This window comes from Paraburkholderia fungorum (assembly GCF_046027605.1).
GTDB classification, from domain to species: Bacteria; Pseudomonadota; Gammaproteobacteria; order Burkholderiales; family Burkholderiaceae; genus Paraburkholderia; species Paraburkholderia fungorum_F.
In genome coordinates, this window is record NZ_JAQQEF010000025.1 from 57,672 (window position 1) to 113,617 (window position 55,946).

Sequence of the window (55,946 nt, forward strand, 5' to 3'; positions counted from 1 at the left end):
CGGATTGTTTTTCGTCAATATTTTCTTGTCAATAGCGGACCTTTGCGAATGAGAGTCTGCACGTGCTTGAATGCGCTCAACGCCGCTCGACGGAGCAACTATTGTCCACGGAAATGGATGGATATTTTTTATTTCCGTGGGGAAGACCCGCCTGGGACAAGCAGATTAGAAATTAATGGCGCACTGCAAATTAAACCAGATTGAGTGCGAGATTTCTAAACGTTTCGATCGAGCTATAAAATTGTTCTTCGTCGATGTATTCTGTCGGCATGTGAGCACATGAGATATGGCCGGGCCCATAAATCAGGCAGGGCGCAAGCTTGGAATACTCCGAAGCCTCGGTGCCCAGCCCGGAGACGGATGCACAACACCCCAGGATCCGTTCGGCGGCCTTCACAAGGTAATGCCCTTCAGCAAGCTCGGGAGGCGGCGCCTCCATCTTGATCGTCAACTCGACGCCATGCGCGTTTGCCGAATCGCGAATTTCCTTCATTACAAATTCCGGATCGAAAGATTTCGAGTATCGAAATTTAACGAGGCAGGTAGCCAAGCCGACCGTCGTATTGGGAAATGCACCGTAGTTATCGATCACGAAATTCAAATCGCAAAATGGAGGCTCATACTGCTTGTCATGCAGCGTGACATCCTGACGAAGACGTAAATGCAGTTCTCTCAGATCGCTCAAGAACGGGACAAGAGAGATATTTGCGTTCTTGCCTTTCCCCGTCGACGAGTGCGCCTGGATTCCTTTTGCGTGCGCTATGAATTGGATATCCACGCGATGACCGCGCACCAGCCCGAGATCGGTCGGCTCTGCTACGACAAAGCACTTCGGTGGCCTTAGTCGATTGAGTATTTCACTTCGTGCCACGACTTCACGGACGCCTTGCTTGCCTGCTTCCTCGTCGGCGGTAAACACCAGAATAGGCTGTGCCACGGGATCAAGGCTCTTCGCCGCGGTGATGAAGGCCGCAATGGGACCTTTCATGTCAGTTGTGCCCAAACCGTAGATACGTCCACCTTCCATAACGAGTTCAAAAGGATTTCGAGTCCAACCAGTATCTGGAACGGTGTCCAGATGACCGGCAAATGCAACGGTGGGGGTGCTGGCCGGATTATAGGCGATGATATTTGTCTTTTTTACCTCGCGATTGTCGAAATAATCTATGAATTCCAATTCCCAACCCGCTAGTTCGTTTGCAATTAAATTCGCAATTTGAATGTTTGAAACAAAACTTCTTGAATCGATTGACACCATATCTTTCAACAATTTCAAGGCTGAATCAAATTGCGATGTCTGCATAGCGGCGTTCGGATAAAAATGACAGGAAGCGCCAATATGTTTTTACAAAAAGATCGGGTCAAGGCGAATTATTGGATGCGACTGTTCTAATTTTTGAGCGCTATCGCGTCGATCAATGACTGGATGCGGCGCCTGTGGCTGGTTTCTCGGGCCGAGCACCTGAGGTTGAACAAGGAACCGCGTACCGCGATGCTCGGAGGACCGCAATCCTCCTCCTTACTGCGTCAGGAGATAGTCTCGGCAGGTTCTTGCTCCATTGGTGCTATCGTTGCGTCTGACCTTGGCCGCGCTCTGGAAAGCTATGCATGCAGAGCTGTTTCGTGCCCAATCGAATGCATCGCGCGAGTCTCGGGACGTGCCATACGCGCCAAGGCGCCCCCTCACAATCGCGAAACCCAGGCTAGCTGATTACGCCAATCATGTTGAATTCTGCTTATCGATATTTTTACGCGGTCGCTCTGGAAGGTTCAATTCGGCGAGCCGCGGAACGTGTCCACATTTCCGCTTCAGCGCTTAGCCGCCAGGTCAGACTGCTAGAAAGCGAGTTTGGACAGGCCCTGATAGAGCACCAGGGCCGACAAATTGTGCTAACCGCCGCGGGAACCATATTGCGTGAGCATATTCGTCAGCTCATGTTGCAAGACGCTGCGGTAAAGGATGCCATCCGCACTTCGAACGGCTTGCAATTCGGACATGTAAAAGTGGCATCAGGAAATGGATATGTTTCAGACCTGGCCGATGTTGTAATACCGGAATTTTTAGAATGTCATCCTCAAATGACGTACGGTATCGACATAGGCAACGGTGACGCGGTATTAAGGATGGTAATTGATGAAGTGGTGGATATTGGAATAACCATGAATCCACCGCAGCATCACCTTATCAAGGTTGTTCATTCCGCTCCGGCGCCGCTCCTGGTTGTTCTTCCACTAGGACATGCCTTGTCGGAAGCCGAATCGGTGAGCTTGGACGAACTTCAGCAATTTGCGATTGGCCTTCTGCCATCTCAACATCGTATCCGACAGAGCATAAAAGTAGTCGAGGATGCGGTCGGGGTTAAGTTGCAGCCGGTGATTGAAAGTAACTCTTACGAAATATTGAAATCGCTGGTTAAAAAGAGGCTGGCGATAACCATCTTGCCTGAATTTGCAATTAAATCCAGTGGTTGGGAATCCATATTCAAGTTGATTCCCTTGCAGCATGAGCGGTTGGCGCAAACAACATCGGGCATCATCGCTCGGCAGGGACGAGCAATTCCGGAATCGGTGATGGAGTTTGTAGATCTTGTCATCGCTCGTCATAGCGCGTTTTCCGGCAACCCGTCATAAGGCATCCGTTTATACGGGAGTACGACTTGCGAAGCATGACGGTGCCACGCGACCAGCGCGACCGCGTGGATCTACGACCGGCGCGAGAGCCGGCCGGAGGACTCGCCGACCGTCAAGGTCGCGTGTTGACGACGTGTCTAATGTTGGATATATTGTGTAAATGTCAAATCAAACGAAAGAACAGCAAGTGCTGGTCGCACAACTGAAGCAAGTCGCGCTCGGCTTGGGCGAGACGTTTGCGCCGTTTTGCGAAGTAGTTGTGCATGACCTACTGGACGCCGAGCACGCCATCGCGGCGATTCACAACAATTTGTCGGGTCGCGAAGTAGGCGATCCTGCCACGGAACTTGGATTGGCGCGCATCGGTGATGCGAAGTACCCGCAAGTGATCGCCAATTACTCAAATCGTTTTGCCGACGGTCGACAGGCAAAAAGCACGTCAATCGGAATCAAGGACTCGAAGGGGCAGTACGTTGCCGCTTTGTGCATCAATATCGATCTCACGCTTTTTGGTGCTTTGCAGAACGTACTGGGGCAGTTCGCGCGCACGGACGATTCTGCCGGTACGAATGAAAAGCTCGACCCTCCTGGGGCGGAAGGAATAAGAATGCGGATAGACCAATTTGCCGCGCGGCTGGCGACGACACCCAGAGCATTGAAGACAGAGGAAAGGCGGCTTTTGATGCGGGAGCTCCGGGAGTCGGGCAGCATGGATGTGCGTCGGTCTATGGAGGTCGTTGCGCTACATTTGGGCGTATCACGAGCGACGGTGTACAACGATGCCAAGTGACGCTCAATTGTTGCTCCTCGACAAGAATCAAGTCGAGTCATTGCTGTTGCCCGATGATGTGATGCAAGCGGTGCGCGAGGCGTTTGTTCTGCATAGCCAGCGCGAGGGCCGTGTGTTTCCCGTGGTCAGGGAACCGTTGGTAACCGGCGGCATATTCGGTATCAAATCAGGCGATGTTCAGGTGCAAGGGCTGCTGGGTTTCAAGGCGGCGGGGTTCTGGCCCACCAATCGTGGACTGAATGGTGAGCCTCACCAGGCAACCATCATGTTGATCGATCCAGCTACCGGTCGACCTCTGTGCATCATCGACGGCAATGCGGTGACCACCATGCGCACGGGTGCGGCTGGCGGGCTTGGCCTCCTGCACCTTGCACGCGCGGACAGTACTCGAGTGTGTGTCTTCGGTTCGGGCGTGCAAGCGCGCGTGCAACTGACCTTTGCTCTGCAACTCATGCCATCGCTTGTTCGTGTTCGCTACCTGACTGCGACTGGCCACCGTGACCCCGCGTTCGAAGCGCATTTCGCGGAGCGCTGCGACATCTCGCACGCGAATGACGGTGATCTTGCTGTTAGTGAAAGCGATATCGTAATCACGGCTACCCCAGGCGCCGGCGCGCTGTTCGATTTGCACTCGGTTCAACCGGGCACGCACCTTAATTGTGTAGGCGCCGACACCAAAGGAAAACGTGAGCTTCCCGAGGGCCTGTTAGGGCGGGTTCGTCTATTCGTCGATGATCAAGTCCAGGCGCGCCAGATCGGTGAAACGCAATGGGCAGCCGACAACCCGTGCACGGAACTGGGTGATCTACTGACAGGAAAGGCACAGGTGAACCGCCGCGAAGACGACATTACAGTGTTCGACATGACAGGCCTGGCACTTCAGGACCTGACCGTGGCGCGCATGCTGTGTGAACGTGCCCGTGAAAGCGGCGTGGGAACCTCGCTAGCCTGGCCTTGGTAGTCGGGTGGGTCAGCCTGTCACAGCGCCACATGTGGCGCTCGGCGGACGCCGGCCGATTCGGCGGCGATGAACAGTAGCTAACGCAGTTGCGATAACGACGAGTGCAGATGGTCAAGAAAGCGCGCAGCGCGCAATGAGCGTCCATGTCGCGAGCTAATCAGCGCGACGATATCGGCATCCGGCAATTGCCACCCGTCGAGCAGTGGGACGAGTCGACCCGCACGGACATGTTCGGCGACGTCCCACTCGGAACGCGCAATGATCCCGAGGCCGGCAAGTGCCCAATCGCGCACGGTGCCGCCGTCGTTGCTCGTCAGGAACGGCTCGATCCTGACATTCGCCGGTGTGCCGTGGTGCTTCGGCATAAAGCGCCACATCGTCACATCTTCGTCGTTCTCGCGTAGCGCAATGCAGTCGTGCAGACGCAGATCGTCCGGGTGCCGTGGTTCGCCGCGCTGCGCGAGATAGCGCGGTGCCGCGCACAGGATGCGCCGGTTCGGTACAAGCCGCCGGCTGACCAGCGTCGAATCGCGTAGCTCGCCGATATGGACCATCAGGTCCCACATGTCGTCCGAAATTTGCGCGGGTCGATCGGACAGCATCAAGCTTGCGGTCACTTCCGGATAGAGGCAGCGGAATTGCGCGACGGCGGGGGCGACATAGCGCTGCCCGAAGCCAAGCGGTGCAATCACCCGAAGATGTCCCGCGACCGTGCCACGTCGCGACGCCAGCGTGTCCGATAGATTGCCGATGTCATCGCAGATCCTGCGCGCGTGGACCGCCAGCAGTTCACCCTCGTCAGTCAGCACCATGTGCCGCCCCGAACGGTCGATCAACCGCATTCCCAACCGCTTTTCCAGAGAACGCAGTCGTTGTGTCACAGCGGGCGGCGTCACGTCGAGCTTGCGCGCGGCGTCCGCGAGCGAGGCGGACGTCATGACCGTGATGAAAAAATGCAGGTCTTCAGTCGAGATCATTAAATTGCAGGTTAACGAAGCAATAAGGTGATGTTAACCCGCAGAACTATTTGGTGACCAATACTCTTTTCACCGCGCGCGAACTCAAGTGCCAGTGTTCGTGTACACCCACACTACGCCGCCATGCTGTCGATGGTAACTTACCTTCAATGACCCGCCGAGAATGTCAGCGTCCGATGCCGGCCGACGACGCCGGCCGATAAGGAGTGTTTAATGAAAAGCCCGCGTATTGCCATTCTTGGCTTCGCGATCGAGTCGAACCGGTTTGCGCCGGTTTCCACGCGCGCCGATTTCGTATCGCGTGCGTATCTGCAAGACGCCGCGCTTCTGGTTGATGCGAAAAGCGCGGCACCCGTGATGACGCCGGAAATCCCGGCGTTCGTCCGAACAATGGATGCGACCCGGACATGGACGCCGGTCCCGATCCTGTTTGCCAACGCGGAATCTGGCGGACCTGTCGAGCACGCATTCTTCGCCGATACGCTGCGTGAATTCGAGCAGCGGTTGCGAGCGGCGTTGCCGCTTGACGCCGTCTACATCTGTGAGCACGGCGCAGCCATCACGACAGAAGAAGACGATCCCGACGGCGTGGTTTTCACGCTCGTACGCAGCATCGTTGGGCCAGCGGTGCCGATCGTTGCCACCGTCGACCTGCATGCAAACATTTCGGACCGAATGGTCGACGCGGTCGATGCGCTTGTATCGTACCGTCGCAATCCTCACACGGATATGGCCGAGCGAGGTGCCGACGCGGCACGAATCATGATCGAACTCCTGGACGGTATGCGCACGTCCGTTGCGCATGTGCGAATGCCCGTCTGTTCACCGCCGACGCAGTTGCTGACAGCGCCCGGCACAGGGCCATATGCAGAAATGATCCGCCGCGCTGAAGCGCTCGATGATCCGCGCATCGTGAACGTCTCGATTGCAGGCGGATTCGCATTTGCTGATACGCCGAAGAATGGGCTAACGGTACTTGTCACCACGCGAGGCGATGCGCAGCTCGCGGCCCAGATCGCGCACGACCTTGCGTCATACGCGTGGCAAGAGCGTGCCGCGTTTACGCCGCGGCTGACGCCCCTCGACGACGCGGTGCACCTCGCGAAAGCAACCGGCGACGATGCATCGCGCGCCCCGGTGCTACTTGCCGACGTCGCCGACAATCCTGGCGGCGGCGGCCGCGGCAACACGCCGTTCATTCTGAAGGCACTCTACGAACAGGACGTACACGGTGCGATCCTCGGTGTCATCACAGATCCGGATCTCGTGGCGGACGCCTATGTGGTCGGCACCGGCGAAACGTTCCAGGCGCGCTTCAACCGCACCGAAACCACCGTCTATTCGGAGTCGTTCAACGTGCCGGCGCGCGTGTTGCAGCTGCATGCCGGCAAAGGTGTCGGCCGGCGGGGACAGTTGGCCGGCTGCAGCTTTGACCTTGGACCGTCGGTTGCGCTGCAAATCGGAGGCGTAACGGTCATCGTCATCAGCAAACGGCACCAGTGCCACGAGCCGATGTTCTTCGAAATGTTTGGTATTGATATCGCCAGCGCGCGCGTTGTGGCGTTGAAGTCGCGTGGCCATTTCAGGGCTGCATTCGACGAATTCTTTCCTGATGAACAAATCGTCAGCGTCGACGCGCCGGGCCTGACTTCGCCCATTCTCGCGCGCTTCGCCTTCAAGAAATTGCCGAGGCCCGTCGTACCCCTGGACGACATTGCAAATTGGAGCCCGACAGTCCGTGCCGTTCAGCCCCGGAGTGACGCGCGATGAGTGAATTGGGCAATGAAAGCGCCGGCCGCCAGTCGCTGGATGAACTGGACACACCCTGTCTGTTGCTGGATGAAGCACGGATGACGCGCAACATTGAGCGGCTGCGCACGCACCTCGGCGCATTGGGCGTGCAGCTTCGGCCGCATCTGAAGACGCCAAAATCGATCGAGGTCGCACTACGCACGATGGGCAGCGCAGCGGGCCCCGCGGCAGTCTCGACGCTCAAGGAGGCCGAACAGTTCGCCGATGCGGGCGTGCGCGACATTCTGTACGCGGTCGGCATCGCGCCGAACAAGCTCGATCGCGTCGCCGCGCTCAGGCGCCGCGGGGTCGACCTGTCGATCGTCGTGGATAACGTCGAGGCCGCGCGGGCGGTGGCGGCAAAGGCGCGCGAGACCGGCGACAAGATTCCGACGCTAATCGAAATAGACAGTGATGGCCACCGCGCCGGCGTCGCGCCGCAACGTCCTGACGATCTCGTCGCGATCGGCCGTGTGTTGAACGAAGGCGGTGCTCAGCTGCGCGGCGTCCTCACGCATGCGGGCGAGTCCTACAGTTGCAAAAGCCTCGACGAAATAGCGGCGATGGCTGAACGCGAACGCGCGGCGGCGGTGACGTGTGCGCAGACATTGCGTGCTGCGGGGCTGCCGGCTCCGGTCGTCAGCGTCGGCTCGACGCCGACAGCACACTTTGCACGCGACCTGACCGGCGTGACGGAAGTGCGCGCAGGCGTATTCGTGTTCTTCGATCTCGTCATGGCCGGCCTCGGCGTGTGCGCTACCGACGACCTCGCGCTCAGCGTGCTTGCGACCGTTATCGGTCATCAGCGCGACAAGGGCTGGATACTCGTCGACGCGGGCTGGATGGCAATGTCGCGCGATCGGGGTACTGCCCGGCAGCGCATCGACCAGGGGTACGGCATTGTTTGCGATGTCGATTCGCAGATATATCCGGATCTGATCATGGTCGAGGCCAACCAGGAGCAGGGAATTCTTGCACTACGGCCGGGCAGCGGGGCCGATCTGCCCGATCTGCCGGTCGGCACTCAGGTGCGGATATTGCCGAATCACGCGTGCGCAACCGGCGCACAACATGACGCATATCAGGTCGTACGCCCTGGTTCGCGCGACGTGCTCGCGCGCTGGCAACGATTCAGCGGGTGGTAGACGGAAAGGACCGGTACTGAACGGGGCATGGAAGGTGCCGCGTTCAGTCCGTGTGCTCAGTCGGCACTGACTTCTTCGCACCACGCGTCATCGAAGAGTTGCGGTTCGAGCACAGCGACCGGTCGGCTGCACCCCGAAGGAAGGTCCCTTTCGGGGATGAATGCATTTGATAAACGCAGCCAGAAAGCGATGGCATGACGCAGCGGTTCGAGTTTTCCATTGCGTTGCCTTAGTCGACGGCTCGACCGAAGTAATCGTCCAAGAAAGTTTATTGACAGATTGACGAAAAAAATAAGAATAGATAATCTGTCTAAATGTTGAAGCGTGGATGGAGCAGTAGCCTTCTCGGTTGACAGCCAACCGGTGCGAGCTGTTCGTGTCTGTTGGTTCGTGGGTAAACGTCCACTGTGGTTTGCACGGTCCCCGCCCCAAGTGTGTTGTCAAGCTATAAAGCGAATGAATAGGAATACTATGCTTCAGATTCCAACTTATACAGACGTCGCTGCGGCCGCCGAGCGCATCAAGGGACAGGTGCACAGGACCGCAGTTGTGACCTCGCGCATCGTGGACGAAGAAATAGGCGCGAAGGTTTTCTTCAAGTGCGAATGTCTTCAGCGTGCCGGTGCCTTCAAGTTCCGAGGCGCCTTTAGCGCGCTGTCGAAACTGGACGAGCGCCAACGGCGGAACGGGGTGGTCGCCTATTCATCCGGCAACCATGCGCAAGCCATCGCGCTATCGAGTTTCGTGCTGGGCATCCCCGCTACGATCGTCATGCCGCACGATGCTCCGGCCGCCAAGCTTGCCGCGACTAAAGGTTATGGCGGCAAGGTGATCTTGTACGACAGATACACGGAAGACCGGGAAGCAATTGGCCGGGCGCTCGCCGAAGAACATGGGCTGACGCTGATCCCACCGTACGATCACCCGGACGTGATCGCCGGTCAAGGAACCGCGGCAATGGAGTTGTTCGAGGAGGTGGGCGATCTCGACGCCTTGTTCGTACCTCTTGGCGGTGGCGGTTTGCTTGCAGGCTCTGCGCTCTCTGCGGCTGCCCTAGCCCCGAATTGCAAAGTCTACGGTGTTGAACCAGAGGCGGGCAACGACGGGCAGCAATCGCTCGCTGCCGGTTCCATTGTGCATATCGAAACCCCGAAAACCATTGCCGATGGCGCTCAGACTCAGCACCTGGGGGCGTACACGTTCGAGATTATCCGGCACTACGTCGAAAGCATACACACGGCAACGGATGCGCAATTGATCGCGTGCATGCGCTTATTTGCAACTCGCATGAAGATGGTGGTCGAGCCGACTGGCTGCCTTGGTTTCGCCGCAGCGCGCGATATGCGCTCGACGTTGCAAGGTAAGCGTGTCGGCGTACTTGTCAGTGGCGGCAACGTCGACGTGGAGCGCTATTGCGCCTTGTTGACGGCTTAGCCAGACACGAAGGAGTTGATATTGAGGCGATGTCCGAGCGGGCAGGGCGGACGAATCTGACGCCCGGTCAAGTCATCGTTCAACCGTTTTAAATTGTGCACCACAAGTGCCCATTCAGGCCCTCGAGATTCGGACGACAAAGCCCGCTGAAAGCAGTGGGTTCATCACCCACACGCTCACGGCCAGACCGGCGCTGTTTCTTACGACTCTTCGACACTGACATGAAAAATACTCGTGTATTTCCGACAGCCTCAATCCCCTCGACCGGCGAGATTGAGTCCGGCCACGGATCAATGAGAACCGGGTACTCACCCGCGCGCAAGCTCTTCATTCTCGCGAGCCTGCTTTTCTCGTGGATATTGGCGAACGCGGACCGCATTGCGATGACTATCTCGATCATTCCGATCTCAAAGGAGTTCGGTCTGGATTCGAAATCGGCGGGGTATGTGCTCAGTGCGTTCTATGTCAGCTACGCCTTGGTGCAACTGGTGGCGGGGTGGCTCTCGGATAGATTCGGATCGAAAGGGGTGCTGATTGGCTGCGTGGCGACATGGTCGATTTTCACGGGTTTGACCGGTATGGCAAGTTCCCTTGCTGTGTTGCTCGTCATCCGCTTTCTCTTCGGACTTGGCGAGGGTGGATTTTCCCCGGCAAGCACGGTGACGATCGCCGAGGTATTTCCAAAGCAGGAGAGAGCGCGGGCGAAGTCCCTGGTCATTGGTGCGATCTTCATCGGCGGAGCCGCGGGGACGGGTTCCATCGCGGCCCTGATCAACGCCCATGGATGGCGCTTTGCCTACCACGTGCTCGGACTGATTGGCCTGGTGATGGCGCTGATTCTCTGGTATGCGATCAAAGACGTACGGCCTCGCTCGGCCGCAAAACCCGGCGAAAAGAGCGCGCCCAAGTTTCGCTCGCTGGCACGCATGTCGATCATGCGTAAAACGACGATGATCTTTTTCTTCAGCAACATCGTGCTGATTGGGCTGATGTCCTGGATGCCGACGTTCCTGGTGAAGACGAAGCATATCGATATCATCCATGTCGGCGTTGCTTCGGCTATCCCGTATGTCGTGGCATTTATTTCACTGAACGTCGTGGGCTGGCTGCTGGATAAGGTCGGGCATGGTCGGGAACGCGTGTTCATGGCGACTGGCGGTTTCTGCATCGTGCTATTTCTAGGCTTGATGACAATGAGCGATTCGCTCACCGTGCTTCTCATTTTCTGGACGCTGAGCATGGTCGGCTACACCATGGTGTACGGCACCATCTACGCTATCCCGCTCAAGCATCTGCCCGATGAAATGGTCGGCACAGCCGCTGGCGTCATCAATTTCGGCGGACAAGTCGCGGCCGCCGTTGCACCCGCGACAATCGGGTTGCTCGTTGGGCATTCGCACGGGTCCTTTACCAGCGCGTTTCTCTTTCTCCTCTGCTCGGGAGTCGGGGTATTCCTCGTCGCGTTGACATGGCGCGTGGAACGATGAGACCGATAACAAAAGAGCTCGGATTTATTCGCCTCATTCGTACGGCAGTTCAGAAGCCGGCGGCGCATTCGGGTGCCGCTAACCCCTGCGAATGCCGGGCCGCGCCAGATTGACCGTGTAGCGGATCTGCCCGGTACGCTCAAGTTGGCAGCGCGCTTGCCGGCGGTGCTCGACGCTGTTGATTCGAAAGCGGTCTTGCTGGCCGCTTGGCTGAAATCCTTCTCGGATCATGCAGTCTGCGGGCCATTAGATCCTCGCTGATCGCGCCGCGTCGGCCGCCCAGAGGATGCGCTCGGGCTGGACTCCGGGAGCATACAGTCGCTGGACGGTAGCGGAATACTTCCACAGGGCAGTTGGGCCCCGGTGCACCCGACGGTTGCGCGCGGACAGTTGCCGATCCCGAACGCCAGCGAAGCAGAAGCTCATTAATCAAGGCGATATTCGAGTTTCGTTTAAATAGAAAATCATCAATAAGTCTCATTCGACAGGAGTTGGAAATGAAGAAGGTTGTAGTAGCAGCATGTGCAATGTCTGTAATTAGTATTCCTGCGTTTGCACAAAGCTCGGTTACGCTGTATGGATTAGTAGACACGTCGCTCAGTTATACAAACAACGTGAATGGCGGGGCCGCATTCCAGGAGACGTCCGGCAAAACCAGCGGTAGTCGATGGGGCTTGCGCGGAAGCGAAGATCTTGGCGGCGGAATGCGCGCGGTGTTTACACTCGAAAACGGTTTCACGGGAACGAATGGTTTGGCCGGACAGGGCAATCGCCTCTTCGGCCGGCAGGCGTTCGTTGGTCTCGCCAGCGATAGCATCGGTACCTTCACGTTTGGCCGACAATACAGTCCGATCAGCGACGAGCTCTGCAACTACTTTGCAGCCTGCTTCTTTTCGCCGACGATGCACATCGGCGACAACGACAACATGAATCAAACGATTCGCATCAACAACTCCGTCAAGTTCCAGTCGAATAACTACGCCGGCTTTACCTTTAACGGACTTTATGGATTTAGCAATCAGGCCGCGGGGCCGTCCTCACAAGGCTTCGGCAACAATCGCGCCTGGAGTATCGCGGGAAATTACACGCGCAACGCGTTTTCGGCGGGCATCGGATACCTTGAATTCAATCATCCGAATGCCACTAGCAATACGAGCGGGGCTGTCGGGGGAGCATCACCCTCTTCGGGCGACGAGTACAGCAGCAACTTTTTCTACGGTATCGACGGTGGCGTGGCACGGCAACGCATCGGTGCTGCGGGAACCAGCTATCAGTATGGAAAGGCGACCGCCGACCTGGGCTTTACGCGGGTCTGGCTCGACTATAACGACGGCGCGGCGCGAAAGCTGAATAACTACACTGCAACGCTCCGCTATCAGTTGACCCCGCCATTGACATTGCTGGCTGACTACACCTTTACGAGCGGTAGTGCGACGGGGTTGCCTGGTACGAACAACGCCGATCTGAAGCCGAAGTGGCATCAGGTGACACTCAGTGCCGACTACTTCCTGAGTAAGCGCACTGATCTCTATGTGGCGATGGAGTACCAGCTGGCAGCGGGTGACGGGACGACGCTGGTAGGGGGGCACTACGAGCGCATTGCGCAGATCAAGAGTGTTGGCACGAGCTCTTCGTCGGATAAGCAACTGAGCGCTACGGTCGGCATTCGTCACCGGTTCTGACGAACGGAAATCCGCATATAGCCGGCGAGGGCGGTCACTTACGCGCGCGCCGGCTGTGGAGATTGAACGACGGTCCCGGCTACACGGCGGCCTGAGTGGCTAGCAGGTCCTCGATCCGGATCGGAAGATTGCGCACCCGTACACCCGTTGCGTGATACACGGCGTTTGTAATAGCAGGGGCAATCCCCGCCATGCCAATTTCGCCGACGCCGCGTGCACCCAGCGGATTTAACGCAAGGTCCGGATAGTCGAGGAAAGTCACGTCGATCTTCGGCGCATCCGCGTGCGTGGTCATGACGTAGTCGGCGAGATTGCGGTTGATCGGAGCGCCGGTGCGCGAGTCATAGTGCGTTTCTTCAAACAGCGCCATGCCGACGCCCATCACTACAGCCCCTTCGATCTGGTTCAACGCTGTACGCGCGTTGATGATCTTACCGCCGTCAATCAGGCTCACTACGCGGTTGATGCGCAATCGTGCTGTCTGCGGCTGCCAGGTCACCTCGATGAAATGGGCGCAGTAGGAGTGGATCGATACTTTGGCTGCGTCAGCATCGTCCGCGCTTGCGCCGGACCGGCCCCTTCCGACCACCATGTTGATCTTCGCCGGGGCGAGGATCCGCTCGAACGGCACGCCCGCGCCTGGCGAGGTGCCTTTCCGATAGACCATCCCGCGGTCGAAAGCCAACTCGGTGGTCGGCTGGCCGTTGAACGGCGAATTGTCCGCCTGAGTCGCTGCGACCAGAAGTTGCTGGACTGCCGCATGCGCCGCCTGCTCCACTGCGGGAACCAGCGATGCGGTCGCCATCGAGCCGCCGGACATCGGTCCGGGCGGCAAGCGGGTGTCACCGATCACCACGGAAATCCGCTCGAGCGGGATGCCGGTCACATTGGCCACCATCTGAGCCAGCACCGTGTAGGTCCCCGTACCGATGTCCTGGGTCGCTGTCGACACGCGCGCTGTCGCATCGGCGTGAAGCTCGACGATGGTTTCTGTCGCGAGGCGCCTCGCGGCCCATGACCCGGCTGCAACACCCCAGCCCACCACCATGCCGTCACGACGCATGGAACCGACCGCCGGCGTGCGCTGCGCCCAGCCGAATTTCTCGGCGCCGAGCGTGAGGCACTCCTTGAGATGTCGCGACGAAAACGGCACGTTCAAGCCTTCGTCGATCGCAGGCTCGTTGAGCAGACGCAGGCGGACCGGATCGATATTGAGCTTGATGGCGAGTTCGTCGACAGCCGACTCGATGGCGAACAGACCGGGAACGGCGCCAGGGCCTCGCATCGACGTACTGGGTGCAATATCGCGGCGCGCATAGGCCGCGGTCGCGCGCAGGTTAGGCGAGCTGTATAGATAGCCCGTGGTCTCGCCGCAGTTTTCCTTACGCATTTCCTTGCGCGAGGTCTGATAGACGTAGTCCTGCTGGAACGATGTGAAACGTCCCTCCTGCGTCGCCGACAGGCGCATGCGTTGTTGCGTGTTGGTGCGGTGACCGACGTTATGAAACATCATCTCGCGGGTCACCACCAGCTTGACGGGGCGCTTCAGATTGCGGGCCGCGGCGCCGGCGAGTAACGAGTGCGACCACGGAAACAGCTTGCCGCCGAACCCGGAGCCCAGGTATTTCATGATCACGCGCACCTGGTCTTCCGACACGCCAAGCATCTGCGCCATGACCAGGCGCTGGTTGACGATCGACTGCGATGTCTCGTAGAAGGTGTAGTTCCCGTTATCGAATACGGCCACCGTCGCATGCAATTCGATAGGGTTGTGCGTTTCAATTGGCGTCGTGTAGGTCTGGTCCAGCTTCTGCCCATCGGGGGCAGCGGCGAACGCGGTATCCACATCGCCTCGCTGCGTGTCGACGCTCGGCGTCTGCTCTGCCGACATTTCGATGCGGACGTCTGGCCGGCTCGACGCATACGCGACCTTCACCGCTCCCGATGCCGCCGTTGCCTGTTCGAACGTATCGGCCACCACCAGGCCGATGTATTGGCCATAGTAGTAGATGTTGTCATCGTCGAACGGCGGGCGTTTTTCGTCGATTTTCATGTCGATCGAAAAACCGACCCGATAGAACTTGCCGATGTTCTCGCGTGTGAAGACGGCCCGGACCCCCGGCATGCCTGCGGCCGCGGCGGTGTCCAGATGGGTGATGCGTCCCTTGGCGATCGTCGCGCAAACGGGAACGGCGTAAAGCGTCCCGGGTAAGTTGACATCCGAGGTATAGGTTGCCGTGCCGCTGACTTTAAGCGGTCCGTCAATTCGAGTAAAGTCGCCGCCAATTATCGGTTGCGTTTTATTGCTAGCTAATTGCATATTCTCTCCGCGTCACGATCGTTGCATCAGGCAGTCTGTGTGGCAAGTGTGAGTGCGTGCTGGATGCAGCGCTTGGCGAGTTCAACCTTGAAGCCGTTCTGGCTCTGTACGTGCGCCGACTGCAGCGCTGCTTCGGCCGCCGCTCGGAACGCCGTGGCGTCCGGTGTCCGTCCAAGCAATTGCGCTTCTGCCTCTTTTGAGCGCCACGGCTTGACGCCGACGCCGCCTAGTGCGATCCGGATGTAATCGATCTTGCCCGACGAGACCTTCATGACGACCGCTGCCGAGGCCAATGCGAATTCATACGACGCGCGGTCGCGCAGCTTGAGATAGACGCTGCGATTGCCGGGCACCGGAGCGGGAAGCGTCACGTGGGTAATGAGCTCGCCGGGGTGGAGCGTGGTTTCGCGTTCGGGCGTGCTCCCGGGCAACAGGAAGAAGTCGTCAATGGCGATGTCGCGCTTGCCCTGTGCGCTTTCGACGTGAATCGTGGCCTCGAGCGCCGTCATTGCGACGCTCATGTCCGACGGGTTGGTCGCAATGCAGTGCTCGCTAGTCCCCAGGATGGCCAGGTTTCGGTTGTACCCGCCAATCGCGGAACAGCCCGTGCCGGGTTCGCGTTTGTTGCATGGCGTGACGGTGTCGCGGAAGTAGACACAGCGCGTACGTTGCAGGAGATTGCCCCCGGTCGTTGCCATATTGCGCAGTTGGGCCGATGCGCCCGATAGCAACGCTTGAGACAGGACCGGATAGTGCAGCTTGATCAATGGGTGATTCGCGAGGTCGGCATTGCGGGCCGTTGCGCCTATCGTGACGCCACCGCCGTCGATTGCCTCGACCTGATCGAGCGGCAGGCGGTGAATGTCGATCACCTGGGCCGGACGCTCGACGTCGAGCTTCATGAGATCGAGAAGCGTCGTCCCTCCTGCGAGGAAGCGGATCGACGCGCCATTGGGTTGACTGTTAGCGGCAGTCTTCGCGAAGTCGATCGCCTGTTCGACATTGGAGGCGCGCTTGAGCTGAAAGGTTTCCACGTGTGCGCTCCGTTTAGACTTTACGACGAACTTGCTGGATCGCGGACACGATGTTCGAATAGGCACCACAGCGGCAGATATTCCCGCTCATGGCTTCCTTGACATCGTCGTCGCTGTGACCGTAGGGCTCCTTGAGAAGCGCGACGGCGGACATGATCTGCCCTGAGGTGCAGTACCCACACTGAAAGCCGTCATGCTCGACGAAGGCCGCCTGCATCGGATGGAGCGTGCCGGGTTTGCCGATGCCTTCAATGGTGGTGATCGCTTCTCCCTCATGGGTGGCGGCAAGACTCAGGCACGAGTTCACGCGCCTGCCATCGACATGAACCGTACACGCACCGCACTGACCGTGATCGCAACCCTTCTTGGTGCCGGTCAGATGCAGATGCTCGCGCACGCAGTCGAGCAGGGTGGTGCGAGGGTCGATATTCAGGTTGTAGTTCGTACCGTTGACATTCAATCGGACATGCACATTGGCGCTGTCCGCTGCTGCGTCCGTCGTTGCCGGTGCTTTCTGGCTGATGTCGTCGGAATCCGCGAATGCAACTGAATGAAGTTGTCCGGCGCCGATTGCTACCCCGGCCGCACCCACACGGGTCAGGAACGATCGACGCGTTGGGCGTTCAGGCACCGAGGAAGGATCGTCTTCGCTGGCGTCCGGCTGTTGAGACTCTTTGCTCATGAATCTGATTCTCCGCTGAACCATGGATCGGTTGGATGCGGATGCCGTTTGCCGCTCGGCACTCGCTATGCCGATCATACAAAGCCAGAGTGGCGCCAAGATGGCAGCGAACTGACGGCTAGATTAAACATCGCGATTGTGGGCGACGGATGGGCTTTTCCGGGCGCTCGCGTCGCTTTGACGCAGTCCGACTCGATCTCGACAAAGTGATTGCTTTGAGCGGGCGGCCTCTACCTTTCGAGGACGTTCTTCGCGCATTCAAATTGATTTGTCTGCAGAAGATTGTTGTCGGTTTGAACAAGGGTGCCTTATCCAAATCGGAAAATTAAATTTCCGTTAATCAACGCCTTTATTGAATCGTTGGGTGGTCATCTGCCGCGTCGACGACCCAGACCGATAGACGCGAGCTCAGCAATGCATTCATCTTTGCAATCAGGGAGGGGAGGGCATCAAATCTCGCGGCCGCCCGTCAGGCGCCGCTGGACTGTCTTCGTGTGGTGTGGTCTCTGGCATCCACACCGCGAAGAATATGAGTGCGAGTGCGCTGATAGCGGCCAATGTCAGAAAGCCTGTCGTAAAGCCGAACTTCTCGACAACATATCCCCCTGTCACGTTACTCATCGCCGCGCCAACACCGACAGCCAGCGCCACGAGTCCCTGAGCAAGGTTAAAACGGCCGGTGCCGCGCATCAGATCGGATGCAATCACTACAGCTATTACGCCGAAGATGCCGGCGGCCACTCCGTCAAGCAGTTGAATGGCGACCACGGCATAGGGGCTGCTGGTCATCGAAAACAGAACCCCTCGCACGGGCAGCACGGCCATCGCAACCAGGAAAATCTTCTTTCTTCCAACGCCTTTGCGCATCGCGTGGCCAACCGTAGCGGCGACGGCGACCATCACGAGTTGTGCGGAGATGATGCATGCGCTGAGTGCAATGACATCCATTCCCGGATGAAGCTTTGCGATGACCTGGCCCGCGAGCGGCAACATCGCGGCATTGCCGAAGTGAAAGAGAATGACCGAGATGATGAACACCTTGAGATCCCGCCTTTTCCACAGTTCCCTGAACGCAAGAGGTCTGCGGCGATCCTCGGTGTTCGAGGTGCTTTCGCCGCCCCGGGCGAGCGCGTGGTCGATCTCCTTCGGCTTGATAAGGAGAACCACGAGCGCGCTGGCGACCGCGAATCCGCATATCAGATAGAACAGCCAGATGACTCCTGCATACTGCCCCAGGCCACCCGCCAGAATTGCGGCCGTAAAGTTGCCTGCATGATTAAACCCCTCATTGCGGCTGATCCGGGCGGGAAGCGAACGATGGCCCACCACGCCAAGGCTCAGTGCCGCGAGGCAAGGGGGAATGATCGCGGAGGCGGCGCCGAGAGTAATTTGCGCTGCAACGACTGTTGGCAGCTTGGGGAAAAACGCAATCAGAAGGCATGCGGCGCCCACCAGCAAGCCGGAAGCCGCAACCAGCAGCCGCTTGACACGAACCGCATCGACTAGCAGGCCTGCCGGAATCTGGCAGATGGCCGCTGCGATGCCGCTCGCCGCCATGACAAGGCCGATGTTGCCCGCCCCCCAATGTTGCGTGCCTCTGAGGTACACGGACAGGAACGGCCCAAGTCCATCCCGCACGTCTGCCATCAGGAAATTTAGCCCGTCCAGACCCCAAAGACTCCGTGACGATGGCGACCTCGGTGGCTCGTCATGGGCTGGCGTCTGTTCCGAGTTCGGGCTCATCACTTTCTCCCATGGCGATAGGCCGGGCTGGATACCCAGGACTGAGATCCGCAGCAGTTTTCATTCCATCTGAAACTGCGGATGAGCTTCCGGGCTGTAGATAGGCGTCCGAACGCAACTTGTCGCGAGATCCGACCAAACGTCGCAGATTACAAAGTTAAAGTTAAAACTGGTTTAACCGGTGGGGCGGTATTCGGATTTTGGATCTTCTAGCATGAGCCACACGTTAAACAGTATCTGAACGTCACCTAGACAGCGAAACGCATATGAATGTACGCAACGACAGCGACCCCCTTTCGACAGCAGTGGAATGGGTTTCCCGGCTGGTGGAGATCGAGACGGTCAGCCGGAACTCGAACTTGGGCCTGATAGAGACGGTCCAGGATTTTCTTGCTGGCGTCGGCCTGAAGACACACCTCACCTACGACGCCCGCAAGACCAAGGCCAACCTGTTTGCGACGATTCCCGCCGCGGACGGGCGGGTGGAAGGCGGGATTTTGTTCTCGGGCCATACGGACGTCGTTCCGGTGGACGGTCAGGACTGGCACACCGATCCCTTCCGCGCAGTGATCAAAGACGACCGTCTGTATGGACGGGGAAGCGCCGATATGAAAGGGTACCTTGGCGTCCTGCTTTCTCTTGTGCCAGAGCTTACTGACGCGCACCTCGCGGAGCCGGTTCATCTTGCATTCTCGTTTGACGAGGAAGTCGGTTGTCTCGGCGTGCCTCTCCTTCTCGCTGACATGCGCGAGCGTGGGATCCGCCCGACAGGCTGTATTGTGGGCGAGCCGACGTCCATGCGCCCGGTTATTGCCCACAAGGGCCTGAATCACTATCGATGCTGCGTGGTGGGCCGTTCAGTACATTCATCGCTGACCCCGTCGGGCGTCAATGCAATCGAATATGCGGCCCGGCTCATCTGCTTCATCCGCGACATGGCGGACGAGTTTCGCCGCACGGGCCCCTTCGACAAGGACTTCGATGTGCCGTACACGACGGCGCAAACCGGGCTGGTGCGAGGAGGGGTTGCGCTGAATACGGTACCAAACGAATGTCAGTTCGACTTCGAGATCCGGGACTTGCCTGGCACCGATGTGCGCCATCTGGTGCGTCTCATCGAGGCATACGGGGCGGACCTCGAAGCACAGATGAAAGCCGTGTTCGATGGAGCCAGCGTGACATTCTCCTGCCTGGGGGCTGCTCCCTCACTTTCGGAAGTGGAGGCGTCTGCGATCGTCCAGCTGGCCAGGGCGCTCACGCACGATTCAGTCCGCCGCAAGGTTGCCTACGGCACGGAAGCGGGCTACTTCTCAAGTGCGGGCGTACCTACGGTAGTCTGCGGCCCCGGCAACATTGAGCAGGCGCACCGTCCAAATGAGTTCGTCGAACTCGCACAACTGCAGAAGTGCGAGGCCTTCCTCAGGAGCGCGACGCTTCTGAGCGTACAGGACGGTGTGAGCGCCTCAAGCCTGCCAAGCCGCAGCGTGATGCGCCGGCCCCCTGAAGATGATGGAGAGACTTGATGGACCAAACCATGGCGGGCGTGGTGGATAAACGCGCCCCTTACGCTAACGACGAAGTGGCTGCAACCTATAGAAAGGTCAGCTGGAGAGTCGTGACATTCCTGTTTGTCGGCTACCTGGTGGCCTATCTGGACCGCATCAACGTTGGCTTCGCACAACTGCAGATGCAGCATGACCTGGGTTTCAGCGACGCGGTGTATGGACTTGGCGCCGGCATTTTTTTCGCGGGCTACTTCCTCTTCGAAGTGCCTAGCAACCTGATGCTTGAGAAGATCGGTGTGCGCAAGACCATGATGCGGGTCCTGATCTGCTGGGGCGTGGTATCGGCCTGCATGAGGTTTATTTCGAGCCCGATCGAGTTCTACGTCATGCGCTTCATGCTTGGCGTATTCGAAGCCGGCTTCGTGCCCGGCGCCATCCTGTACCTGACCTACTGGTATCCGGAGACGCGCCGCGCTCGCATGCTGGGCATATTCAGCAGCGCCATCACCATTGCCGGTGTGATCGGTAGTCCGGTTTCGGGCGCCATCATGACGCATCTGGCTGGCGTCTACGGCATGGCGGGTTGGCAATGGCTTTTCGTGCTTGAAGGCATACCCGCGGTTGTGCTCGGTCTGCTGGTGCCGTACGTGCTGGTTAATCGTCCCCGCGATGCCACCTGGCTGACGCATCGCGAAAAAGACATTATCGAACACCATCTGGCTAGCGAGCGCGGACTGAACGGAGCGGCTCGCCGCGGTACGTTTGGTGACACGCTTAAGGATCCGCGCATTTACCTGCTTGCGTTCGTGTATTTCGCCATTATCTGCGGCATATACGCGGTCAGCTTCTGGCTGCCGACCATTATCAAGAATGCCGGAGTCAAGGACGTATTCGACGTCGGCCTGTACTCCACGATTCCCTATGGTATCGGTGCACTGGGCATGATCTTTATCAGCCGCCATTCCGACATGAAGATGGAGCGGCGTTGGCACCTGGCTGGTTGCGTCTTCATCGGCGGCGCGGCCCTGGTCATGATCGCGGCGACGGTCAGCAACCTGACGCTGGCGCTGGTTGCCTTCGCGATCGCCACCGCGACGATCTTTACCGGCATGCCGCTGTTTTTTGCGCTGCTAACCTCCTACCTGTCCGGTACCGCGGCAGCCGGTGGTATCGCCCTGCTCAACAGCCTTGCGCTGCTTGGCGGCTTCGTCAGCCCGGCCATCATGGCCTGGGCGAAAACCACCACCGGCAGCTTTACCAGCGGGCTCTATATTCTGGCCGCCTTGCAGGTGCTTGCGGGTTTGGTTGTGGTGCTCTGTATACCTGTTCAGGCATTGCGTGGGACGGGTGAGAGTGCCATGGGCGAGATGTCGCCAGACGCGGCGGTGTTGGAACAAACCGTGTTGTCGGATAGTTGATTCATACGGGTTGGCACTGAATGAGCCCGGATCCGCCGCAACAACCGGGCTCCGTGCCGACCCGCAACCTCGCTACGTTGTCCCGCCATGCCGTCACTGTCGATGCGTGACATGGTCTGCCAGCAGTCGTCGTATCGTGGCGAGTAAAATTTGCGCATCAACTGGCTTGCGAAGGAAACCGTCGTAGCTGACAAAGGCTGGCGGGCTAGGCTCGCCGGAAACAAGTATGAAGACCACATCGGTCAGTCCGGGGAGGGTGCGCAATCGGTGGCAGAGTTCGCTTCCGGACATCACCGGCATGCGCCAGTCGGCGACCACCACGTCCACGGGAGATTCGATAAACATTGCCAACGCGGACTGGCCGTCGCTCGCAATTCTTACTTCAAATCCGTCACCGGTGCAGTTGGCGGCCCACGCAGCCAACGCTTCCGCATCATCGTCTACCAGCAGTACGCTTGCCATATCCAGTTGTCCGATTCGAGCTGTATTGTTTGGCAGCCTGACAAGGCCCAAAGTTCACACAGCCATTCATCGCGCCCGTAATCGCGCCCGTGTATCCGCCGCGCTCACGTCAGTTCGAAGAGTACGTATCATGGGACCGGGAAACGGAGGCATCCATGTGCTACTCGGCTCGAATCCAGGCGGATTATCGGAAATTTGTGCGCACCTTCGGTGCCCTGATGGACATCCACGAGTTCACGCGCCTGTTCTTCGAGCGCGCGGAAGGCGTTAGCAAGGCCAGGATTCCGAAGGCAATGGAGAACGCGTTTGGCGAGCCGCAAACTGTAGCCGAGGGCGAAATCAAAGCCCTCATCGACCGATTCAACGCCGACCAGGCGACCAGGCTCGAGCAAGATCTGTTTAAGCAGCGGAAGCGGCTTGCGGACGCGGAACGGTCGCTGCAAGCAAAAGTAACCAAAGCCGCTACAGAAAGTCAGCGAATTGCCACCGACAAAATCGCGTGGACGCTCGGCAAACTCGAAGATCTCCAACGGACAGACCTGACGGCCCAGGACTCGCGTATTTTCGTGGGACACTATGCGCCGGTCATGGTCATGGAAGACGGTCAGCGTGTCATCAAGCCGATGCGCTATCAATGCCGCATTGCAGGCAAACCGGCCGCCTACGACGAAAAATATCCGGGCACATACATTGCACGCCGCGATAATCTTGAGGGTTTCTGGAAGTCGCTATTCGGCTACTCGCATGGCATCCTCGTAGTCAGCGCGTTTTATGAAAACGTCCGCCGCGCCAGGATGGAGGGACACGAGCTTGCTGAAGGCAAGAAAGATGAAAACGTCATTCTGGAGTTCCGCCCTGATCCTGCGCACGACATGCTTGTCGCATGTTTGTGGTCCCGCTGGTCCGCACCAGGTGAATCTGATTTGCTGTCCTTCGCCGCGATCACAGATGAACCGCCTCCGGAAGTCGCGGCAACGGGACATAACCGATGCATCATTCCGATAAAGCCGGAAAATGTCGATGCATGGCTGACCCCGGATTCTTCGAATCTCGCGACCTCGTATGCCATCCTTGATGACAGAGACCGTCCTTACTACGAGCATCGGCTGGCTGCATGACCGCCCTCAATTATCGGCAACTGACGAATGGACCTTTGGATTCAACCTTGCGCTCGATGCGCCGATCTCCATGGCAGGCCGGCTGCTGAGGCTTCGCATCGGGATCTCACGCTGAACGGCGCGGGCGCGGTAAAAGACTCGCGCGTTGAGGAGCACTACACCTGCGTCCGGTGCGGCGGCGTGTTCGCGCGAACTATTGCCGGGCCGCCGGCGCGCCAGATCTGGATGCTATTGAATGCTAGCCAGCATTGACGCGAGCGGCTAACCTGGGACCGCCTTGGAGTCGCATTCACAGGGATGCCCGCCGCCCGTCTGCGAAGCATTGTTGAACATCGATCAATGCGATTCCATGGCATTATCGTGTGCATCTTCACACCACCGCAGGAGCGTACGCCATGGCGACTTATATTGTCTTCACAAAGGAAAGCACGCAGGATCAGGGTGAGCTCGACATCTACCAAAGCAAGGTGGGCGAAACCTTTAAAGGTCATCCCGTCAAGATTCTCGCTGCCTACGGACCTCAGCAGGTCCTCGAGGGCGATGCGCCAGAGGGCGTCGTGATCGTGGAGTTTCCGTCGACGGAGGCCGCGCGCGCGTGGTACGACGGCCCGGCGTATCAGGAGGTCGCGCAGCACCGGTTCAAGGGCGCGCGCTATCGCGCCGTACTCGTCGAAGGTGTGTGACGAAAAGGGGCGCCAATTGGGCGCTCCATATTGAGCGTGGCATGCTTTGTCGACTTTGGAGGGCGGTCGACGTGGATGCACGTCGGCTAGCTTGCCATGTACGCGCACCTGGCGGAATACCGCCAGATTGAAAAAGAGTTCATTAAGAATTCTTCATGTGTTCTCAGTTTTGCGGTAACGACCAACCGATATGCTGAAAGCGGACTTCGACCTTATTGAAACCGCAACCAGCCATGTCCAAAGTCTAAAATTTCGTTGTTACCGCTACTCTTGCTGCTGCTTCACTATCCGTCCACGCAGGCACGATGGATGTGGCGTTCACAGTCTTTGCTCAGAAGCGAAAAGGTGGCTCCGCGTGAGCAAAGAAATACACCTACGCTTGCCCTCTTTCATGCCAATCGTCTATCTCGGTTCGAGCCCGGTGCTCGAGCGCGCTGAGTGCCATCAGCGGGTCGATCTTGGCCCTTGGAATGACCATTTCGAGTGCCGGGGGCGTGCCTTTGCTCTTATCCCCGTCGGTACGTTCAATCACGGCATGACATACCCACTGAACGCCAAGCTCGTCCGCTGCAGCATTGGCGGTCACGCGAAAACCACGATGTTCAAAAGCCACAAACCCTCCAGACACAAAACGAAACGCAGGTGCTCGCAACCTGCACAACCAAGACTGCGAGGAGCCTAACATGGGAGCACAACCCTCTGCATTGAAGTGCCGAATTCGATTACACGCAGCTGACTCTTGTGCGAAAGTGTGCACCTCGCTGAAAGGAGCACAGCAAGTTCAAAGCAGAACCACAACTGCAGATGACGTGTCCCATTCGACTATGCACGGGGTAGTGAAGGTTCCCATGGACCAGGCCTCATTTGGCAAATGTCATTTGCCAAATGAGGTCATTCCGCCGGTCCGTTGCCACGTGGCAGCATGCACTCAGCCACGACGAACACGATGAGTGCATAGACGACTTCGTCCAGATACACCGCGCGATGTCGACACTACTGAACGGCACGACCTATCGAATTGTTCGTCGCCTGATCACATAATATGGAGAACGGCTTGTTTAATTTCTTTGATATAAACAGCATCATCAATCAATTCCCGGACGAGGCGGACAGTACAATTGTTGACGTCTATCTCACTGATGAACCCTCTGCAAGCTCAAGACTCTTTCGTGTTTATTACCCGATACCTCGCCACTACCACGAAACGTGCGAAGAACATCTCTACCTGCTGACCGGTAAGGTTGCCTTCGCGATTGAGGACGAAGCGCCTCGCGTCCTCACTGCGGGCCAGTTAGTGACCTTTGAGCGAAACACTGTCCACGCGATAACTGAAATACTCGAGTCGCCAGCTGTCTTCTTCACAGTCGACGCCCCTCGTCGTGTGCCGACGGATGTCGTGTATGTGAATCCGGACGACGCAAAAATCCGACCTTTTGTGACCCATCTGGAAGCTACTAAAGGGTAGCGTGTGGCGGCAGGCGCGTGAGCCGGCCAAAGAAGGGATGCTTGGGATCGTTGAATCCGGCCGTCGAAAGATGGCCGGTTGCGACGAGCGAATCGACGAAGGCTTCGTCTTCCGCGCTCAGACGGTAGCTCAAGGCTGCCTGGTATTCATCCCATTGCGCATTACGAGCCTGCGCAGAAAGACGTGATCGCAGTGTGGTGTCCGTCAAACGACGCGTTCGCCCGCCCGCCAGGTCGCGCGAGGTACGGGTAGCGCATCATGCATCCGCACGCGCACAAAGTCGGCCCGCAACCCCGGGGCGATCGCGCCGCGGTCGTGCAATCCCACTGTGCGAGCGGGTTCGGCCGAGACGGTTGCCATGGCACGCGGGAGCGTCCAGCCAGCCTTGTCGACGAGTTCGAATGCAGCGCTCAACAGACTCGATGGGACGTAATCAGACGACAGGATGTCGAGCAGTCCAGCCTTCGCGAGTTCAAGCGCGGAGACGTTGCCCGAGTGCGAACCGCCTCTCACGATGTTGGGTGCCCCCATGACCGTCGCGATACCGTGTTCTCGCGCGGCTTGTGCGGCGACACGGGTGGTCGGGAATTCGGCCAGCACGATGCCTTCGGCGGCCGCCTGTTCGACATGCCCGACTACCGTATCGTCGTGGCTCGCCACCGGTACGCCGAGCTCCACGCAGCGCGCTACGATTTCGCGACGGTGCCGGTCGGCGTAGCGTTCCTGTCCATCCGCAAGCTCGGCCACCACGGCGGCAAAATGTTCGTCGGTCAGCTTGCCGTGCCGCTCCTGCCAGCGCCGCCATTGATTGCGATCGTGCCATTGGCGCTGTCCTGGCGTGTGATCCATGACGGAAGCAAGACGTAGCAGCGGATGCGCGTAGAGCGAATCGAATACGTCGACCACGTCTGGTGCGGCGATTTCGCAGCGCAGGTGCAGGAAGTGTTCGGCCCGGAGCAACTCGCTCTGGGACAAGCGCGTGAGCGCTTGCGTGCACTGCGTCTGCAGATCGCGGTTGTGCATGTCCACGTCGGAACGCGCGCCGATTCTTAGCGAATCGAACACGGTGGTAATGCCGGCGGCAGCCACCTGTGCATCGTGAATCACGAACGCCGCGTCGATATTCCACCGCACGCCGGGGCGCGGCGCGAGATGCTTCTCAAGATTGTCCGTGTGCAGTTCAATCAGGCCCGGCAGCAGATAGTCTCCGTCCCAGTCAACGGCTTCGCGTGCGGACGTGCTGCCGCGTTCGACATCGCGGATGACGCCGTCTTCAATGCGCACGGTCCCGGTAAACTCCTCATCTCGCGTAACGACGCGAGCGTTCCTGATCAACATCGACGTACTCCGTATGCGTATCAGCCTAACGTAGTGTTGCTGTAAGACGCAGTAGTGGTGGTTGTAATCGGGGAGGTGCGACGCTCGTCGTCATTCGTTTCGAGCAGGGACGCAGTTACGTGGCCCCACATGTCATCTAAACGTCTAGATGTCTGGAGATACGCTTATGACACCCGTAACGCGAGCGATGTACGTCACATTCCCATCATGGCTTGCGCACTAAATGCGCGGCAGCTCGATCATTTGAGCCGCTCGGAATGACAACACCATGACATCTACCGAGAAAGCAACGCTACGCACCGCTGGCGACAAACTGCGCATCATCCAGGAATGATCCGCTCCGCCTTCAACCGGTCAAACAACGCGACGAATGCGTCTGGCGTGCTCTGATAATCAAGAAAGCCTGCCTTGCGGCTCTTCGTCATGTCTGTGAGCACTTCCATTGGGCGTCCGAGATCCGCATCGGTATGCCACCACGACACAAGTTTGCCGATGTCCGCTTCGATCAGACCGAACCGCGCCGCAATCCCGGACCATTGCTGTTGGGCGCCCTGCATCCGGCTCTCGAGCGGACGCACCACGCCGTCGAATGGAATCGCTTCAATGTCGAAGTAATCCGCAATGCGCGACCACATCCATTTCCAGCGAAACACGTCGCCGTTGACCACGTTGAAATCCTCGTTACGGGCATTCGCGGAAGTCGCGGCCCATTCAAGATGTCGCGCGAGCAACCGGGCATCCGTCATGTCGGTGAGACTGTCCCACTGCGCGGGCGAACCGGGAAACACGAATGGCTTGCCCTCCTGCTTGCAAAGCGTCGCGTAGACGGCGAGCGTCAGCCCCATGTTCATCGCGTTGCCGACAGCAAAACCGATGATCGTATGCGGACGATGCACGCTCCAGCTAAAGCCGTATTGCTGCGCCGCTTCGAACAGGCGGTCTTCCTGTTCGTAATAAAAATTGTCGACCGGCTGACGGCCCTGTTCTTCCCGAAACGGTGTAATCGGCACCGCGCCGGTCGCGTACGCCTCGAAAGGACCGAGATAGTGCTTCAGGCCGGTGACGAGCGCGGCGTGTGACAGGCCGCCTGCCGGTCCAAGTGCGTCCAGCACATGACGCACCATGCCGCCGTTCACGCGAATATTGTCTTTCTCCGTGGCCTGACGGGCCCACGCGGTGAAGAACAGGTGACTGAAGGATCTACCGGCTAACGCGTGACTGACGGATTCAGGTGAGGTCAGATCGGCGGTGATCGATTCGATCCCAGGCGACACCGCAGTGCGGCCGCGCGAGAGCCCGGAAACGCTCCAGCCAGTGGAAAGTAACTGGTCGGCCAGATTGCTGCCGACAATGCCGCTTGCCCCAATGATAAGTGCCCGATTTTCCATGAGTGAGAAATTCAAAAAGTAAATGCCTGTCGATACAGAGAGGATTCTGCGACCGACCAGCCTGTGCTATTGCTGGCAGGTTGAACGCTATTGCATGCGGTAGAACTACCGCGTGTGTTGCCGCGTGCGGCAGGTTGAATGTACCACCACTATCGGATTGGGATCTCAGGTTGAACGGGCTCTATGGCCGAAGCGCCTTCATCGCACCACGTGTTTCAACCAGCAACTCTTCCGCAAGTCGCGTCAGAGGGCGGTCTTTCGAAGAAATCGCCCAGGCGTCAATCGTGTTCTTCGGCTGAAACGGCAGTGCGACAATCTGCTGCTGACCGATATGTGCGACGGCCGACAGTGCGTCGACCACCGCGACACCGGCGCCGGCGGCTACCAGCCTGCACACGGGCTCCGAATAGCGTGTCTCGACAGCCACGCGGTACGGCACGCCGCTGTCGCGGAATGCGGCGGCAATCAGCGTGCTGACACGCGCCAGACTCGACAGACCGATCAGCGGATACGGTTCGAGATCGGCCGGCACGACACGTTTGCGCCGCGCAAGCGGATGTCCATGGGGCACGACGCAAACCATCTCGATCGACGCGATCTTTACCATCTTCAGCGACTGGTCAAGCTCGGGTTCGAGCGCCATCGTCAGGCCGAAATCGGCCGCCAGCGATTCAACGCTTTCGATCACCTTGAATGAATCGACGACGTCGCAAAACACCTTTACGTCGGGTTTGCCGATCATGAAACGCTGAATTGCCTGCGGAAGTATCGAGTGACCGAGCTGCGGCGTGGCGCTCACGCGCACATGTCCGAGGCGGTTCTCCTTGATGTCCTCGACGGTCTGGTCGAGAGCCTCGGAATACATGATTGCATCGTATTTGGTACGACCGGCATCGCGTTCTTTTTGCCGCAGATCATCAAGAGTTTTGGCTATAGCAATACGGCGGTTGGTTTTCTGAGCGCCGTGCCATATCGGGCTGCACATGCGTTTGATCGGCCATCCTGGCCGTGCCGCGGGACTCGAGCGTTTGCTCGACAGCCTCGCGCGGCGGGAGGATGTGTGGATGTGCCGCCGCATCGATATCGCGAATCACTGGTTGCAGGAACATCCTTTCCGCGCGACAGGGCGGAGTTGAAGAAAGTGCAGCGCGGCCAACTATTGGCGATACCGGAATGAAAATAGCAACGGATGCCTATTCAGTCGTCGAGTTGATACTGCGCCGATGTGTGAGATTTTTCGCCGCCTCGTCGCCGAGATTGGTCTGATTAATATAGATCTGGTCATTAGGGCCGAGGGGCTTGCCGTGAGAAAAAGTCCTATACATCCCTGGTTTTTTCAATGGACATGGGTGCTTGCTTTTTTTGATCGGAGCGGTATCGCTCCAAGGCAGGCTATGCCAGACAACTTATCTTTTCAAGAAACATATGTTCTCTCGGCGCTGACATTCACGCTTTTGGCCGATATACGAGGGACATTGGCGGGACCGCCGACTAATGCCGCGTCCTGACGGCTCAAGCATCCACGCCGACCATAAGAAGCCAGTCCCTCGGAAGCGTTCGCTGCGAAGGCAACGGTGGCCGTCAAGGAGAGACCGGCCATGAAGCGTCATTCGCTTACATAATTGCATGGGCATTCAAACGGCGACTCCGTTTCAAAAAGCGGCCGCTCGATTGAGACTGTGAACGTATGTGCCATGGCGGTCGATCATGAGACGGAGCCTGCAGTGAACGTGCCTATGCCTCATAGGTACGTGTGCGTCAGCGCACACAAAAGGTGCCGGAGGCCTTCAGAAGTCAGATTGAATCTTTTGAGAAGTAGTCCATACTTCTTAATTACGCTTCAGGCAGAAAATCCGTCGTTTGAGGTGGTAACAATGCCGCAGGCCCGAAAAAGCCTGCTCTTTTCTCTCATCGTCAGGGGAGTTCGCTATGGTTTCCGTTCCATTTACGCGGCGCGCATTCGTCAAGGGAACCGCGTCGGCAATCGCACTCGCATCACTCCCCAAGCTAAGCATCGGAGCGACGCCCACTACCATCAGGCTTGAGTGGCAAAAGTTCAAGACAACGCCGCACTATGCATCGTATCTGAACGCGGTTCACACGATGAAAGGCAACACCGATTCCAGTAAACCCACATCCTGGCAGTACTGGGTCAACGTTCACCTCAATTATTGCCCTCACGACGTAGCGTATTTTCTGACGTGGCATCGCGGTTATATCTATTATTTCGAACAGCAGTTGAGGACCGTGTCCGGCGATAGCAGCCTGGTTCTTCCCTACTGGGATTACTACACGTATCCAGTCATTCCGTCCGAATTCACGGATACTGCCAGTGGCAATCCGCTCTACGTTTCGCGAGTGAACACAAACGTATATCAGGCGCTCGCTCTGAGTCCGTTCGGAACAGGCGTGAAAAACTTTCAGCGCGGCCTGAGCAACGCATTCGAACCCATGCTGGAGAGCGCGCCGCACGATCCCGTACACGACATCATCGGCAGCTATATGGCCGATATCGCGACGGCCCCGGTAGATCCGATTTTCTATTTGCATCACTGCAATCTCGACCGCTTGTGGAACGCGTGGTCGCGGCGATCGACAAGCAAGGTACCTGCGTCGAACAATAGTTACTGGAACGGTAGCTTCACATACGCAAGCCGTCTGACGATGGCGAAGTCGCGCACAATCACGACCACGGGACTGGGCTACGACTATGCCGACGACACGATGCCGATCGCATTGCCTCCACAGGCGCAGCAAGGGAGGGTCATTCGCGTGCAGGGACAAACCATGCAGATTCAGGCGCGCCCGCCAGTCGCCACATTGACGACAACCCCGCCACGCAGCGTGTCCTCCACCCGCGAATCATTGGGGGGCGTCAGGGGCGTGTCGCTGGGCGTTAGCTCCGTGAGCGCCGTCATTCCGCTTCAGACAGCCAGCGGGACAACGCTGCAGGGTGTGCTCGCGACTTCGCCTGCAGTGGGTCAAAGCGAATCATCAGCAGCACCGGAGGTTTCACAGGCCGTGACCCCGACCAGGAAGTCCTTCCAGTATGTGAAGCTCGTTCTCGATGGCGTGGCAATTGCTAAGGCGGCCAAAGCCGGGGGGTTCTTCTACAATGTGTATGTTAATTTGCCCGCCACGGGGGACGTGGATGCCGTAAAGGGTCAGCACTTCGTCGGCACGCTCGGCGCTTTCCAGATTTCGACCGCGGCACATCACGGCATGAATATGATTGACTACGACGTGACCGATCTGCTGGCGCAGCAAGGTGCGACCAAGCTGCCCCAGATCGTGGTTTCGTTCGTGCGTATCAATGCTGCCTTCTCGCCGAGCGGCGACGCGGTGGCTATCCAGGAAATGCGCATCGAGCTAGGCACCGATGCGCCATAGTAGATTGATCTACGCGGCTACGATGGGCCAAGGACAGCGACGCAGGTTAAAAGTCTCGAAGTGGCCCCTCGCGAAGCTACTCCCGCGTTTGGTTGTTATGCGCGCGCCCCAACCCGACCGTGCCGGTCTCAATGGTCTCGAAGTGCGACGGGGAGTATGTCAAAGTAGCCACTCATACCCGTGTCTCCCCGTGTGCGGATTTGCACTTACGTCAACACCTGCCCGCCATCGACCACCAGGGTCTGGCCGGTAATCCAGGCCGCGTGCGAGCTGGCGAGAAACAGCACCGCGCTGGCGACCTCTTCGGGCGTCCCGAGCCGGCCGAACGGAACCGAATGCAGTATCCGCTCATACAACTTTGGGTCGGACTGCTTGCGCTGTTCCCACGATCCACCGGGAAATTCGATTGAGCCGGGCGCGACCGAGTTGACACGGATCCGATCCGGCGCGAGTGTCAGCGCATTGGACGCCGTGTAGTGCATGACCGCGGCTTTGATCGCCGCATAAGACTGTGTGCGTGTCGATGGACGCAGCGCTGAGATGGACGTCACATTGACGATGGCGGCGTCGGCCGACTGCCGCAGAAACGGCAATGCGGCATGGCCCGCGCGCACTGTTGCCATTAGATCGACTTGAATACCGGCCTCCCAGCCGGCTTCGGTATCCCCGCCTCCGAAGCCGGACGCGTTGTTGATCAGAATGTCGATGCCGCCAAGCGCTTCGCCGGCGGCCGCAATGTAAGCGCTGATCGCCTTGCCGTCAGCGAGATCGCAAGGTGCGGTATGGACCGGATGGTCATAAGCGGCCAGTTCGGCCTCGACCGCTTTCAATCCTTCAAGGTTGCGTGCACAGACAGACACGGCGGCGCCTGCCCGCGCGAACCCGAGCGCGATGCTGCGGCCGATGCCGCGCGAGCCTCCCGCGACAACGACGCGTTTACCGTTGAAATCGAAACCCATAATTCTGCCTCCTGGCAAATGACGTGATCGGCAGTATGGCCGAGATTGCCAGATTTCGCTCTGTTGCAAGTCGACGTCGGCAGGGCCGCAACCTTACCGGTATTTGCCAGCTTCATGACCCCTCGCCGATCTTTGCGGCGTTGAGGATTGTTATCGGCCAAGGAAGTGTCATTCGTAAATCCGCTAGAATATTCCACAGTTGCAACTGGCTGAACTAACCCATGCATGCCCTCGTCATGCAATCATTGGAGGTCGCTCGATAGTGGACGGAAAAGTCATTGCGGTTCACGTTAATGCCTCACATACATTTTCCAAACAATCCGTTCGGCAAATCGTGTTACTGGAGGGGCTGGGTGTTGAAGGCGATGCTCACTGTGGTGCAACGGTAAAACACCGCTCTCGTGTCGCTCGAGATCCCTCGCAACCCAATCTACGCCAGGTGCACCTCATACACGGTGAATTGTTCGACGAGCTTTTCGAAAAGGCGTTTAGAGTCTTACCCGGTGATCTCGGCGAAAATATCACGACGCGTGGGCTTGATCTTCTATCGTTACCCGCGGGCACAGAGTTACATATCGGCGAGCATTCGATCGTCACACTCACAGGCCTCCGAAACCCGTGCGCGCAAATAGATCATTTCCAGGCTGGGCTCATGAAAGCCGTTCTTGGCCGCTCGCCTGAAGGAAAGCTCTTGCGAAAGGCCGGCGTGATGGGTGTCGTGACGACCACCGGACCGGTAAACTCGGGCGATGAAATCGTCGTCAAGGTTCCGCCTCCGCCATACCGTGAGCTTGAAATGGTGTGACTCATTTCCAGAGCTCTTACTGCGCGGCGACTGACCATGAATTACTTGTTCCGCCGCACGCCACTGCACACCAAAGTAAGCTGTCCCTCCCACAACGGGCAGACTTCTCGCACCATCTCACCGTAAGGCGGCCCGTTGCAAATCCTGTGGAAGGCCATTGTTTATTGCTCGACGTACATACGCCATTCAGGGAACTGCTCGAAGAAGCTCTCGCTGATGTAGACCTGGTACAGGATGGGCGAACTGGTATCCGTCGTAGCAGCCGGTTCGTCGATTACTGCTATCCCGGGATCAACGCCGGTGATTCTCGCCCAAGCTGCCAGGTCGTCAGGAAGATCGGCGGCCTCTTCTCGCGGCACGCGCAATTTGATCGACTTCATCGCCTTCCCTCGCAAATATAGCGTGCCTGTTTTTGCCTTTACTCGACGATGCCGACCAGATCGTCGATATCCTTCTGGATACGCATCTGTGCTTCTCGTACGGCGGCATCAGGTGTGTTGGCAACGAGTGGGAGCATCAACCCTGAACCCTTGAATTCGGCTTCGAAATGCACCCATGCTGCGTACGCGCAAACACCGGAAGCTTTTTGCACGAGGTTCACCGTTACGTCATATGTGCGTCGCTTACCATGCTTGCGGGTGTACTGAAAACGGTTTAACAGTGGTTTGTACATCACGTTTCCTTGGCTTGGCCGCTTCTGATTTGACCTATTTGCCTGGGGAGGCCGTCGTTCACTGCCCAGGGACGTCTGCCGGATGCCGCAGCGTGTCGTTAACTGTTTGCTGCGTCGTCCAGGGTTGATGATCTGCCGAACGGCGAGCGAGGCATCGGTACACCATCCACAAAAGCACTCGCACAGCGCACAGCAAACTCGTATGCGCAGGTCTGGCTTGCGAACTCACCAAGATCGCCTAATGAGGTGGATTCGCCGTCTTCCTTCAGAATGCAGGCGCGGGCGACGAACGTGTTTCCGGACCTTATCGTCGACGCCTGAATCGCTGCGCCACGGTGAAATAGAACCATTGCGTGCCCTCCGATCGCAGAACATGGAAGGGCATTGTAATGTTGTCAAATTCGCGAGTGGTAACTGTTACCTTTCCACATAGGGTGCTTAAGTATGACGAGAGGCGAGGCGGAGCCGACGATATTCACTCCAGCGGGGAAGCATCCTGGCGATCGCACCGGCGGCTCCGATCAAGGAAATATAGACACGTTGATTCAGGTTTCGCATGAAGCTGGCCGGAGCCACCGATTACGACGATCTTCATGACAGATTCTCCAGATGATAGTGGGCGCTTCGGCCAACGGCAGCACGCCTCAGATGATGTTCGTCACAGCAGCAGCTTGGCCCGCGCTTCGCTAAAGCGATGGCATTCATCCATCAGCCAGCTCGAAAATGCCGCCACACGCGCATTCTCCTCGCGCCCAGTGAGTAGCATGTAGCGGGCCGGCGAGGGCACGAGGTGGCCAAAGATGTTGATGAGGCGGCCGTGCTCGAGCTCTTCGTAGACGAGCGCAGTGCGCGCCACGGCGACGCCTTGATGACTCAAGGCCGCACTGATCGCCAGGCTTGCCAGATTGAATTGCGGCCCCGCCACCGCTCCGAGCCATTCGGGCCGGGCGGTCTCCAACCAGGTGCGCCATTCGATGAACTCGGGCGCGCCATCCCATGGCGAAAAGTCATGCAATAGTTCGATCCCCTCGAGCGATCGACCCGCGGCAAACTCAGGGTGCTCCGCCAAATATTCCGGCGTTGCTACCGGCAGCAGATATTCGTCGAGTATCGGTATCGCGCGGATCGTTTCGTACTGCCCGAGATCAAAGCGAATCGCCACGTCGATGTCATCGGCCAACATGGCCTGCCGATCCAGCGTTTGAAATTCAGCCTTCACGCGCACCGGTATATCCGGGTGCAGGCGATGAAACTCGACCAGACGCGGCATCAACCACTGCAAGGCGAATGATGGCGAGCAATTGATCTGTAAGGGCGCATTGGAGCGGCCAAGATGATTGATTGTTGTCTCAATGCTGAGAAATGCGCTTCTCGTGCTTTCGAACAACGCCACACCTTTCTGCGTCAGGGCAAGGGAGCGGTGCTGGCGCGTGAACAGCGCGTAACCCAGCCGGTCTTCGAGATGCCGAATGTGCTGACTGACAGCGCCCTGCGTCAAGCTCAACTCAGCCGCCGCCTTGGTGAAACTGAGCAGGCGAGCCGCCACTTCGAAACAGCGCAAGCCGCCGAGCAGTGAGGAATCGAGGGGCATATGTATTAGCAGGACTAATGCGTCGAATAGAAATTATAGCTTTTTTGGTTGGCGCCCGTGACCTATATTCGCCAGATCCAAAACACCAAGCATAGGTATTCGGCGTGATTCCCACCCTTCCTGCAATTGCCCCTGATCTATTAGCCCGGCTACAGAAGCGGACTCCCTTACTGTGGCTCAATCCCGCACTCGGAAGTGCTTTGCCCGAGGGCTCACCCTGTTTCGCCGACATCGACGAGGCAGACGCCCGCCTGGTACGTTGCGCGGGCTTGATGGCTCATCTCTTTCCCGAATTGCAAAGTAGCGCGGGCCTGATCGAATCGCCGTTGACGCGTGTGGAGCGACTCCAGCAGACCATGGAGAACGCTACGGAGTCTGACGCCGCATGGTTTATCAAAAGTGACCATGCTCTACCCATCGCCGGGTCGGTTAAAGCGCGCGGCGGCTTTCATGAAGTACTGGCATTGGCGGAAAAGCTGGCTCTCGAACACAACGTGCTGGCCCCTGAGAGCGACCGGCGCGAGCTCGCGGGCGACGCAGCCCGCGAATTGTTTGCTCAATACACCGTGAGCGTCGGCAGTACCGGCAATCTGGGCTTGAGCATCGGTGTCATGGCTGCCGCCCTGGGATTTCAGTCGGTGGTGCATATGTCGACGGATGCCAAGGCCTGGAAAAAAGATCGTTTGAGAAAAGCTGGCGTTCAGGTGGTCGAGCACGCGGGCGACTACGCGGAAGCGGTGGCGGCCGGGCGAGCGCAATCGCTTGCTGATCCGAAAGGCTATTTCGTCGACGACGAGAATTCGCTGATGCTTTTTCTGGGCTATGCAGTCGCCGCGCGCCGGCTAGCGACGCAACTGGCCGCGTTGAATCGACCTGTCGATGCCACGCATCCTTTGTTTGTCTACATTCCCTGCGGTGTCGGCGGCGCGCCCGGCGGCATCACCTTCGGGCTCAAAGCGCTTTTTTTTGAGCATGTACACTGCTTTTTCGCCGAACCCGTCGCGTCGCCGTGCATGTTGGTGCAATTGGCAGCGGACGAGACTGCGCCCGTGTCGGTCTATGACATTGGTCTCGACAATCGCACCGAAGCCGATGGCCTCGCCGTCGGTCAGGCCTCGCATCTGGTGAGCCCGCTGATGCGATCTCAGCTCTCGGGCGCGTTCACCGTCGCGGACGCGCAACTGTATGTCCATCTCCATCGCGTGGCGCAAACCGAAGGCGTGCTGCTCGAGCCATCGGCCGCTGCCGGATTCGACGGACCGCGATGGCTGACGCACAGTGACCAAGGTGAAGCCTATCTTCGCCAGCACGGGCTGGAGCGTCACATGGCTAGCGCCACCCATATCGTCTGGACAACAGGCGGTTCGCTGGTGCCGCGCGAAGAACACGAGCAATTTCAAGCGCGCGGCCAGGTGCTTGCGGCGCAGGATGAACTCGCCTGAAACCCCTGCAGGGCATCGCCGCCAACCGTCCATCACAGCATCCAGCGTTAGCGCATCGAGATGCACCGTCAAGGAAACCCAGTTCCATGATTGAAACCCCAATCGACACGTCGACCATCGTCGACGAGGCCGTCCACACGAGCGCCTTTCAAGAGGCGACTTACCGCAAGGTCGCGCTCAGGTTTATTCCTTTCCTGATGTTGTGCTATGTGGTCGCCTTTCTGGATCGCATCAATATCGGTATTGCCAAGCTGAATATGCTGACTGATCTACGGTTCAGCGAGACGGCCTACGGTCTTGGCGCAGGGCTCTTCTTTCTTGGGTATCTGATTTTCGAAGTGCCGAGCAATCTGCTCATGCATCGTATCGGCGCGAAGCTCTGGATCGCGCGGATCATGATCACCTGGGGCCTGCTTTCGGGGCTGATGGCTTTCGTGACCACCCAGTGGCAGTTCTACACGGTTCGCCTGCTGTTGGGCGTGGCCGAGGCCGGCTTTTACCCGAGCGTGATTCTGTACCTGACCTATTGGTTTCCCAACCATCGCCGCGCCAAAATGACAGCCTGCTTTCAGGCTGGCATTCCGATTGCCGGCTTGATTGGAAATCCGCTTTCCGGTTGGCTGATGGATACCTTTCATCATGTTGCCGGCCACTCGGGATGGCAATGGATGTTTGGTCTCGAAGCGTTGCCGACGATTCCCCTGGCGATCGGCGCGCTGCTCATTCTCGACAATTCGGTTAGCGCCGCGCGTTGGCTAAGCCCGCAGGAAAAGCAATTGATCGTTCATGAACTCGGGAAGGACGAGAAGACGCGCGAGCACCTGCCGCTGCTCAAAGTTTTCACCGATGCACGCATCTGGAAAATTATCCTGACAGGTTTCCCGGCGATGATGGGCCTCTATACCCTGGGCTTTTATCTGCCCACGCTGATCAAGGCATCCGGCGTGACCACGGCCACCACGGTCGGTTTTCTCAGCGCGATTCCCTATCTGGTGGCCGTAATCGCCATGGTGACCTTCGGGCGCAGCTCCGACCGCATGCGCGAGCGTCGCTGGCATCTGGCCATCGTGTTGCTGCTCGGCGCCGCGGGCCTCACCGCCAGTGTCTGGACAAGCCACAGTGTCGTGCTTACGGTGATCACCATGTCAATCGCCGCGGCCGGCATCATCAGCTATTCGCCGATCATGTGGTCGGTGCCGACGGCCTTTCTCGGCGGCGCCGCCGCGGCGGCCAGCATTGGCGTGATCAACTCCGCCATCAATATCGGCGGGTTCGTGAGCCCCTACCTGATCGGCTGGGTCAAGGACGAATTCCACACGACCGACCCGGCTATCTACATCGTCGCCGGCTGCCTGACGTTCGGGGCATTGATGGCGCTGAGCTTCGATCGCAAGCTGGTCAATCGCTGAGCGCGCGCTCCTCAAACCCTATCCCCGGAGAAGATTATGTCGACGACAGACAAACCGATGCGTTTCGTTATGGGTGGCATCATCCACGAAACCAATACCTACGCCGCGGATGTCGCGGGCCAGACGCCCTTGGCGTCGTTCGAGCAATACTATGGCGACGAAATTCCAGGCATTTTTACCGGCTCCAATCATCAGGTCGGCGGGTATATCGAGGGCGCCCGCAAGCACGGCGCTCACTTGATCCACACGTTCCTCGGGCAAGCCACGCCCTCGGGCACGATCGAAGGCAACGCTTACGCTCACATGAAGCAGGCGATTCTCGCAGGCATTGAGCAGGCGTTGCCGGTTGACGGCGTGTTGCTTGCCTTGCATGGCGCGGGAGTGGCCGATGGCATCGAGGACATCGAGGGGGATCTGGCCGCTGCCGTGCGCACCTTGGTCGGCACGCATGTACCGATTGCGGCAGCCTATGACCTGCACGGCAATATGACTGAGCAAATGCAGCACGCCGTCGATATTGCGCTGCCCTGCATTCTTTATCCCCACACCGATTTTTATGACCGTGGCATCGAGTGCGTCGATCTCATGGTCAAGATGATCAGGGGCGAGGTGAAGCCGGCCACGCATGTCTGTACCTTGCCGATGTTGCCTTATATCGTGACCACCAACGAGGGCTTCGTGCCGGCCAAAGTCAACGAACTATGTGCCCAGCTCGAAGCGCTACCTGGCGTGCTCGATTGTTCGTGGTTTCATGGCTTTCCCTATGCGGATATCGCATCGCCGTGTCCGGCGGCGATTTGCACGACCAACGACGACCCGGCGCTGGCGATGCGCTGCGCAGAGCAGGTCGCACAGTGGATCTGGGATCATCGCGAAGATTTTCGTCCGCAATTTCCTTCACCGGCCGAGGGCGTGGCGCGCGCTCTCGCGACCAGCGCCGGTCCGGTCGTGATCAACGAGTACGCCGATAACCCCGGCGGGGGCACGCCCGGCGATGGCACCTATCTGTTGCGCGCCTTGCTTGATGCGGCGCCGGCTCCCGACACGGTGTGCTTTGCTTCGATCAATGATGCGGAGGTCGTGCGGCAAGCGATCGCTGTTGGCGTTGGGGGGACGCTACGCGTTTCGCTGGGAGGAAAGCTAGGGAGATTCCAGGGCGCGCCGATCGAAGCGGAAGCCTATGTGAAGGCGATCACCGACGGCCGTTTCGTCAATCGCCCAGGCTCGATGTTCGACGGCGTCCGCTTCGATCTGGGTGCCATGTGCCGCCTGGTCATCCAGGGTGTCGACATCATTGTCGCTTCCCGCGCCGAGCAGATATATGACATGGAGCCGTTCGCCTTGCACGGCATTGATGCGGGTAAAAGGAAAATCATCGCGCTGAAAGGCGCAAATCATTTCCGAGCCGGGTTTAAAGGGCTCGTGGAGGACATCATCACGGTGGATAGCACGGGGCTGAGTACCGCGAATATCACCTCGTTCCCGCGCCACCGTCTGAAGTCGATGCTGTGGCCGTTGCATGAGGGCGTAGTGTGGGGGGGCTTTTCAGGGCTGTGAGTGAAACACGATACGCCGGCTGAAGTTCTGCTGCGCGTGCCGCAGTCGCGGCACGGCTACAAACAGAGTAGACGCAGGCGGGGCGCAACCATTACTGCTCCGCCGCGCACGATTTCGGAAAGTGTTTGCATTTTGGAAAGACTTTCCAATATGATGGGGCCTGTGTCGAATGGGCGCGTCATGGGACGTGCCGCAGCGAATCCGTGGATTCAGGTGACAAGCAATGAGCGCCGTAGCCGAACGTATCCTCCGTGTACTGGAAAACCTCGCCAATGCGCCAGAGGGCAAAACACTTTCAGAACTTTCCAGCACGCTCGATCTGCCGGTTAGCGCGACTCATCGTCTGCTCGCGGACCTCGTCGAACAGGGCTATGTGAGAAAAGACGAACGGCGCGGTGAATTTTCCCTAACCATGAAAATGCCCTCGCTGGGCCTGAGGTTTCTGAGCGCCGGCGGCGTGGTGGACGTCGCGCAGCCCATTTTGGAGCGGCTCGCCACGACGTCGGGTGAATTGATCCGGCTTGCAATCGTCGACGGAGAGCAACTGATTTACGTCGCCAAGGCGCAAGGTGCGCGGCAAGGCATTCGCTACGACCCCGAGATGGGCCGCGCGGTGACCCTATCCTGCAGCGCCGCAGGCATGATCTGGCTAGCGGGCAAGAGCGAAGAAGATGCGTTAAGCCTTGTGTCGAAACAGGGCTTTGGCATGCCGTCTGACTTTGGTCCGCGTGCACCGACAACCTTCAAAGCTCTGCTGCCAATGATTGAGCTTGCGCGTAAGAACGGGTACGCGACTACGCAAGACATGTTTCTGCCCGCCATGAGTTCCATGGCAACGCCTGTGCGCACGGCTAATGGCGAAGTGCACGCAATCCTGATCATCGCTGGGCCGATGTCGCGCCTGACAGAAAAACGAATGAAAGAACTTGCTCCGGCGCTCATGTCGACCGCTACGGAATTGTCCGATGCAAGCGGCGTGTCGCCCATGCTTAAGCAGGCCATGCAAGGCGTTGACCGCACGGCAGGCGCCGAGCGCTAGAGCCGGCCGTTTCCGGTGTGCGCGGTTCATGCGCTTCTTGATATAGCGGAATAGCGAAACGAAATTCACGTTTCGTTCGGGATTTAGTATTTAGTATGACGAAGTAAATTATCAACTAGACAAGGCACAGTTGCCTCTTTAAAAAGCAGCAGGAGACATGCATGAACCACGTTACAGATGAAGCTGCCGCGCCCTCCATGGCCAACCGGGCGGTGAGTGCCGCTACGCTCGGCACGGCGCTCGAATGGTTCGATTTCACGCTCTACGGATCAGTCGCAGCCACCGTGTTGCCGAAACTGTTCTTTCCGGCAATGGATTCGAGTTCCGCCATGCTCGCTTCGCTGGCTACTTTTAGCGTCGGGTTGGCTGCGCGCCCGCTCGGGGCGATCATCTGCGGTTACTTTGGCGACAAGATTGGTCGGCGCAACCTGATGCTCGGTACGGTATCGGTTATGGGCCTCACCTCGGTGCTGATGGGGCTTCTGCCGACGTATGCGCAGATTGGCGTCTATGCGCCGCTCCTGCTTGTGATTCTTCGCATCATTCAGGGCTTTGCGCTCGGCGGCGAGTCCACTGGCGGCCAGCTCATGGCGCTCGAGCACGCTCCCGCGGATCGGCGAGGCAAATACTCGGGTCTGATAGGCATGTGTGCTCCGTTGAGCCAGATAGTGGCCAACGCGGTGCTTCTGTTGCTCTCATCGACGATGAGCGCGGGTGCCTTCATCAGCTACGGCTGGCGTATTCCCTTCGTGCTGAGCTTTGTGCTGGTGCTGGTCGGTATCTATATCCGGCTGCGCGTTGCCGAGACACCGGCGTTCGTCAAGATGCAGCAGTCCGCAGTCGCCAAGGTTGGAAGCCCGTTAAGGGATGCGTTTCGCCTGCATTACAAGACCATCATTCGCATGATGCTGTTCTTCTGCGGACCGACTGCACTTTTCTATCTCGCCGTCGTGTTCACATTGAGCTACCTGACGAACACGCTTGGTGTGCCCAAGCAGACCGGGTTCATGTTGCTGATGATCGCCAATGCATGTGCTATCGCGGGTTCGATTGGTGGTGGCTTGCTGAGTGACCGGATTGGTCGCAAACGCGCATTGCTGCTCGCGTCCGCCGCGACCTTCGTGATCATGATGTTCTATTTTCAGGTACTCGCCACCCGAAGCTTCGTACCGATGGCGATAGCCATGGGTCTTTTCATGGCCTTCACGCAGGTCCAAACCGGAATTCAGCCTGTCGCTTTCGCCGAAGCGTTTCCGACCAATGTCCGGTATTCCGGTTCGGCGCTCGCCTTCACCGGCGCGAGCCTGTTCGCTGGCGGCCCGATTCCGGTTGTCGCCGCGTGGTTGCTGCATCTGGGCAATGGCTCTCCCTGGGCGCTCGTCGCCCTTGTTGGCGCGCTCAATATTTTGTCGTTCTGCATGATCGCCATCGGACCCGAGACCGCCGGCGTCGACATGAACCGCCTCGACTCAACGGCTGAAATTGCCGGCGAGTGCGAGCCTGTCTCTGGGCAGGCGAGTTACTGATCCTTTTGGGGGTCCTTCGCCCTGCGCGGCGGAAAATATGGCCTCGACTTACTGAAAAGCAGATGGAGAAAACGCAGATGATCAAAGAAGAAACCGGCTTGCTCGCCATCTGGAGCACGATCGCAGCCGAATCTGAGACGGACTACATGCACTGGCTCACACGGGAGCACATTTTCGAACGTGTGAGCGTGCCGGGATTTCGATCCGGACGGGTCTTCAAGCGACGTGACAGCCGGCCTTCGGAATACATGATGCTCTACGAACTCGACAATGCGGACGTGATGGCGAGCCCTGGCTACCTCGAACGATTGAACAGTCCGACTCCGTGGACGCAACGGATCATGCCAACGCTGGAGCAATTTCGCCGCGGTGGTGGCCGCATTGTCGCGCAAGGCGGCGACCCAGCGGGACACGGTGGCCACGTTGCCATCGCGCGCTTCGAGGACGCATTGCCAGATCACCTGAGCGGTGAGGAAGGATTAGAAGTGGTGAATACGTTAGCGAAAGTCGATTGGGTCGCGAACGTACAGGTCATGTCCGTCAAAAACGATGCGACATCCATTGCCACGCAGGAAAAGTCCATGCGCCGAAGTTCGGAAGGTGCTTTCGCCGGGCTACTTCTGATGGAATCGCTCGACGCCGGTTCCCTGGACCGCGCGATTGCACGGGCGAGTGAACTGGGCGGTATAAATCCCGATACCTTCGATTCATACGATCTCGTTTTCGTTTGCCATTCGAAGTAGGGCGGCTCCAACCATGCTCAGCGAAATGCCGAATCTAGCGAAGACAGGCGTATGATGCGCGGACCCGACGCGATCCACACCCGAAACGACATTAACAACGGCGATCGCGCGGCATGAGTGCGCGATGCGTTCATGACGCCCTCTGTAACCGCCGCCAGTAGGCTATGAACTCGGACGACCTCGAAATATTCGCGCACGTCGCGAAAACAGGCAGTTTTTCGCGTACCGCGATGGAGGTGGGCGCGAATCAATCGACGATCAGCCGGCGCATCGGTTTGCTCGAAGCCGAACTGGGTGTGAGGCTCTTCAGGCGTAGCGGCCGTGGTGTCGGGCTGACCGAGCGCGGCGAACAGTTGCTCGGCTACGCGCTGACGCTCGAGCGCACGCTCCATGAAGCGAGTCAGGCGATGCGCAGCGGCGACGAGCGCGGGCCGGTCAACCTGGCGATCGCGGCCCAGCCTACCATCGCGCGCATCATGTTCGGCTATCTCGGACGCCGGCTCAAGGCGCGCTACCCCAACACGCGCATCCGGTTCGTCGAGGGGCTAGCGAGTCAGATCCTGAGTCGGCTCAGCGAGGGCGAGATCGACCTTGCGGTGATGTACGTGCCCGAACATCGCGGCACGATGCAACACGACGTGTTGCTCGCCGAGGACATCTGCCTCGTCACGCCCGCGGGCTACGCGCTCCGCGACGGCCCTGTCGACGTAGAGGCGCTTGGCGACGTCCCCCTGATCCTGCCGAGCACCCACCATGGTTTGCGTCAGCTCGTGGAAACACTGGCCGCGCGGCACAACTTCACGCCAAACATCGCGCTCGAATGCGACGGTTCGATCTCGCTGACGAAGCGGCTCGTGATGGAACGATGTGGCTGCACGGTGCTGCCGGCCGCTTCAGTCGTGGAAGAAGCCGCGGCCGGGCGGCTCCGGTGCTTTCCGCTAGTCAATCCCGTCGTGCGGCGCGATGTGGCCATCGCATGGCCGCAGAACCGCACGATGCCGGAAGGCGTCTGGAACGTCGCGCATACGATCCGCGAACTCGCCGCCGAGCTGGTCGGCAACGGCGCCTGGCCCGGCACAACCTTGCTCGCGTCGGACGAGCCGCTGTCTGCCGATACGTGAGCGCGGAAAGCGGCGGCCAGGCGCGAGGCTGCGTCCCTGACTGCCACCGACGCGTCAATCGTGTCAACTAGCCGTCTCGCAGGCGCCAGATGTCGAGCGGTTTTCCTTCTTGCAGCGCTTCGGGCAATAGTGCATCGGGTACGGTGGCCTGCGCGCACATTGCACCGCCTGCTCCCTTGATCGCTTCACCGCCAATGATCGTTTCCCCTTGCATCTGTATTGCCGGCCTCACGCGCTCAAACGGTTCGCCGGCGTGATCTGCCGCGGGTCGGTGCGCAGCTCGATGAGCGCCGCCACGCCCGCGCGCTGCGCGCGTTCGAACGCTGCCGGGAAATCTTCCGTGCGCTCAACCAACTCGGCATGCGCGTTGAACGCCCGCGCCATCGCGATGAAATCGGGATTGACGAACTGCGTCGCCGACACGCGTCCCGGATACTCGCGTTCCTGATGCATGCGGATCGTGCCGAGCATCCCGTTGTTCACCAGGATGACGATGAGCGGTGCGCCGAACTGGACCGCCGTCGCGAGTTCCTGCGGGTACATCATGAAGCAGCCGTCGCCCGCGAAGCAGACGACCTGACGTTGCGGATTCCTGAGCTTTGCCGCGATCGCCGCCGGGAAGCCGTAGCCCATGGCGCCGTTGGTCGGTGCGAGTTCCGTCGCGAGGCTGCGATAACGGTAGAAGCGATGGACCCAGACCGTGTAATTGCCCGCGCCGTTTGAGATCACCGCGTCGTCGGGCAGGACTTCGTTCAGATGAGCGACGACCTGCGCGAGATCGACGCCCGTGATTTCCGGGCGTCCAGGTTGCGGCGTCGAGTGCGCAACGTAGTTTGCGCGTGCCGACTCGGTCCACGCGTGCCAGCGCTGCTGCTCCGCGGCCGCGATCGGCGCCACCTCGTCGAGTGCCAGTGCGAACGCGCTCAGCGACGCGTTGATCGGCAGGCGCGCCTGATAGACACGACCCAGCTCCTCGGCATCGGGATGGACGTGAATCATCGTCTGCTTCGGCACGGGGCTTTCGAACACGCTGTAACCCGACGAGGTGGTCTCCGCGAGCCGTGAGCCGATCACGATCAGCAAGTCGGCGTCGCGCGCACGCTGCGCGAGTTCGGGCGACACGCCGAGTCCGAGTTGGCCTGCGTAGTGCGCGTCGCGGTTATCGAACAGGTCCTGACGACGGAACGACGCCGCCACCGGCAAGCGGTTGGCGTGGACGAAGCGCTTGAGCGCGGCGCAGGCGTCGGCGTTCCAGCCCGTGCCGCCGACAATCACGAGCGGACGCTCTGCCTGTGCGAGCAAAGTGCGCAGCGCGCCCATCGCCTGCGGCTCGGGCGCCGCCTGCGCGATGCGCACGGGTAGCGCATCATTCACCTCGGCGAAACTGAAGAGCACGTCCTCGGGCAAGGCGATCACGACCGGCCCGGGGCGGCCCGACATCGCCACGCTATAGGCCTTCGCGATGATTTCGGGGATGCGTTCGATGCTGTCGATCTGCGTGACCCACTTGGCGATGCCGCCGAACATCTGCCGGTAGTCGACTTCCTGAAACGCGCCGCGTCCGATGAAGCCGCGCTCCACCTGCCCGATGAACAGAATCATCGGCGTCGAATCTTCGCTGGCGGTGTGCACGCCGTTGCTCGCGTGCGTCGCACCCGGGCCGCGCGTCACGAAGCAGATGCCGGGGCGGCCCGTGAGCTTGCCGTACGCATCCGCCATATTCGAAGCGGCGCCTTCATGACGGGTCGTGATGGTGCGGATGCCGTGCGCGTCGTGCAACGCGTCGAGCACGGCCAGATAGCTTTCGCCGGGCACGCAGTAGACGGTATCGGCGCCGTTGCGCGCAAGCGCATCAACGAGGATGCGGCCGCCGTTGCGCAGTTGTGCGGTTTCAGACATGAACTTCAAGCTCCTTGTTACGGGTTTCTGGCAGGAACACGGCGACGATAAAGACAAGCACGTAGGAGACGGCAGCCCACACGCCGATCGCTTCCCCAAGTCCGGCCGATGCACTCATCATGCCGACGGCCGCGGGCACGAGGGCTCCGATGCCCCGGCCGAAGTTGTACGAAAAGCCGCCGGCCGATGCGCGAATCTGCGCGGGAAACAGCTCGGTGAAGCACGCACCCATGCCCGACACAATGCCCGACTGGAAAAATCCGAGCGGGAAGCCAAGCACGAGCAGTGTGGAGAGCGGCAGATGCAGAAGGGTATAGGCCAGCACTGTCAGGGTCGCGCCGGCTGCGGACAGTGCAAAAGTCCAACGTCGGCCGATGCCGTCGCTCAGATACGCCATGCCGATATAGCCGCAGAACGAGCCGAAGATGTTGACGGCCAGATAGATCGTCGTGAGGTTGACTGTCAGGCTTTGCGTCTCACGCAGATACGTGACGAGCCACGTGAGGATCGTGTAGTTGCCGCCGAGCGCACCCGCCGCCATCAATGAAGCAAGCACGGTGCGCGAGATCACGTCCCGCGCGAAGATGTTCGCAAAGGTTTCGAAAGAACTGCGTTTGTCGCGGTAAGCGGCGGCGGCTTCGAATGCTTCCGATTCGTCGATGTTACGGCGCATCCAGAGCACGAGCAGGCCGGGCAGGAGGCCGATGAAGAAGAGCACGCGCCACGCGAGATGTTCGGGCAACAGGTGGAACAGTACCCAGTAAGCAAGCGCCGCCAAAGCGTAGCCGACCGGCCAGCCGCTTTGCACAGAGCCGACCGCACGGCCGCGAATGCGCTTGTCGACGACCTCGCCGATCAGGATCGCGCCCGCGGCCCATTCGCCGCCGAAGCCAAGACCTTGCAGGCTACGCGTGAGAAGCAGCTCATGAAAACTATTCGTAAAGGCTGAAAGCCCGGTGAACAGCGAGAACCATAAGATCGCAAGCTTGAGTACGCGCACGCGGCCGATGCGGTCCGCGAGCACGCCGGCGATGACGCCGCCGATCGCCGACGAAACCAGTGCCGAGGTGCCGATCACGCCGGCTTGCGCTTTCGTCATGCCCCACGTGGTCAACAAGGTCGGAATGACGAATGCGAAGAACTGCACGTCCATCGCATCGAGAACCCAGCCGAGAAAGCAGGCCCAGAAAGTCCGGCGCTGGGCGGCCGCCATGGTGCTGTACCAAGGTTGCATGAGGTGTATCTCCGTCAGGCAGAGGGCGCCTATCGTTTTTTTTCGTGCGCGGCAGATGCGTCGAAAGAAGCCCGCGCTGAGGTGCGCGTCAGATTATGCCGGGGGGTGTACGAATTAACCTTTGCGCGAGACGCATAGCAGCTATGCATGACAGCGTCGGGTTGCCGTTGGCTTGCGTCCGTTCAGCAGCTTGATGATCCGCGAACCCCTGCTGACGGGCCTGAGCGTGAGGCAGGTGGCGGCTGCATGCCCGCAGACCGGATCAGTAAGCGTTACACGCCAATCTTAAGTTTCTGACAGGCGGGCCGTAAATCACGCATACGAAAGGGATGGTCTATTCGTGTCAATACCGCTGTCCGGGAATAGCCAGATGCAGCAGGTGCCCGCTACTCCAACATGCAATAGATAGAGGTGAAAATATGGATATGGAGGTTCATATGCTGCTCGACAGCAACATGTCATCTGGAAGGTCAGAGGCAATTTACATCGCCGCAGATCAGGCATACGGGGTTGCCGTTTGCGCGACAGCCGTTTCCGACATACCGTTCCCATGTCAACGCAATAAAGACGTAACTGCCACTTCCTTCCATCATGATTAAAGGGCTTTCAATCCGCCGTCGCCTGGCGTTGGCGATGGGCTTCCTGAGCATCCTGCTGATTGCCGGAGGGACAATGGGCGTCAGCGGTGTCGCGATGAGCAACAGCAATCTGCAGCAACTCTATTCCGATCAGCTTGCTTCGTCGGTTGCACTCAGCGAAACAAGTGTCGCGCTCGCGAGGGCACGCCTCTGGATATTCCGCATCGCGCTCAACCCCGCTGGGTCTGACGTGGCGAAATACGCGCGGAACGCAAAAGACCAGCTCGATCGGTCAAATAACGCGTGGGGCGCTTATCGCGCGTTGCCGATTTCCGACGCGGACGAAGCGCGAGGCGCTGGCGAAGTCGATCAAAGATTGAAAGATCTCGTGACGACCGGCTACGAGCCGGTTTTTCAGGCTATTGCGTCCGCAGATGCGGTCAAAATCACATCTGCCGTGTCAGCTATGTCAGCGGCGCAATACGGCGATGTCACCAGTAGAATCGATGCGCTTGAGCAGATACAGGCGAGGATCGCGCAGTCGTCTTATGCTCGGGCCGAGACGCGCTTTGACTGGTTTGTCGGTATCGCGATAGCAGGAGTCGCATTCGCGCTGGTGGCCGCAGCGCTTGCATGGCGATCGCTGCAACGCGCGATCGGCCGCCCGATCGAGGAGGCCCTCCATCACTTCAGGGCGATTGCCGGGGGCGATCTGACCGCACGCGTGGAGGTTCGCTCATCCGACGAAATGGGTCAGATGATGAACGGCCTCAAGGCGATGCAAAGCAAACTGGTCGAAACGATCAGTGCGGTGAGAGACGGTGCGAGTGCCATCGATACCGCGGCAAAGGAAATTGCAGTCGGCAACATGGATCTGTCCTCGCGCACCGAAGAGCAGGCCGCATCGCTCGAACAGACGTCCGCCAGCATGGGCGAACTCACCACGGCCGTAAAGCACAACACCGATAACGCACGGCAGGGGAACGTGCTGGCAGTGAACGCTTCGACGACCGCCGAGCGCGGCGGCGAAATGGTCCGGCGGGTGGTCGAGACAATGCACAGAATTTCCGATTCATCTAAGCGAGTCGAGCAGATCATCGGCGTGATCGAAGGGATTGCGTTCCAAACCAACATTCTTGCGCTAAACGCCGCGGTAGAAGCGGCGCGCGCTGGCGAACTGGGGCGTGGATTCGCGGTAGTCGCTTCCGAGGTCCGCAGTCTCGCGCAGCGCAGCGCGAGTGCCGCCAAGGAAATCAAGGAACTGATCGGTGAGTCTGCTGCCCATGTCGACGAAGGCTCAAAACTGGTGGACGAGACCGGCGGCACGATCGATGAAGTAGTCGCCTCCTCAAAACGCGTGGCCAGCCTCATGAACGAGATCGCTGCAGCGTCGGAGGAGCAGCACGCTGGCATCGAACAGGTGAACCGGGCGGTGGCGCAAATGGACGATGTTACACAGCAGAATGCCGCGCTCGTGGAGGAAGCATCGGCGGCAGCGCAGTCGCTGGCAGCGCAGTCCAATGGGATGCGCGAAGTCGTGACGGTCTTCAAGCTGGACTCAGCGCTTTCCAGCAGGACTTTTTGACGATCACGCCAGCAAGATACGGTTGTCTCGGACACACAAAACGGTTGCCCTCTCTTTCATGGAGGTCTGTCCGTTTGATCGCAAGACTCTAAAAGACCTCAATCATAATTTGGCTTGTTGATGACGTTTTTTTGGCCGCATACGCTACCGTAAGATCGTGCCAATGCAGAACTCGCAGGCTGCGGCAATCAGGAATGTTGGTACGGGACGGGGAGTATAGCGATGAAAATGTCTCACAGATTAGGAAGCTCCGATACGGCGGGGCCGGTGTGGGGGCTTGTCTTTGGCATGTTCATGACGGCAATCGGAATGTGCCTCTGGTTTTATGCAACGTCGTCGGCCCCCTCCGGACGACAAGATGAATCGTTGGCCGTAGCGGCCGTCATCGTCGGCCTGTTTTCTGCCGTCTACGCGGGGCGCGAACTCCGTCACAAACGTCGGTAGATCGCCTGTCAAGACCATGGATGTTGTCGATTAAGTGGCGCTACCAGGTGTGCCGGAGCGCGTTGATTTTGCCGCCGAGCGCATCACGCTGATATTCGTGGGAGCCGTTTGCTCCTTCAGCACCGTGCAAGGCCACTGATCCGCATGTCTCGACGGTCCAGCACCTCCAGCACCATAGGGCGCGTATGCCATCACCTTGCGCCCAACCGCAATCGATATTGACCGACATGCGACCTGGACATTCTGCGACGCTAGTCACCGGGCCCCGCTGGCGATAGCGGCGGCAAGGCAGTCTCGCTGCGACTGCAGATGTGACCAGGCGGTCATAAGCGCGTCGAGGGACGCCAGCTCCTTGTCACGAGATCCCAAACGCTGAAGCAGCGAAATGTACTCTCTTCGCACCGCGATCACGCCTTCAAGTGCCGCCAGGGCTTGCTCAACTTCGCGGAGTTGCCGTCGCAGCTCATCAGTCATTTCAATCCTCCCGACGGACGAACGCATCCTGTTCGTACTGGACACGCTCCATCGACTCCTGTGCGCCTGGCTCTCGTTGCTGATGCCGAAGGCTGCGGATAATCCGGCGAGCTTCCCTGATTCCATTAGCACTCTCTTAAGGGCGTAGTGGATTGACGCGGACTCCCTTGGCGCAACGTGATCGTAACGGCACGGTTTCGCTTGAGGCGTCCTCTAGCGTCCATAGTGGACTCGCCAAAGTACTGTGTAAACGTACAGTATCGGGAGTTGCGCGTAAAGACCTAGACTTATCATTCCGACACAAACGCGGAGTGCGCCATGGTCCCCACGACCGTCCGCCGGGTATTTTCCGGTCTGACTTCGGCGTTTTCGCCAGGTCCGAAGGGCAAGCAAGGGGTCGCATATACCGTGAAATCGGCCCAGCAACGCGCCGACGAAGCATGGAGACGCACGACGCACGAGTCCACAGTTTCCTACTCAGTAAAGATCCGAAAGCGTGATTTTCGGAAACCAGAAGCAAGACCGGGCCTGCCGTCCGAATTAGCTGTGATCGAAGCCGGAGACGAACTATGACTGCGCCGCAAAAACTTGACGGTGTGACACTGAAGCCCCAAACCAAGGCTCCGCGCAAGCTGATCGAAGTCCCCGACCCCGAGGCGCGCCCCGACCTTTTGGAAGCCGTTCGCCGAGCCGTGACGGAGAATCGGGAAGTTGGCGTGCGACGACCCCGAGAATAATTCGATCCAGTATGGTGGCCATGGCACATGCATAGATCGCCAACAACCGCTGGCGGCAGGCACGCTCCATCATCAACACTGTGATCAGCTTTGGCGCAATCTTGAGGCTCCTTGAATTGGCAGGCTTCCTCTCAGCGTTGCGTTTCAGGTTCATCACGCCTTCAACGCGCGAAGTGCCAACAGATCGATATCGCGCTGCTGCTCCCTTGCCCTCGCGAGCAACCAGCGATGGAAGGTACGGCACTGCGGACGATCGAACGTACTTTCGCTCCAGGTAAGAAGGTACGGCCACGGCAACGGAATGGTCGAAACAACGGGCATCGAGAGCCTGCCCGCCGCCAGATCGTCTGCGACCATCGAGCACTGGGCGAGCGCGAAACCATGGCCGTCGATCGCGGCCTGGATCGCGACACTCGACAGCGAATGCACCTGACGCGGCTCGTGCAGCGTGGATGTCTCGACACCGTTCGCGGCGAACCAGTCGCGCCACGACGGCGGCGAAGCGAACTTTGGCAGCCAGTCAACCGCGATCAACTCAAACGCAGCGAGATCAGCGGGCTTAAGCGCAACTTTGCCCTTGCGCGGCAGGATCCGTGGGCTGCATACCGGCACGACGCTATCGCGGAACAGTTCGATGGAGGTGCCTGGGTCGTCGATACGATCGCCGTAGCTGATTCGAAAGTCCATCTCGTAGACATCCGGCGACGGCTCCGCATGCGAGCCATCCAGATAGACGCTGACGTCTGGATGCTCCTTTTGCCAGGCATTGATGCGCGGCGCAAGCCACTTCGATAGCAGCGAGGGCAACGCGCTGATGTTGAGGCCGCGCACGTTTTTTGAGCGCTCGATGTCGTCCTGCGCGATGCGCAAAGTTTCGAGCGCCGCGAGGCAACTCTCATGATATCGGCGGCCCGTCGCGGTCAAGCGCATCCGTTTCGCTTCTTTTGTCACGAGCTTCACGCCGAGCGAATTTTCGAGCAGCTTGATTTGCTGACTGACCGCACCCGGAGAGATATCGAGTCTGCGCGCAGTCTCGACAAGGCCGTCGCAACGACCAAGTGTTTCGAAAATCTGGATCGCGCGAAGCGGTGCAAGCCTGTTCATATCGAGTTTGTATCGACAAAGACGGTTTAGAAATTCTAAAGTAAATCGCACTTTCTAACTGCTGTTCTTTTCTATTTTGACTTTCTACAGTCGATGCAAAGGCTGCGTGGGGTGGCGCGCGAGCCCGATGGCAATGAAAACGGAGGAAGCAGCGATGTTCGTCAGAAACGCGTGGTACGTCGCGGCGCGCAGCGCCGAAGTCCAGCAGTGCCTCATGCCGTTGAAACTGCTCGGCGAACGGGTCGTGCTATTTCGCACGCCCGAAGGGGCCGTGGCCGCGCTCGAAGACGCGTGTCCGCATCGCAAGCTGCCGTTGTCGATGGGTCGATTGCTTGGCGATCGAATCGAATGCGGATATCACGGCCTGACCTTCGACTGCGCCGGTGCATGCGTACGCGCGCCGGCCCTGGCTCGCATTCCACGGGCGGCGCAGGTGCGCAGCTATCCCATCGAAGAGCGTTATGGTCTCGTCTGGATCTGGATGGGCGAGACCAATGCTGCCGACACCGCCTTGATTTTCGATGTTCCCGAATGGGGCGATCCGGCATGGGGCTTGAACGAAGGCGACGCGATGACGGTAGCCTGCAACTATCTCTACGTGACGGACAATCTGCTCGATCCGTCGCACGTCGCGTGGGTGCATCCGGGCTCGTTCGGCAACGCCGCGTGTGAAGCCGAGCCCTTGAAAACCGTTGCAAGCGATGTCGGCGTGACCGTCTCGCGCTGGATGCGCGATGTCGATGTCGCACCGTTTTATGCGAAGTTCGTTAGATTCTCGGGACGCTGCGACCGCAAGCAGCACTATGAGGTTCGGTTTCCCTCGCACGCGATCATCAAGGCAGTCTTCACGCCGGTGGGTACGGGTGCCGACGACGGACCGCAGCACGACCAGGTGTTCCTGATGAACTCATACAATTTCATGACACCGATCGACGAATCGCATACGCGCTACTTCTGGTTTCAGATGCGCAATTTCGATCAGCAAGATGAAGCGGTGTCGCGACAATTCAACGAGGACGTGCGACATGCATTCGACGAGGACCGCGTGATCCTTGAAGCCGTGCACGAAGGCATGACAAACCGGCGCACGCCGAATCTCGACCTTGGCATCGACGCCGGACCACTCAGGTTCCGTCGCGGTGTGCAGCGGCTAATTGATGCCGAGTGTGCAGCGCCAATTCAACAGGTCTGACCGATACGGAAGCGATAATGAGCGCCACTATTTTCGACACGTCGAGTTTTGCCAATCAGCGCGAGCGCTTTCTCGAGGCCGCAGCGGGTGTCAAGGCGACTCACGTCGTCTATCCTCACCCGATGCGCGGGCCACGCGGAGAGACGCTTTCCACGGACGTCGCGATCGTCGGCCCCGCCGGCGCGCACAAGCGCCTCGTGCTGCTTTCGGGAACCCACGGCGTAGAGGGTTATTACGGCTCCGACAGTCAGATCGCGTTGCTCGATCATCTGCGGGAGCACGCCTTACCAGAAGATACCTGTGTCGTGCTCGTGCACCTCGTCAACCCATGGGGCACGGCGTGGCTGCGCCGGGTGAATGAAGACAACGCCGACGTAAATCGCAACTACATCGACTTTACTCACGCACCACCGGCGAATACCGCATACGAACCGCTGCACGAGATCTACGTATGCCGCGATCTCGACGGACCGGAGCGTCAGCGCGCGGATGAGCAACTCGCCATGCACATGCGCAATCTCGGCGAAGCAAGCGTGCGCAGTATCGTCGAAGCGGGACAGTATCGGCATTCGGACGGCGTCTTCTTTGGTGGCACACAGCCGACGTGGACGAACCGCACAGTGCGTCAGATCATGAAGGCATGCGTCGCAGGCGCTCGCACTGCCATCGCCTTCGATCTGCACACGGGCGCGGGCGCGTATGGACATCCGATGCTGATGGCAATTGCCGAGCGCAAGGTGTCGGCGCACGACATCGCGCAATCGCTGTACGGGCCCTGGCTGTACAGGATTCTCACTGCGGCGAACGCGTCGTCCGACAGCGGCGTCGCAGCGACGGCGACCGGTTATACCTCGCAGGCACTGATCGACCAGCTTACCGACGTGGATCTGATCCCACTCGTGATCGAATGCGGCACATACGACGGCGCGCGCGGACATAGATTGCTGCGCGACGACCACTGGTTACATCTGCACGGCGATCCTTTCGACGCGACGGGGCAGCGGATCAAGGCCGCGCTGCTGGAACACTACTATCCCGCTGATGCCGACTGGCGCGCCGTAATCGCGCTGCGCACGCGGCAGATCTGGCAGCGGGCACTCGACGCACTGACGAAGATGTAGTTTGCGAAGACTTTCGTACGACACGGTTCTTTCACCCCACGCACCGGCGGCAAACGTCCCCGGCGTAACACACGAACGGGAACGCATATGAAACGCATCATTCTGGGTACCGTGCTGGCAATTGTCGCGCTGGCCGCACAGGCAAAGGATATGACGGAGTTACGCTTTGGCGTCGACCCGACCTACGCACCTTTTGAATCGAAATCACCTTCTGGGCAACTCGTCGGCTTTGAGATCGACTTGGGCAACGAAATCTGCAGGCGCTTGCAGATGCATTGCGTATGGGTTGAAACAGGCTTCGACGGCATCATTCCTGCGCTGAAAGGCAGAAAATTCGACGCAATCCTGTCGGCGATGTCGATTACGCCGAAGCGCGAAGAGCAGGTTGCATTCTCCCAGCCCCTTTTTAACACGCCGAGTCGCCTGATCGCCAAGGATGGCGCCGGTTTGCAACCTACCGTTCAGTCGTTGCGGGGCAAGGCCGTCGGCGTCGCTCAAGGTTCGACACAGGAAGCGTACGCGAAGGCGAACTGGGCGACGGCGGGCATCAACGTGGTGTCGTACGCGAATCAGGAACAGGTCTATCCGGATCTGCGCTCCGGTCGCATCGATGCGACGTTCACGGATGCGCTTGCAGGTATCAACGGCTTTCTAAAGACACCGCAGGGCAGCGGTTACGGCTTTTCCGGTCAAGATGTTAGCGATCCGAAAACACTTGGCAAAGGGGCGGGCATTGGCTTTCGCAAGGACGACTCTGCACTTCGTCAGAAAGTCGATCAGGCGATTGACTCGATGCTGAAAGACGGCACGTACAAGCGCATTGAGCAGAAGTACTTCGACATCGATGTTCACGGAAGTTGATCGCAAGCATTGATGCGCCCGCATCCCGAATGCGGGAGTGCGCGAGGGGCGCACAGTTTCCATGCGTCCCCGAGGACAGGAACGTGAAGAGGGTTTGAAACGCCTCAATGGTCCTGATGTCGCGCTGCGCTACTTGCAGTGCCAGACGATGCCCGGACTTGCGCTGGGCGATCGAACGTCTCTGCCCGTGAAAATTCGCGTTGGCCAAAGGATGCGTGGCTCGCGAGCGAATCATCCGAATCGTTGTCCGCGACCCGTTGAATCCGCAATCGAACTCGGTCCTATATTGAACTTCCGGGTTCGGCCATCAGCGGTCAGTCGACGATCCGGGTGAAATCTTCGACAATCTTCGAGGCCTCGCTTGGTTGCGCGAGCTCGCGAACGCGCTTCCACCATCGGCCAACCTTT

Annotated in this window: 49 protein-coding genes; 27 read left to right on the plus strand and 22 right to left on the minus strand. The window is 59.0% G+C overall.

Annotated elements, in window-relative coordinates; all coding sequences use genetic code 11:
• Positions 1-190: 190 nt before the first annotated feature.
• A complete protein-coding gene (locus PQR53_RS30545; protein WP_408462548.1) occupies positions 191-1,303 on the minus strand; it encodes a M20/M25/M40 family metallo-hydrolase in 1,113 nt (370 codons plus the stop codon).
• Positions 1,304-1,722: 419 nt separating this feature from the next.
• Between PQR53_RS30545 and PQR53_RS30550 the strand changes: the two genes are divergently transcribed.
• From PQR53_RS30550 to PQR53_RS30560, 3 genes are all read left to right on the plus strand, one after another.
• Positions 1,723-2,631, plus strand: coding sequence for a LysR family transcriptional regulator (locus PQR53_RS30550; RefSeq protein WP_408462551.1), 909 nt, complete (start codon positions 1,723-1,725; stop codon positions 2,629-2,631).
• Positions 2,632-2,791: 160 nt separating this feature from the next.
• Entirely contained in the window at positions 2,792-3,421 is a 630-nt protein-coding gene (locus PQR53_RS30555) for a helix-turn-helix transcriptional regulator (protein WP_408462554.1), read from the plus strand.
• Positions 3,411-4,382 carry an ornithine cyclodeaminase family protein gene (locus tag PQR53_RS30560; protein WP_408462557.1) on the plus strand — a complete coding sequence of 324 codons (972 nt, stop codon included), beginning with the start codon at positions 3,411-3,413 and terminating at the stop codon, positions 4,380-4,382. The genes PQR53_RS30555 and PQR53_RS30560 overlap by 11 nt, the downstream gene beginning before the upstream one ends.
• 77 nt (positions 4,383-4,459) lie before the next feature.
• Here the strand turns inward: PQR53_RS30560 and PQR53_RS30565 are convergent, their stop codons facing one another.
• Positions 4,460-5,359 (minus strand): LysR family transcriptional regulator, encoded by a 900-nt coding sequence (locus PQR53_RS30565; RefSeq protein WP_408462560.1) that lies wholly within the window; start codon positions 5,357-5,359, stop codon positions 4,460-4,462.
• A 213-nt stretch (positions 5,360-5,572) separates the two neighbouring features.
• Here PQR53_RS30565 and PQR53_RS30570 point away from each other — a divergent pair, with 213 nt between their 5' ends.
• From PQR53_RS30570 to PQR53_RS30590, 5 genes are all read left to right on the plus strand, one after another.
• On the plus strand, positions 5,573-7,129 hold the full coding sequence (locus tag PQR53_RS30570; protein ID WP_408462563.1) for a M81 family metallopeptidase: 1,557 nt from the start codon (positions 5,573-5,575) through the stop codon (positions 7,127-7,129).
• A complete protein-coding gene (locus PQR53_RS30575; RefSeq protein WP_408462565.1) occupies positions 7,126-8,295 on the plus strand; it encodes a DSD1 family PLP-dependent enzyme in 1,170 nt (389 codons plus the stop codon). The genes PQR53_RS30570 and PQR53_RS30575 overlap by 4 nt, the downstream gene beginning before the upstream one ends.
• A gap of 471 nt (positions 8,296-8,766) precedes the next feature.
• Complete coding sequence (locus tag PQR53_RS30580; protein WP_408462567.1) at positions 8,767-9,729, plus strand: threo-3-hydroxy-L-aspartate ammonia-lyase; 963 nt, start codon at positions 8,767-8,769, stop codon at positions 9,727-9,729.
• Positions 9,730-9,950: 221 nt separating this feature from the next.
• Positions 9,951-11,216: an MFS transporter gene (locus PQR53_RS30585; RefSeq protein WP_408462568.1), complete on the plus strand. Its 1,266-nt coding sequence runs from the start codon at positions 9,951-9,953 to the stop codon at positions 11,214-11,216.
• A gap of 497 nt (positions 11,217-11,713) precedes the next feature.
• Complete coding sequence (locus PQR53_RS30590; RefSeq protein ID WP_408462571.1) at positions 11,714-12,898, plus strand: porin; 1,185 nt, start codon at positions 11,714-11,716, stop codon at positions 12,896-12,898.
• Positions 12,899-12,977: 79 nt separating this feature from the next.
• Here the strand turns inward: PQR53_RS30590 and PQR53_RS30595 are convergent, their stop codons facing one another.
• The 4 genes from PQR53_RS30595 to PQR53_RS30610 all read right to left on the minus strand — a co-directional run bounded on the left by PQR53_RS30595 (position 12,978) and on the right by PQR53_RS30610 (position 18,677).
• Positions 12,978-15,218 (minus strand): xanthine dehydrogenase family protein molybdopterin-binding subunit, encoded by a 2,241-nt coding sequence (locus tag PQR53_RS30595; protein WP_408462574.1) that lies wholly within the window; start codon positions 15,216-15,218, stop codon positions 12,978-12,980.
• Between the two features lie 26 nt (positions 15,219-15,244).
• The gene (locus PQR53_RS30600) at positions 15,245-16,252 is read right to left on the minus strand and encodes an FAD binding domain-containing protein (RefSeq protein ID WP_408462577.1); all 1,008 of its coding nucleotides are present in this window, start codon (positions 16,250-16,252) and stop codon (positions 15,245-15,247) included.
• Between the two features lie 13 nt (positions 16,253-16,265).
• Positions 16,266-16,934 (minus strand): (2Fe-2S)-binding protein, encoded by a 669-nt coding sequence (locus PQR53_RS30605; RefSeq protein WP_408462676.1) that lies wholly within the window; start codon positions 16,932-16,934, stop codon positions 16,266-16,268.
• A gap of 432 nt (positions 16,935-17,366) precedes the next feature.
• The gene (locus tag PQR53_RS30610) at positions 17,367-18,677 is read right to left on the minus strand and encodes an MFS transporter (RefSeq protein ID WP_408462580.1); all 1,311 of its coding nucleotides are present in this window, start codon (positions 18,675-18,677) and stop codon (positions 17,367-17,369) included.
• Positions 18,678-18,943: 266 nt separating this feature from the next.
• Here PQR53_RS30610 and argE point away from each other — a divergent pair, with 266 nt between their 5' ends.
• Complete coding sequence (argE, locus tag PQR53_RS30615; protein ID WP_408462583.1) at positions 18,944-20,200, plus strand: acetylornithine deacetylase; 1,257 nt, start codon at positions 18,944-18,946, stop codon at positions 20,198-20,200.
• Complete coding sequence (locus tag PQR53_RS30620; RefSeq protein WP_408462586.1) at positions 20,200-21,600, plus strand: MFS transporter; 1,401 nt, start codon at positions 20,200-20,202, stop codon at positions 21,598-21,600. The genes argE and PQR53_RS30620 overlap by 1 nt, the downstream gene beginning before the upstream one ends.
• 93 nt (positions 21,601-21,693) lie before the next feature.
• Here the strand turns inward: PQR53_RS30620 and PQR53_RS30625 are convergent, their stop codons facing one another.
• The gene (locus tag PQR53_RS30625) at positions 21,694-22,062 is read right to left on the minus strand and encodes a response regulator (RefSeq protein WP_408462588.1); all 369 of its coding nucleotides are present in this window, start codon (positions 22,060-22,062) and stop codon (positions 21,694-21,696) included.
• Positions 22,063-22,217: 155 nt separating this feature from the next.
• Here PQR53_RS30625 and PQR53_RS30630 point away from each other — a divergent pair, with 155 nt between their 5' ends.
• On the plus strand, positions 22,218-23,180 hold the full coding sequence (locus PQR53_RS30630) for an SOS response-associated peptidase family protein (protein WP_408462591.1): 963 nt from the start codon (positions 22,218-22,220) through the stop codon (positions 23,178-23,180).
• A 395-nt stretch (positions 23,181-23,575) separates the two neighbouring features.
• The gene (locus PQR53_RS30635; RefSeq protein ID WP_408462594.1) at positions 23,576-23,863 is read left to right on the plus strand and encodes a DUF1330 domain-containing protein; all 288 of its coding nucleotides are present in this window, start codon (positions 23,576-23,578) and stop codon (positions 23,861-23,863) included.
• A 373-nt stretch (positions 23,864-24,236) separates the two neighbouring features.
• Here PQR53_RS30635 and PQR53_RS30640 read toward each other — a convergent pair whose 3' ends face one another.
• Positions 24,237-24,476 carry a hypothetical protein gene (locus tag PQR53_RS30640; protein WP_408462597.1) on the minus strand — a complete coding sequence of 80 codons (240 nt, stop codon included), beginning with the start codon at positions 24,474-24,476 and terminating at the stop codon, positions 24,237-24,239.
• 441 nt (positions 24,477-24,917) lie between these two features.
• On the opposite strand from PQR53_RS30640, the gene PQR53_RS30645 reads away from it, so the two are divergent.
• On the plus strand, positions 24,918-25,328 hold the full coding sequence (locus PQR53_RS30645) for a cupin domain-containing protein (RefSeq protein WP_408462600.1): 411 nt from the start codon (positions 24,918-24,920) through the stop codon (positions 25,326-25,328).
• On the opposite strand, the gene PQR53_RS30650 is transcribed toward PQR53_RS30645, so the two are convergent.
• From PQR53_RS30650 to PQR53_RS30665, 4 genes are all read right to left on the minus strand, one after another.
• Complete coding sequence (locus PQR53_RS30650) at positions 25,318-25,461, minus strand: hypothetical protein (RefSeq protein ID WP_408462685.1); 144 nt, start codon at positions 25,459-25,461, stop codon at positions 25,318-25,320. The two genes, PQR53_RS30645 and PQR53_RS30650, sit on opposite strands and share 11 nt — an antisense overlap.
• Positions 25,462-25,532: 71 nt before the next feature.
• The gene (locus tag PQR53_RS30655; protein WP_408462603.1) at positions 25,533-26,666 is read right to left on the minus strand and encodes an alpha-D-ribose 1-methylphosphonate 5-triphosphate diphosphatase; all 1,134 of its coding nucleotides are present in this window, start codon (positions 26,664-26,666) and stop codon (positions 25,533-25,535) included.
• 320 nt (positions 26,667-26,986) lie between these two features.
• Complete coding sequence (locus PQR53_RS30660) at positions 26,987-28,054, minus strand: SDR family oxidoreductase (RefSeq protein WP_408462606.1); 1,068 nt, start codon at positions 28,052-28,054, stop codon at positions 26,987-26,989.
• A 181-nt stretch (positions 28,055-28,235) separates the two neighbouring features.
• The gene (locus PQR53_RS30665; RefSeq protein WP_408462609.1) at positions 28,236-28,919 is read right to left on the minus strand and encodes a LysR substrate-binding domain-containing protein; all 684 of its coding nucleotides are present in this window, start codon (positions 28,917-28,919) and stop codon (positions 28,236-28,238) included.
• 118 nt (positions 28,920-29,037) lie between these two features.
• On the opposite strand from PQR53_RS30665, the gene PQR53_RS30670 reads away from it, so the two are divergent.
• Together PQR53_RS30670 and PQR53_RS30675 are read left to right on the plus strand one after the other, a co-directional pair.
• Positions 29,038-29,190 (plus strand): hypothetical protein, encoded by a 153-nt coding sequence (locus PQR53_RS30670; RefSeq protein WP_408462611.1) that lies wholly within the window; start codon positions 29,038-29,040, stop codon positions 29,188-29,190.
• Between the two features lie 793 nt (positions 29,191-29,983).
• Positions 29,984-31,444: a tyrosinase family protein gene (locus PQR53_RS30675; RefSeq protein ID WP_408462614.1), complete on the plus strand. Its 1,461-nt coding sequence runs from the start codon at positions 29,984-29,986 to the stop codon at positions 31,442-31,444.
• A gap of 206 nt (positions 31,445-31,650) precedes the next feature.
• Here PQR53_RS30675 and PQR53_RS30680 read toward each other — a convergent pair whose 3' ends face one another.
• The gene (locus tag PQR53_RS30680) at positions 31,651-32,403 is read right to left on the minus strand and encodes an SDR family NAD(P)-dependent oxidoreductase (protein WP_408462617.1); all 753 of its coding nucleotides are present in this window, start codon (positions 32,401-32,403) and stop codon (positions 31,651-31,653) included.
• A 262-nt stretch (positions 32,404-32,665) separates the two neighbouring features.
• Here PQR53_RS30680 and PQR53_RS30685 point away from each other — a divergent pair, with 262 nt between their 5' ends.
• Positions 32,666-33,208 carry an MOSC domain-containing protein gene (locus PQR53_RS30685; protein ID WP_408462620.1) on the plus strand — a complete coding sequence of 181 codons (543 nt, stop codon included), beginning with the start codon at positions 32,666-32,668 and terminating at the stop codon, positions 33,206-33,208.
• 161 nt (positions 33,209-33,369) lie between these two features.
• On the opposite strand, the gene PQR53_RS30690 is transcribed toward PQR53_RS30685, so the two are convergent.
• From PQR53_RS30690 to PQR53_RS30705, 4 genes are all read right to left on the minus strand, one after another.
• Positions 33,370-33,588, minus strand: a complete 219-nt coding sequence (locus PQR53_RS30690) for a hypothetical protein (RefSeq protein WP_408462623.1) — start codon at positions 33,586-33,588, stop codon at positions 33,370-33,372.
• A 38-nt stretch (positions 33,589-33,626) separates the two neighbouring features.
• A complete protein-coding gene (locus tag PQR53_RS30695) occupies positions 33,627-33,881 on the minus strand; it encodes a hypothetical protein (RefSeq protein ID WP_179742052.1) in 255 nt (84 codons plus the stop codon).
• A gap of 98 nt (positions 33,882-33,979) precedes the next feature.
• Positions 33,980-34,231 carry a hypothetical protein gene (locus PQR53_RS30700; protein WP_408462626.1) on the minus strand — a complete coding sequence of 84 codons (252 nt, stop codon included), beginning with the start codon at positions 34,229-34,231 and terminating at the stop codon, positions 33,980-33,982.
• A 308-nt stretch (positions 34,232-34,539) separates the two neighbouring features.
• A complete protein-coding gene (locus PQR53_RS30705) occupies positions 34,540-35,478 on the minus strand; it encodes a LysR substrate-binding domain-containing protein (protein ID WP_408462679.1) in 939 nt (312 codons plus the stop codon).
• Positions 35,479-35,579: 101 nt separating this feature from the next.
• On the opposite strand from PQR53_RS30705, the gene dsdA reads away from it, so the two are divergent.
• From dsdA to PQR53_RS30740, 7 genes are all read left to right on the plus strand, one after another.
• The gene (gene dsdA, locus PQR53_RS30710) at positions 35,580-36,914 is read left to right on the plus strand and encodes a D-serine ammonia-lyase (protein ID WP_408462682.1); all 1,335 of its coding nucleotides are present in this window, start codon (positions 35,580-35,582) and stop codon (positions 36,912-36,914) included.
• An 86-nt stretch (positions 36,915-37,000) separates the two neighbouring features.
• Positions 37,001-38,323: an MFS transporter gene (locus PQR53_RS30715; protein WP_408462629.1), complete on the plus strand. Its 1,323-nt coding sequence runs from the start codon at positions 37,001-37,003 to the stop codon at positions 38,321-38,323.
• A 36-nt stretch (positions 38,324-38,359) separates the two neighbouring features.
• Positions 38,360-39,880 (plus strand): M81 family metallopeptidase, encoded by a 1,521-nt coding sequence (locus tag PQR53_RS30720; protein ID WP_408462632.1) that lies wholly within the window; start codon positions 38,360-38,362, stop codon positions 39,878-39,880.
• A 223-nt stretch (positions 39,881-40,103) separates the two neighbouring features.
• Positions 40,104-40,919 carry an IclR family transcriptional regulator gene (locus PQR53_RS30725; protein WP_408462635.1) on the plus strand — a complete coding sequence of 272 codons (816 nt, stop codon included), beginning with the start codon at positions 40,104-40,106 and terminating at the stop codon, positions 40,917-40,919.
• Between the two features lie 161 nt (positions 40,920-41,080).
• Entirely contained in the window at positions 41,081-42,445 is a 1,365-nt protein-coding gene (locus PQR53_RS30730) for an MFS transporter (RefSeq protein ID WP_408462638.1), read from the plus strand.
• 77 nt (positions 42,446-42,522) lie between these two features.
• Positions 42,523-43,188, plus strand: coding sequence for a hypothetical protein (locus tag PQR53_RS30735; protein WP_408462641.1), 666 nt, complete (start codon positions 42,523-42,525; stop codon positions 43,186-43,188).
• A gap of 164 nt (positions 43,189-43,352) precedes the next feature.
• Positions 43,353-44,309, plus strand: coding sequence for a LysR family transcriptional regulator (locus tag PQR53_RS30740; protein WP_408462644.1), 957 nt, complete (start codon positions 43,353-43,355; stop codon positions 44,307-44,309).
• 67 nt (positions 44,310-44,376) lie between these two features.
• On the opposite strand, the gene PQR53_RS30745 is transcribed toward PQR53_RS30740, so the two are convergent.
• From PQR53_RS30745 to PQR53_RS30755, 3 genes are read right to left on the minus strand one after another with little or no spacing between them, the layout of a single operon-like run.
• Positions 44,377-44,523: a hypothetical protein gene (locus PQR53_RS30745; RefSeq protein ID WP_408462647.1), complete on the minus strand. Its 147-nt coding sequence runs from the start codon at positions 44,521-44,523 to the stop codon at positions 44,377-44,379.
• Positions 44,524-44,537: 14 nt separating this feature from the next.
• Positions 44,538-46,208 (minus strand): thiamine pyrophosphate-binding protein, encoded by a 1,671-nt coding sequence (locus PQR53_RS30750; protein ID WP_408462650.1) that lies wholly within the window; start codon positions 46,206-46,208, stop codon positions 44,538-44,540.
• Positions 46,201-47,442 (minus strand): MFS transporter, encoded by a 1,242-nt coding sequence (locus tag PQR53_RS30755; RefSeq protein WP_408462652.1) that lies wholly within the window; start codon positions 47,440-47,442, stop codon positions 46,201-46,203. The genes PQR53_RS30750 and PQR53_RS30755 overlap by 8 nt, the downstream gene beginning before the upstream one ends.
• A gap of 591 nt (positions 47,443-48,033) precedes the next feature.
• Here PQR53_RS30755 and PQR53_RS30760 point away from each other — a divergent pair.
• Positions 48,034-49,605, plus strand: coding sequence for a methyl-accepting chemotaxis protein (locus PQR53_RS30760; protein WP_408462655.1), 1,572 nt, complete (start codon positions 48,034-48,036; stop codon positions 49,603-49,605).
• A gap of 699 nt (positions 49,606-50,304) precedes the next feature.
• Here PQR53_RS30760 and PQR53_RS30765 read toward each other — a convergent pair.
• Positions 50,305-50,523: a hypothetical protein gene (locus PQR53_RS30765; RefSeq protein ID WP_408462658.1), complete on the minus strand. Its 219-nt coding sequence runs from the start codon at positions 50,521-50,523 to the stop codon at positions 50,305-50,307.
• Positions 50,524-51,413: 890 nt separating this feature from the next.
• Positions 51,414-52,364, minus strand: coding sequence for a LysR substrate-binding domain-containing protein (locus tag PQR53_RS30770; protein WP_408462661.1), 951 nt, complete (start codon positions 52,362-52,364; stop codon positions 51,414-51,416).
• A 154-nt stretch (positions 52,365-52,518) separates the two neighbouring features.
• Between PQR53_RS30770 and PQR53_RS30775 the strand changes: the two genes are divergently transcribed.
• The 3 genes from PQR53_RS30775 to PQR53_RS30785 all read left to right on the plus strand — a co-directional run bounded on the left by PQR53_RS30775 (position 52,519) and on the right by PQR53_RS30785 (position 55,538).
• The gene (locus PQR53_RS30775; protein ID WP_408462664.1) at positions 52,519-53,556 is read left to right on the plus strand and encodes an aromatic ring-hydroxylating dioxygenase subunit alpha; all 1,038 of its coding nucleotides are present in this window, start codon (positions 52,519-52,521) and stop codon (positions 53,554-53,556) included.
• A 17-nt stretch (positions 53,557-53,573) separates the two neighbouring features.
• A complete protein-coding gene (locus PQR53_RS30780) occupies positions 53,574-54,677 on the plus strand; it encodes a DUF2817 domain-containing protein (protein ID WP_408462667.1) in 1,104 nt (367 codons plus the stop codon).
• Between the two features lie 87 nt (positions 54,678-54,764).
• Entirely contained in the window at positions 54,765-55,538 is a 774-nt protein-coding gene (locus PQR53_RS30785; RefSeq protein ID WP_408462670.1) for an ABC transporter substrate-binding protein, read from the plus strand.
• The last annotated feature ends 408 nt before the right edge of the window (positions 55,539-55,946 follow it).

What these genes read in the sequence shown, in the direction of transcription:
- PQR53_RS30565 (WP_408462560.1), bottom strand. Translation starts at nt 5,359, where the DNA reads ATGATCTCGACTGAAGACCTGCATTTTTTCATCACGGTCATGACGTCC.
- PQR53_RS30605 (WP_408462676.1), bottom strand. Translation starts at nt 16,934, where the DNA reads ATGAGCAAAGAGTCTCAACAGCCGGACGCCAGCGAAGACGATCCTTCC.
- PQR53_RS30570 (WP_408462563.1), top strand. Translation starts at nt 5,573, where the DNA reads ATGAAAAGCCCGCGTATTGCCATTCTTGGCTTCGCGATCGAGTCGAAC.
- PQR53_RS30750 (WP_408462650.1), bottom strand. Translation starts at nt 46,208, where the DNA reads ATGTCTGAAACCGCACAACTGCGCAACGGCGGCCGCATCCTCGTTGAT.
- PQR53_RS30765 (WP_408462658.1), bottom strand. Translation starts at nt 50,523, where the DNA reads ATGACTGATGAGCTGCGACGGCAACTCCGCGAAGTTGAGCAAGCCCTG.
- PQR53_RS30770 (WP_408462661.1), bottom strand. Translation starts at nt 52,364, where the DNA reads ATGAACAGGCTTGCACCGCTTCGCGCGATCCAGATTTTCGAAACACTT.
- PQR53_RS30690 (WP_408462623.1), bottom strand. Translation starts at nt 33,588, where the DNA reads ATGAAGTCGATCAAATTGCGCGTGCCGCGAGAAGAGGCCGCCGATCTT.
- PQR53_RS30625 (WP_408462588.1), bottom strand. Translation starts at nt 22,062, where the DNA reads ATGGCAAGCGTACTGCTGGTAGACGATGATGCGGAAGCGTTGGCTGCG.
- PQR53_RS30620 (WP_408462586.1), top strand. Translation starts at nt 20,200, where the DNA reads ATGGACCAAACCATGGCGGGCGTGGTGGATAAACGCGCCCCTTACGCT.
- PQR53_RS30700 (WP_408462626.1), bottom strand. Translation starts at nt 34,231, where the DNA reads ATGGTTCTATTTCACCGTGGCGCAGCGATTCAGGCGTCGACGATAAGG.
- PQR53_RS30555 (WP_408462554.1), top strand. Translation starts at nt 2,792, where the DNA reads ATGTCAAATCAAACGAAAGAACAGCAAGTGCTGGTCGCACAACTGAAG.
- PQR53_RS30670 (WP_408462611.1), top strand. Translation starts at nt 29,038, where the DNA reads ATGCGTTTGATCGGCCATCCTGGCCGTGCCGCGGGACTCGAGCGTTTG.
- PQR53_RS30740 (WP_408462644.1), top strand. Translation starts at nt 43,353, where the DNA reads ATGAACTCGGACGACCTCGAAATATTCGCGCACGTCGCGAAAACAGGC.
- PQR53_RS30585 (WP_408462568.1), top strand. Translation starts at nt 9,951, where the DNA reads ATGAAAAATACTCGTGTATTTCCGACAGCCTCAATCCCCTCGACCGGC.
- PQR53_RS30575 (WP_408462565.1), top strand. Translation starts at nt 7,126, where the DNA reads ATGAGTGAATTGGGCAATGAAAGCGCCGGCCGCCAGTCGCTGGATGAA.
- argE (WP_408462583.1), top strand. Translation starts at nt 18,944, where the DNA reads ATGAATGTACGCAACGACAGCGACCCCCTTTCGACAGCAGTGGAATGG.
- PQR53_RS30595 (WP_408462574.1), bottom strand. Translation starts at nt 15,218, where the DNA reads ATGCAATTAGCTAGCAATAAAACGCAACCGATAATTGGCGGCGACTTT.
- PQR53_RS30715 (WP_408462629.1), top strand. Translation starts at nt 37,001, where the DNA reads ATGATTGAAACCCCAATCGACACGTCGACCATCGTCGACGAGGCCGTC.
- PQR53_RS30785 (WP_408462670.1), top strand. Translation starts at nt 54,765, where the DNA reads ATGAAACGCATCATTCTGGGTACCGTGCTGGCAATTGTCGCGCTGGCC.
- PQR53_RS30560 (WP_408462557.1), top strand. Translation starts at nt 3,411, where the DNA reads ATGCCAAGTGACGCTCAATTGTTGCTCCTCGACAAGAATCAAGTCGAG.
- PQR53_RS30655 (WP_408462603.1), bottom strand. Translation starts at nt 26,666, where the DNA reads ATGTTGATCAGGAACGCTCGCGTCGTTACGCGAGATGAGGAGTTTACC.
- PQR53_RS30675 (WP_408462614.1), top strand. Translation starts at nt 29,984, where the DNA reads ATGGTTTCCGTTCCATTTACGCGGCGCGCATTCGTCAAGGGAACCGCG.
- PQR53_RS30695 (WP_179742052.1), bottom strand. Translation starts at nt 33,881, where the DNA reads ATGTACAAACCACTGTTAAACCGTTTTCAGTACACCCGCAAGCATGGT.
- PQR53_RS30745 (WP_408462647.1), bottom strand. Translation starts at nt 44,523, where the DNA reads ATGCAAGGGGAAACGATCATTGGCGGTGAAGCGATCAAGGGAGCAGGC.
- PQR53_RS30680 (WP_408462617.1), bottom strand. Translation starts at nt 32,403, where the DNA reads ATGGGTTTCGATTTCAACGGTAAACGCGTCGTTGTCGCGGGAGGCTCG.
- PQR53_RS30780 (WP_408462667.1), top strand. Translation starts at nt 53,574, where the DNA reads ATGAGCGCCACTATTTTCGACACGTCGAGTTTTGCCAATCAGCGCGAG.
- PQR53_RS30725 (WP_408462635.1), top strand. Translation starts at nt 40,104, where the DNA reads ATGAGCGCCGTAGCCGAACGTATCCTCCGTGTACTGGAAAACCTCGCC.
- PQR53_RS30730 (WP_408462638.1), top strand. Translation starts at nt 41,081, where the DNA reads ATGAACCACGTTACAGATGAAGCTGCCGCGCCCTCCATGGCCAACCGG.
- PQR53_RS30610 (WP_408462580.1), bottom strand. Translation starts at nt 18,677, where the DNA reads ATGAGCCCGAACTCGGAACAGACGCCAGCCCATGACGAGCCACCGAGG.
- PQR53_RS30755 (WP_408462652.1), bottom strand. Translation starts at nt 47,442, where the DNA reads ATGCAACCTTGGTACAGCACCATGGCGGCCGCCCAGCGCCGGACTTTC.
- PQR53_RS30775 (WP_408462664.1), top strand. Translation starts at nt 52,519, where the DNA reads ATGTTCGTCAGAAACGCGTGGTACGTCGCGGCGCGCAGCGCCGAAGTC.
- PQR53_RS30590 (WP_408462571.1), top strand. Translation starts at nt 11,714, where the DNA reads ATGAAGAAGGTTGTAGTAGCAGCATGTGCAATGTCTGTAATTAGTATT.
- PQR53_RS30760 (WP_408462655.1), top strand. Translation starts at nt 48,034, where the DNA reads ATGATTAAAGGGCTTTCAATCCGCCGTCGCCTGGCGTTGGCGATGGGC.
- PQR53_RS30720 (WP_408462632.1), top strand. Translation starts at nt 38,360, where the DNA reads ATGTCGACGACAGACAAACCGATGCGTTTCGTTATGGGTGGCATCATC.
- PQR53_RS30660 (WP_408462606.1), bottom strand. Translation starts at nt 28,054, where the DNA reads ATGGAAAATCGGGCACTTATCATTGGGGCAAGCGGCATTGTCGGCAGC.
- PQR53_RS30550 (WP_408462551.1), top strand. Translation starts at nt 1,723, where the DNA reads ATGTTGAATTCTGCTTATCGATATTTTTACGCGGTCGCTCTGGAAGGT.
- PQR53_RS30545 (WP_408462548.1), bottom strand. Translation starts at nt 1,303, where the DNA reads ATGCAGACATCGCAATTTGATTCAGCCTTGAAATTGTTGAAAGATATG.
- PQR53_RS30665 (WP_408462609.1), bottom strand. Translation starts at nt 28,919, where the DNA reads ATGTATTCCGAGGCTCTCGACCAGACCGTCGAGGACATCAAGGAGAAC.
- PQR53_RS30580 (WP_408462567.1), top strand. Translation starts at nt 8,767, where the DNA reads ATGCTTCAGATTCCAACTTATACAGACGTCGCTGCGGCCGCCGAGCGC.
- PQR53_RS30635 (WP_408462594.1), top strand. Translation starts at nt 23,576, where the DNA reads ATGGCGACTTATATTGTCTTCACAAAGGAAAGCACGCAGGATCAGGGT.
- PQR53_RS30735 (WP_408462641.1), top strand. Translation starts at nt 42,523, where the DNA reads ATGATCAAAGAAGAAACCGGCTTGCTCGCCATCTGGAGCACGATCGCA.
- PQR53_RS30630 (WP_408462591.1), top strand. Translation starts at nt 22,218, where the DNA reads ATGTGCTACTCGGCTCGAATCCAGGCGGATTATCGGAAATTTGTGCGC.